Source organism: Corynebacterium sp. HMSC063A05 (genome assembly GCF_001809695.1).
In the GTDB taxonomy this organism is placed as follows: Bacteria; Actinomycetota; Actinomycetes; order Mycobacteriales; family Mycobacteriaceae; genus Corynebacterium; species Corynebacterium amycolatum.
On sequence record NZ_KV798502.1, the window covers coordinates 39,803 to 97,473 of the forward strand.

General features: G+C 58.8%; 45 protein-coding genes (1 of these 45 cut by a window edge). 29 read left to right on the forward strand and 16 right to left on the reverse strand.

Annotation, left to right across the window (positions count from 1 at the left end):
- Nucleotides 1-33: 33 nt before the first annotated feature.
- The 3 genes from glpK to HMPREF2651_RS05975 form a co-directional block, all read right to left on the reverse strand.
- Entirely contained in the window at nt 34-1,590 is a 1,557-nt protein-coding gene (glpK, locus tag HMPREF2651_RS05965) for a glycerol kinase GlpK (RefSeq protein ID WP_038626970.1), read from the reverse strand.
- An 84-nt stretch (nt 1,591-1,674) separates the two neighbouring features.
- Nucleotides 1,675-2,424, reverse strand: a complete 750-nt coding sequence (locus HMPREF2651_RS05970; RefSeq protein ID WP_187401111.1) for an MIP/aquaporin family protein — start codon at nt 2,422-2,424, stop codon at nt 1,675-1,677.
- 248 nt (nt 2,425-2,672) lie between these two features.
- A complete protein-coding gene (locus tag HMPREF2651_RS05975) occupies nt 2,673-4,409 on the reverse strand; it encodes a glycerol-3-phosphate dehydrogenase/oxidase (RefSeq protein ID WP_070586002.1) in 1,737 nt (578 codons plus the stop codon).
- A 443-nt stretch (nt 4,410-4,852) separates the two neighbouring features.
- Between HMPREF2651_RS05975 and HMPREF2651_RS05980 the strand changes: the two genes are divergently transcribed.
- Complete coding sequence (locus HMPREF2651_RS05980) at nt 4,853-6,502, forward strand: 1-acyl-sn-glycerol-3-phosphate acyltransferase (protein WP_049181846.1); 1,650 nt, start codon at nt 4,853-4,855, stop codon at nt 6,500-6,502.
- Nucleotides 6,503-6,508: 6 nt separating this feature from the next.
- Nucleotides 6,509-7,342, forward strand: a complete 834-nt coding sequence (locus HMPREF2651_RS05985; protein ID WP_038626965.1) for a Cof-type HAD-IIB family hydrolase — start codon at nt 6,509-6,511, stop codon at nt 7,340-7,342.
- Between the two features lie 62 nt (nt 7,343-7,404).
- On the opposite strand, the gene HMPREF2651_RS05990 is transcribed toward HMPREF2651_RS05985, so the two are convergent.
- Nucleotides 7,405-9,840 carry an N-acetylmuramoyl-L-alanine amidase gene (locus HMPREF2651_RS05990; RefSeq protein WP_049181844.1) on the reverse strand — a complete coding sequence of 812 codons (2,436 nt, stop codon included), beginning with the start codon at nt 9,838-9,840 and terminating at the stop codon, nt 7,405-7,407.
- Between the two features lie 85 nt (nt 9,841-9,925).
- Nucleotides 9,926-11,431 (reverse strand): N-acetylmuramoyl-L-alanine amidase, encoded by a 1,506-nt coding sequence (locus tag HMPREF2651_RS05995; RefSeq protein WP_049181843.1) that lies wholly within the window; start codon nt 11,429-11,431, stop codon nt 9,926-9,928.
- Nucleotides 11,432-11,761: 330 nt separating this feature from the next.
- On the opposite strand from HMPREF2651_RS05995, the gene glf reads away from it, so the two are divergent.
- The 11 genes from glf to HMPREF2651_RS06050 all read left to right on the forward strand — a co-directional run bounded on the left by glf (nt 11,762) and on the right by HMPREF2651_RS06050 (nt 25,297).
- Nucleotides 11,762-12,958, forward strand: coding sequence for a UDP-galactopyranose mutase (gene glf, locus HMPREF2651_RS06000; RefSeq protein ID WP_038629234.1), 1,197 nt, complete (start codon nt 11,762-11,764; stop codon nt 12,956-12,958).
- A gap of 36 nt (nt 12,959-12,994) precedes the next feature.
- Nucleotides 12,995-13,915 (forward strand): EamA family transporter, encoded by a 921-nt coding sequence (locus tag HMPREF2651_RS06005; RefSeq protein WP_236658457.1) that lies wholly within the window; start codon nt 12,995-12,997, stop codon nt 13,913-13,915.
- Nucleotides 13,916-14,098: 183 nt separating this feature from the next.
- Nucleotides 14,099-15,112: an alpha/beta hydrolase gene (locus tag HMPREF2651_RS06010; RefSeq protein WP_049181841.1), complete on the forward strand. Its 1,014-nt coding sequence runs from the start codon at nt 14,099-14,101 to the stop codon at nt 15,110-15,112.
- Nucleotides 15,113-15,311: 199 nt separating this feature from the next.
- Entirely contained in the window at nt 15,312-17,372 is a 2,061-nt protein-coding gene (locus HMPREF2651_RS06015) for a glycosyltransferase (RefSeq protein WP_049181840.1), read from the forward strand.
- Complete coding sequence (locus HMPREF2651_RS06020) at nt 17,356-17,946, forward strand: phosphatase PAP2 family protein (protein WP_049181839.1); 591 nt, start codon at nt 17,356-17,358, stop codon at nt 17,944-17,946. Before HMPREF2651_RS06015 ends, HMPREF2651_RS06020 begins: the two co-directional genes overlap by 17 nt.
- 29 nt (nt 17,947-17,975) lie before the next feature.
- Entirely contained in the window at nt 17,976-18,995 is a 1,020-nt protein-coding gene (locus HMPREF2651_RS06025; RefSeq protein WP_070586006.1) for a decaprenyl-phosphate phosphoribosyltransferase, read from the forward strand.
- 461 nt (nt 18,996-19,456) lie between these two features.
- Nucleotides 19,457-20,500: an alpha/beta hydrolase gene (locus tag HMPREF2651_RS06030; RefSeq protein ID WP_049181834.1), complete on the forward strand. Its 1,044-nt coding sequence runs from the start codon at nt 19,457-19,459 to the stop codon at nt 20,498-20,500.
- 450 nt (nt 20,501-20,950) lie between these two features.
- Nucleotides 20,951-23,062 (forward strand): alpha/beta hydrolase-fold protein, encoded by a 2,112-nt coding sequence (locus tag HMPREF2651_RS06035; protein WP_049181833.1) that lies wholly within the window; start codon nt 20,951-20,953, stop codon nt 23,060-23,062.
- A 43-nt stretch (nt 23,063-23,105) separates the two neighbouring features.
- Complete coding sequence (locus HMPREF2651_RS06040) at nt 23,106-23,588, forward strand: DUF732 domain-containing protein (RefSeq protein WP_224786618.1); 483 nt, start codon at nt 23,106-23,108, stop codon at nt 23,586-23,588.
- Between the two features lie 5 nt (nt 23,589-23,593).
- Nucleotides 23,594-24,520: a cutinase family protein gene (locus tag HMPREF2651_RS06045; protein WP_070429907.1), complete on the forward strand. Its 927-nt coding sequence runs from the start codon at nt 23,594-23,596 to the stop codon at nt 24,518-24,520.
- A 219-nt stretch (nt 24,521-24,739) separates the two neighbouring features.
- The gene (locus HMPREF2651_RS06050; protein ID WP_038626941.1) at nt 24,740-25,297 is read left to right on the forward strand and encodes a TM2 domain-containing protein; all 558 of its coding nucleotides are present in this window, start codon (nt 24,740-24,742) and stop codon (nt 25,295-25,297) included.
- Between the two features lie 18 nt (nt 25,298-25,315).
- Here HMPREF2651_RS06050 and HMPREF2651_RS06055 read toward each other — a convergent pair whose 3' ends face one another.
- The 7 genes from HMPREF2651_RS06055 to trmB form a co-directional block, all read right to left on the reverse strand.
- Entirely contained in the window at nt 25,316-26,680 is a 1,365-nt protein-coding gene (locus HMPREF2651_RS06055; RefSeq protein ID WP_049181826.1) for a PFL family protein, read from the reverse strand.
- Between the two features lie 14 nt (nt 26,681-26,694).
- Nucleotides 26,695-26,964 carry an ACT domain-containing protein gene (locus tag HMPREF2651_RS06060; protein ID WP_016421638.1) on the reverse strand — a complete coding sequence of 90 codons (270 nt, stop codon included), beginning with the start codon at nt 26,962-26,964 and terminating at the stop codon, nt 26,695-26,697.
- A 231-nt stretch (nt 26,965-27,195) separates the two neighbouring features.
- The gene (locus tag HMPREF2651_RS06065; RefSeq protein ID WP_049181825.1) at nt 27,196-28,722 is read right to left on the reverse strand and encodes a peptide MFS transporter; all 1,527 of its coding nucleotides are present in this window, start codon (nt 28,720-28,722) and stop codon (nt 27,196-27,198) included.
- Nucleotides 28,723-28,809: 87 nt separating this feature from the next.
- Nucleotides 28,810-29,181, reverse strand: a complete 372-nt coding sequence (locus HMPREF2651_RS06070) for a DUF3054 domain-containing protein (RefSeq protein ID WP_049181823.1) — start codon at nt 29,179-29,181, stop codon at nt 28,810-28,812.
- A 62-nt stretch (nt 29,182-29,243) separates the two neighbouring features.
- Entirely contained in the window at nt 29,244-30,287 is a 1,044-nt protein-coding gene (locus tag HMPREF2651_RS06075) for a lysylphosphatidylglycerol synthase transmembrane domain-containing protein (RefSeq protein WP_065422990.1), read from the reverse strand.
- A 47-nt stretch (nt 30,288-30,334) separates the two neighbouring features.
- The gene (locus HMPREF2651_RS06080) at nt 30,335-31,018 is read right to left on the reverse strand and encodes an NYN domain-containing protein (protein WP_049181819.1); all 684 of its coding nucleotides are present in this window, start codon (nt 31,016-31,018) and stop codon (nt 30,335-30,337) included.
- Between the two features lie 4 nt (nt 31,019-31,022).
- Nucleotides 31,023-31,871: a tRNA (guanosine(46)-N7)-methyltransferase TrmB gene (gene trmB, locus HMPREF2651_RS06085; protein ID WP_246817338.1), complete on the reverse strand. Its 849-nt coding sequence runs from the start codon at nt 31,869-31,871 to the stop codon at nt 31,023-31,025.
- A 326-nt stretch (nt 31,872-32,197) separates the two neighbouring features.
- On the opposite strand from trmB, the gene HMPREF2651_RS06090 reads away from it, so the two are divergent.
- The 6 genes from HMPREF2651_RS06090 (at nt 32,198) to HMPREF2651_RS06115 (ending at nt 38,318) form a co-directional block, all read left to right on the forward strand.
- Nucleotides 32,198-32,740, forward strand: a complete 543-nt coding sequence (locus tag HMPREF2651_RS06090; protein WP_038626924.1) for a hypothetical protein — start codon at nt 32,198-32,200, stop codon at nt 32,738-32,740.
- A complete protein-coding gene (locus HMPREF2651_RS06095) occupies nt 32,722-33,750 on the forward strand; it encodes a hypothetical protein (RefSeq protein ID WP_049181818.1) in 1,029 nt (342 codons plus the stop codon). Before HMPREF2651_RS06090 ends, HMPREF2651_RS06095 begins: the two co-directional genes overlap by 19 nt.
- Nucleotides 33,751-33,784: 34 nt before the next feature.
- On the forward strand, nt 33,785-34,210 hold the full coding sequence (locus HMPREF2651_RS06100) for a DUF6802 family protein (RefSeq protein WP_038626919.1): 426 nt from the start codon (nt 33,785-33,787) through the stop codon (nt 34,208-34,210).
- 298 nt (nt 34,211-34,508) lie between these two features.
- Nucleotides 34,509-36,344: a phosphoenolpyruvate carboxykinase (GTP) gene (locus HMPREF2651_RS06105; protein ID WP_038626917.1), complete on the forward strand. Its 1,836-nt coding sequence runs from the start codon at nt 34,509-34,511 to the stop codon at nt 36,342-36,344.
- A gap of 112 nt (nt 36,345-36,456) precedes the next feature.
- Nucleotides 36,457-36,930 (forward strand): RrF2 family transcriptional regulator, encoded by a 474-nt coding sequence (locus HMPREF2651_RS06110; protein WP_070586003.1) that lies wholly within the window; start codon nt 36,457-36,459, stop codon nt 36,928-36,930.
- Nucleotides 36,931-37,121: 191 nt separating this feature from the next.
- Nucleotides 37,122-38,318, forward strand: coding sequence for a globin domain-containing protein (locus tag HMPREF2651_RS06115; RefSeq protein WP_049181815.1), 1,197 nt, complete (start codon nt 37,122-37,124; stop codon nt 38,316-38,318).
- A 260-nt stretch (nt 38,319-38,578) separates the two neighbouring features.
- Here the strand turns inward: HMPREF2651_RS06115 and HMPREF2651_RS10910 are convergent, their stop codons facing one another.
- The 3 genes from HMPREF2651_RS10910 to betA form a co-directional block, all read right to left on the reverse strand.
- Nucleotides 38,579-38,773: a hypothetical protein gene (locus HMPREF2651_RS10910; RefSeq protein ID WP_141746485.1), complete on the reverse strand. Its 195-nt coding sequence runs from the start codon at nt 38,771-38,773 to the stop codon at nt 38,579-38,581.
- A 530-nt stretch (nt 38,774-39,303) separates the two neighbouring features.
- Complete coding sequence (locus HMPREF2651_RS06120) at nt 39,304-40,407, reverse strand: NAD(P)H-dependent flavin oxidoreductase (RefSeq protein WP_049181813.1); 1,104 nt, start codon at nt 40,405-40,407, stop codon at nt 39,304-39,306.
- A 109-nt stretch (nt 40,408-40,516) separates the two neighbouring features.
- Entirely contained in the window at nt 40,517-42,256 is a 1,740-nt protein-coding gene (gene betA / locus HMPREF2651_RS06125) for a choline dehydrogenase (RefSeq protein ID WP_049181812.1), read from the reverse strand.
- 398 nt (nt 42,257-42,654) lie between these two features.
- Between betA and betT the strand changes: the two genes are divergently transcribed.
- The 3 genes from betT to HMPREF2651_RS06140 all read left to right on the forward strand — a co-directional run bounded on the left by betT (nt 42,655) and on the right by HMPREF2651_RS06140 (nt 47,315).
- The gene (gene betT / locus HMPREF2651_RS06130) at nt 42,655-44,775 is read left to right on the forward strand and encodes a choline BCCT transporter BetT (protein ID WP_371325852.1); all 2,121 of its coding nucleotides are present in this window, start codon (nt 42,655-42,657) and stop codon (nt 44,773-44,775) included.
- On the forward strand, nt 44,776-46,344 hold the full coding sequence (locus tag HMPREF2651_RS06135; RefSeq protein WP_049181809.1) for an aldehyde dehydrogenase family protein: 1,569 nt from the start codon (nt 44,776-44,778) through the stop codon (nt 46,342-46,344). It begins immediately after the preceding gene.
- A gap of 143 nt (nt 46,345-46,487) precedes the next feature.
- Nucleotides 46,488-47,315 carry a CDP-alcohol phosphatidyltransferase family protein gene (locus tag HMPREF2651_RS06140; protein ID WP_080972905.1) on the forward strand — a complete coding sequence of 276 codons (828 nt, stop codon included), beginning with the start codon at nt 46,488-46,490 and terminating at the stop codon, nt 47,313-47,315.
- Here the strand turns inward: HMPREF2651_RS06140 and HMPREF2651_RS06145 are convergent.
- The gene (locus HMPREF2651_RS06145) at nt 47,312-48,322 is read right to left on the reverse strand and encodes a hypothetical protein (RefSeq protein ID WP_049181808.1); all 1,011 of its coding nucleotides are present in this window, start codon (nt 48,320-48,322) and stop codon (nt 47,312-47,314) included. The two genes, HMPREF2651_RS06140 and HMPREF2651_RS06145, sit on opposite strands and share 4 nt — an antisense overlap.
- A gap of 204 nt (nt 48,323-48,526) precedes the next feature.
- Between HMPREF2651_RS06145 and HMPREF2651_RS06150 the strand changes: the two genes are divergently transcribed.
- From HMPREF2651_RS06150 to HMPREF2651_RS06180, 7 genes are all read left to right on the forward strand, one after another.
- Nucleotides 48,527-50,011 carry a YeeE/YedE thiosulfate transporter family protein gene (locus tag HMPREF2651_RS06150; protein ID WP_049181805.1) on the forward strand — a complete coding sequence of 495 codons (1,485 nt, stop codon included), beginning with the start codon at nt 48,527-48,529 and terminating at the stop codon, nt 50,009-50,011.
- 76 nt (nt 50,012-50,087) lie between these two features.
- Nucleotides 50,088-50,759 (forward strand): YdhK family protein, encoded by a 672-nt coding sequence (locus HMPREF2651_RS06155; RefSeq protein ID WP_080972903.1) that lies wholly within the window; start codon nt 50,088-50,090, stop codon nt 50,757-50,759.
- Nucleotides 50,760-51,391: 632 nt separating this feature from the next.
- Entirely contained in the window at nt 51,392-51,484 is a 93-nt protein-coding gene (locus HMPREF2651_RS06160) for a potassium-transporting ATPase subunit F (protein ID WP_016421618.1), read from the forward strand.
- Nucleotides 51,481-53,133: a potassium-transporting ATPase subunit KdpA gene (gene kdpA / locus HMPREF2651_RS06165; RefSeq protein WP_049181802.1), complete on the forward strand. Its 1,653-nt coding sequence runs from the start codon at nt 51,481-51,483 to the stop codon at nt 53,131-53,133. Before HMPREF2651_RS06160 ends, kdpA begins: the two co-directional genes overlap by 4 nt.
- Nucleotides 53,130-55,238 (forward strand): potassium-transporting ATPase subunit KdpB, encoded by a 2,109-nt coding sequence (gene kdpB, locus HMPREF2651_RS06170; protein WP_049181801.1) that lies wholly within the window; start codon nt 53,130-53,132, stop codon nt 55,236-55,238. The genes kdpA and kdpB overlap by 4 nt, the downstream gene beginning before the upstream one ends.
- A gap of 81 nt (nt 55,239-55,319) precedes the next feature.
- Nucleotides 55,320-55,910 carry a K(+)-transporting ATPase subunit C gene (gene kdpC, locus HMPREF2651_RS06175; RefSeq protein ID WP_048734312.1) on the forward strand — a complete coding sequence of 197 codons (591 nt, stop codon included), beginning with the start codon at nt 55,320-55,322 and terminating at the stop codon, nt 55,908-55,910.
- A 46-nt stretch (nt 55,911-55,956) separates the two neighbouring features.
- A protein-coding gene (locus HMPREF2651_RS06180; protein WP_038626891.1) for a sensor histidine kinase crosses the window boundary here: on the forward strand, nt 55,957-57,671 show its 5' portion. The gene runs 889 nt beyond the window's last position; only the first 1,715 of its 2,604 coding nucleotides appear in the window; its start codon is at nt 55,957-55,959; the stop codon falls past the right edge of the window.

The window sequence follows — 57,671 nt, forward strand, 5'->3', positions numbered from 1 at the left end:
TTTCCGGAGCCATTCTTAGGCTCTTACGAGGGCTTATTCAGGCTTCGGTGCCTCCTCAGCATCGGTATCCTCGACCCAGCCGTAGGTGCGTTCAACGGCACGGTTCCACTGGTGGAACAGGCGATCGCGCTCTTCGGCCTCCATCTTCGGACGCCACTTCTTGTCAATCGTGATGTGAGCCTTGACCTCATCCAAGCTCGACCAGAAGCCAACGCCCAGACCTGCACCATATGCAGCGCCGAGAGCAGTGGTTTCAATGTTGTTCGGGCGCGTGACAGTGACATCTAGGATGTCGGACTGGAACTGCATGAGGAACTCGTTCATGGTCATGCCGCCATCAACGCTCAGCGTCGTGATGTCCGTGCCGGATTCTGCCACCATGGCATCGAGAACCTCACGAGTCTGGTACGCAGCAGCCTCCAGCACAGCGCGGGAGATGTGGTTGCGGTTAACGAAGCGAGTCAGGCCGACGATGACGCCACGGGCGTCCGGCTGCCAACGAGGAGCGAAGAGACCGGAGAATGCCGGCACGATGTACACGCCACCGTTGTCCTTGACACTCTTTGCTTTGTTCTCGATGGAAGCGGCATTTGGAATCATTTGCAGCTCGTCACGCAGCCACTGAACAAGTGCGCCGCCCATGGAGACAGAACCCTCGAGAGCGTAGACCGGCTTCTCACCCTCGACCTGGTAGCAGACGGTGGAGATGAGGCCGTGCTCGGACCACTTCGGGTTCTCGCCGGTATTCATCAGCATGAACAGGCCAGTGCCGTAGGTGTTCTTGGTGTCGCCCTCGCCGAAGCAACCCTGGCCGAACATGGCGGCCTGCTGGTCGCCGAGAATACCTGTAATGGGAAGGCCGGACAGAGCATCGCGGGCGCGAACGCGACCGAAGTTGCCTACTGACGGGCGGATGTCCGGCAGCATCGACATTGGAATGCCAATTTCACGGCAAATGTCCTCGTCCCACTCGAGGGTCTTGAGGTCCATCAGGAGAGTACGGGATGCGTTGGTGACGTCCGTTGCGTGGACTGCAGATTCGCCGTTGTCACCCTCTGCGCCGCCGGTGAGGTTCCACAGCAGCCAGGTGTCGATGGTGCCGAAGAGCAGGTCGCCAGCCTCGGCCTTTTCGCGAGCGCCCTCGACGTTGTCGAGGATCCAGCGCACCTTCGGGCCTGCCGGGTAGGAGTTGATACGCAGGCCCGTGGTCTCACGCCAACGGTCCGCGCCTTCATCCCCCATGAGCTCCTTACAGATGGTGTTCGTGCGGGTGTCCTGCCAGACGATGGCGTTGTAGACCGGTTCACCAGTGTTCTTGTCCCAGACGACAGTGGTTTCGCGCTGGTTGGTGATACCGATTGCCTCAATGTCCTGGGAGGAGATGTCGCCATCAGCGAGAGCTTCACTGACTACGCGACGAGTGTTGGTCCAAATCTCCTGGGCATCGTGCTCGACCCAGCCCTCTTCCGGGAAGATCTGCTTGTGCTCCATCTGGGCGACAGTGACGATCTCTGCGTCATGGTTGAAGATGATGCAGCGGGTGGAAGTAGTTCCCTGGTCAATGGCGAGGACATATTTGCTGTGCATCATGGGGGATACTCCTAGCGAAATTGTGTGTAAATGTGAGTTTTCGGACTTGCGCTATTTTATTGTGCGTTCACTCTCATATTCCCGTTATCCGATGGCAAAGGCAAGAGCGCCTGCAGCCACAGCTGCCAGCATCGGTGCGACAATCGGGACCCATGCATATGCCCAGTTCGCATCGCCCTTGCCCTTAATCGGGAGCACGAAAGCGTAGGCCAAACGGGGGCCGAGGTCACGAACAGGGTTGATAGCGTATCCAGTCGGGGAACCAAGGGAAAGACCAATCGACACAATGATGAACGAGACACCGAAGTAGGTCAGCGGGCCAAGCTCGCCGCCGGCTGGGCCGAACAGGATGAATGCGAGCAGAACGAAGGTCGCGATGAACTCGGTGACGGCATTCCAGAAGTTATTTGGATGAATCGGTACGGTGAAGAAGTTGCCACCGGTCTCGGCATTTGCATTGGTCGGATTGCCGTTGTCGTCAACGCCATTGGCATCGAACAGCTGCTTAAACGCGGCCCATGCCAGGATTGCACCTACGAATGCGCCCAACAGCTGACCTGCGGCATAGTAGGGGACAAGGCTCCAAGCCAGGCTGCCTTTGACTGCCAGGGCAACGGTTACCGCTGGGTTCAAGTGCCCGCCGGATACGTCGGCAATAGATGCGCCAGCGAAAACGGCCATACCCCAACCGAAGGCAATGCCCATCCAACCAGCATTTGCTGCGCGGGTAGTCCGGAGGTTGATAGAGGCGCAGACTCCGTTACCGAGCAGAATCAGAATGGCGGTTCCGAAAAACTCCCAGAGGAATGCCTGGGATCCTGTGATTGTCTCCATGAGATGTAGAAACTCTCTGTGAGTCGTGACCGGGCAAGGTCACGATGAATCTTGCAACGTAGAATTCTTTAGGTATAAGAAATGCCGGCGAGAAACTATTTTTCGCCGGCACTTTTATTTCGACCCCATCAGCCCTTTGAAGTGCGAAGCCGTTTTCCCGAGAAGGAAGCTATTTCGTTGTGGCTACAGCGCTGGTGGCCATTCAAGAGCTAACTCGTATGGCTACCTAGGGGAGGGTGGGAAATGAACTAGCGGTCGAGGCTGACGTCGACGTCCGCGCGAGTTTCCACTGCATGAGCAGCAATCTCGTTAGCGGCCTTGTCAGTCAGCTCACGTTCAGCTGCCAGGGTTGCTTCGACACGCTCGATGAAGACCTTGATCTCCTTCTCCATCGTATCCTTGTCCCAACCCAGAGCTGGGGCAACCAGTTCAGCGGTGGCCCGAGCGCTGTCGACACCGCGGTGTGCGTACTCCATGGAGACGCGCAGGCGGCGCTCCAGGATGTCGTCGAGGTGCTTTGCGCCTTCGTGGGTCACTGCATAGAGAACCTCAGCGCGCATGTACTGCTCAGCGGCCTCCAGCGGCTCGAGCAGGGACTTGTCCTCGGCTGCCGGAGCCAGAACCTCGTAGATGAGGGAGCCGTAGCGGTTGAGCAGGTGCTCGATCTGCTTTTCGGTGATACCGAACTGCTTGGCCAGCTCTGCCTTCTGGTTGTTCAGTGCGTGGTAACCATCAGCACCGAGTAGCGGGACATCAGCGGTGACGGACTCCGGTACCTTACGTGGGACATCCTGGACTGCAGCGTCAATGGTATCGGCACCGATGACGCGGTAGGTGGTGTACTTACCGCCTGCGACGGAGACCATGCCCGGAGCAACGTGGGCAACAGCGTGGTTGCGGGAGAGGTTGGTGGTGGAGTCAGAGTCGCCTTCCACCAGTGGGCGCAGACCCGAGTAGACACCGACGATGTCGTCGTAAGTAATCGGGCGGCGAACCTTGGCGTTGACGTGATCGAGGATGTAGTCGATGTCAGCGCGGGTAGCTGCCGGGTTTGCCAGGTTCATGGTCCAGTCGGTGTCGGTGGTACCGATAATCCAGTACTCACCCCACGGAATCACGAACAGGACGGACTTCTCAGTCACGAAGGTCATTGCCACCGAGCCCTCAAGAGCGGACTTCGGAATAACAATGTGGACACCCTTGGAGGTGTGGACGCGGAACTTGCCGGTGACGCCAGCCAGCTTCTCAATCTCATCGGACCAAATGCCGGTGGCGTTGACGAAAACGCTGCCGCGGATAGTGGTGGTCGCGCCAGTGTCGGTGTCAAGGAGCTTCGCGCCGACGATGCGCTCGCCTTCCTTCACGAAGTCGACAACCTGGGTGGAGGTGCGGACGTCAGCGCCGAAGTGAGCAGCGGTGCGCAGGACAGTCATGGTGTGACGGGCATCGTCAACCAGAGTGTCGTAGTAGCGAACGCCGCCGACCACGGCATCTTCCTTCAGACCCGGAGCCTGCTTCAAGGTTCCCTTGCGGGAGTAGTGCTTCTGCATCGGAACCTGCTTGGCACCACCCATGACGTCGTAAAGGAAGAAGCCCGATGCCATGAACGGACGCTCCCATACGCGGTGAGTCAGAGGGAAGACGAAGCGCAGTGGCTTAACCAGGTGCGGTGCCAGATGCGACATGGACAGTTCGCGCTCGCGCAGGGATTCAGCTACCAGGCGGAAGTCCAACATCTGCAGGTAGCGCAGACCGCCGTGGAACATCTTTGAGGAGCGGCTAGAGGTACCGCCTGCGAAGTCACGAGTTTCAATGACCGCAGTCTTCAAACCACGGGTTGCGGCATCGAGCGCAGCGCCAGCGCCTACAGAACCGCCGCCGATAATGACGACGTCGTATTGCTCGGTACCGAATTTCTCCCAAGTCTTTTCATGCTGTTCCTTGTTCAGAACTGCAGATGGGGCGAGAGATGAAGAGGACGACATTTTCCAATCCTTCCCGGTGGGGGGCGTTGATTTTTTCGTCGAAGAGAATTTCTCGGCTCACGGCTCAGGTTACCAAAACTCGGCTTACTTGTAAGCGCCAACCTACGGTTACGTAGATATAAATAATGGGGCAAAAAGTCACGAAAATCGCGCCAGTAATGTTGTTCGATTTTCCGCAGGTAGATGGCTATGTTAATAGAGATTTACTACTTTTAGACTGAAAGTCAGTTGGCAATAGAATCCCCCATAATGGGGGTGCCAAAGAGGGCTGATGGGTGGGCAATGGGTGCACGGCGGGCGTGTGGCGTATTTGAGGGGCGATGACTGGAGCTGCGCTCGGATTTACACATGAATATGAGCCTGTAACGACATTTATCCGCGAGTCTCAGATACCAGTGCATATTGCCCCGCTAAGGGGTGCGAAAGATTGTAGAGTAAAAGCCATGTTCAAGGATCCTGTGTACTTAACGATTATCGGATTGGCGCGCACCGTCTTCTTTGCCCAAGGTTTGAAGTTCACCGTTAAGGGCTGGGAAAACGTGCCAAAAGACTCTGGCGCCGTTCTCGTTACTAACCACACCGGATACATGGACTTCACCTATGTCGGTATTCCATTCCGCAAGCACCGCCGTTTTGTCCGTTTTATGGCGAAGAAAGAAGTTTTCGACCACTCGGTCGCAGGACCAATCATGCGTGCTTGTAGGCACATTCCGGTCGACCGCACTGACGGCTCCAAGTCCTTCGAAGAGGCCTGCCAGAAGCTGGAAAACGACGAGTTGGTAGGCATCTTTCCGGAGTCGACGATCTCGCGCAGTTTTGAAGTCAAGAATCTGAAGTCCGGTGCGGTGCGTATGGCGCAGCGCACCGGCAAGCCCATCATCCCAGTGCTGATTGTGGGATCCCAGCGCGTGTGGACGAAGGGGCACCCTAAGCATCTCGGTCGCAGCAATACTCCGATTCATATTACGGTTTTGCCACCGTGGACCCCAGAGGGCGATCCGGCGGAAGCCACTGAAAAGCTACACGAAATCATGGATCAGGGCGTCCGTCAGCTCTGGGACGAGTACGCCGCTGAAGAGGGGCCCCTGCCGAAGGGCGCCTACTGGGTACCGGCTCGCCTTGGCGGTGGTGCACCGACTTTCGAAGAGGCCCAGGCAGAGGACCTGAAAGTCGAAGAAGAGCGTCAGCGTATCCGTCATTTGCGCGGTGACCTGGCCGCATTCAAGGAAAAGCTAGCCGAGTCGGCACGTGAATTCGGCGATAGCGCTCGTGAGTTCGGCGATCAGACCAGGCAACAGTTCCTCGATGCGTCGCAAACGATGAGCGCGGAGTCTGCTCGCCGAAGGGAACAGACGACCGCCTTGTTGGCGCAGTTCCGTCAGTCTGTGGAACAGATGGCTGATGATGTCGTCGCCGGTGCCAAGGAGAGCAAGGAGTCCGTGCGTACTGCCACGGATTCGATGCGCGTGACGTTCCGCGAAGCGTACGTGCAGCTAGAGAAGGCCTCCGCCTCCGGTGTCGAGCAGACGCAGCAGACCGTTTACCGTCTTATCGGCCAGTCGATGATGATCCGCGACAAGCTTCCGCAGCGCTTGAACAGGCTCATCACCGCTCAGCCGGAAACGTTTATCTTCGATTACCCCGCATCGCTTGCCGACGATGCGGGCAACATCAGCGAAGAAACTATGAAGGCCTTGCAGCAGCTCGGTAATGACGGAGCCACAATCGTTGTCCTGCACGAATCGGGAGAAAAGCCGAATCTATCGGCCTTGGAGTCGGTTGACCTGCAGGTTGTGGAGCTTCCGGAGGGCGCGAGCAAGCTGGAAGTCACAAATACGGTGGTAAGCACACTGCGCAAGCAGGCTCGCAAGGAAGAAACCGCGATTCTTTTTGCCGGTCGCTCGAACTTTGAGGAAGCCACACAGCGTGTCGGCATGCCGGTAGTTATGGCCGATGCGGACTGGCCCTTGCTGAAGAACGCGGACTGGGTAATCGACACTGTCGAGCATGGGGGAGTAGCCGCAACGTTGCAGTTGTTGCACGACCGGTTCTGCGATGACGGTGAAGATGACAGCAGTGAGGACGGCAAGTAGTTCGAAGTGACCGAGAGACTACATCCACTACTCGTAGCTTCGGATATTGACGGGACGTTCATTGACTCGCGGGAGCGGGTAACTCCCCGCCTGCGGCAGGCCGTCACGCGAATGCTACGCCGCGGAACACCGTTGGTGCTGGCCACGGGAAGGCCGGCTCGGTGGTTGCAACCAGTGCTCGAGCAGCTGCCGGTTCAGCCGTTGTGCGTGTGTGCCAATGGCGCGGTGATTTACGACTCCGGCCGTGATGAAGTAGTTGCCGCCAACACACTGAAGCCGGAGACGCTGCGATACGTCGTTAAGCATGCGCGCGAAGCGACGCGATCCATCGGTGGAATCGGCATTGCGGCAGAGCGCGCTGGGACATCGGCGAATGACGCCATCGATGAGCTTTTTGTGGTGGCGCCGTCCTATGACCATGCGTGGGAATCGGATGAGCATGGTGAGCTTGCTGAAGAGGCCGTGTTGTCAGAACCCGCGACGAAACTCTTGCTGCGAAACTCAGATGTGAACAGTGCCCAGCTATATGAGCTGGTAGCCCCTGCAATTGACGCGAGCTTGGCGCACGTGACCTACTCCATGCCAGACGGGCTATTGGAGGTGTCCGCGCCGGGCGTGACTAAGCGCGCCGGGCTGGAATACGTGTCTGAACTGGTTGGAGCGACCGCGAAAGATGTGGTCTGCTTCGGTGACATGCCGAACGATATCGAGATGCTGTCGTGGGCGGGCACGGGTGTGGCCATGGGCAATGCGGCTGACACTGTCAAGGAGATTGCAGACGAAATCACCGCCACCAATGATGATGACGGTGTTGCTCGTGTGCTGGAGCGCTGGTTCTAGCTAACCTCGCGGTTTTCCCGCGCCAGGTAGCCCACCAGCGCTCGACAGCGGCTGCTTCGGGTTTACTTCAGCTCGGTCTTGACTTCGCCGGTGGCGCGGTCGAAGGTGATTGAACCGTTCTGGAACTCAGCGCGCTCGGTGTTTCCATCGACCACCTGGGTCTTCGTCGGGGCACCCAGCTTGCCGACTTCGAAGCCCTGGCGGGCCCACTCATCAGCAATCTTGCCCCAGATAGCGTGAGCGCCGGTGGTGTCGGAGTCGGTGATTACGCCGTTGGAAAACTTCACGTAGCGCAGGGCATCGGCCTGGCCAGCATTGTTCGCCACGGTAGAACCGCTCTGGATACCGGACATCGCGTAGCCGAGAACCGAGCCCATTTCCTCGGAAACTTGGCGCCATTCGGCAGCCAGGTCGTTCTGCTCATTGATAGTGATGATCTGGTCAATCAGAACCGGCAGGTCAGCAATCGACGGTCCGTTTTCAATCGAGCGTCCAACCGCACCCAGAATGGCATCGGCGGTCTGCCCCAGACCCGGTGCGCCGAGCATGCCCAGCGCCGAGGCCAGCATCGAACGTGCACCCGAGACTGTCTCCAGAGCCTGTGCCTTCTGCTGCTCGTCGGATGCGCTCGGCGAGGAGGAGTTGCTCTGCTCGCTTGCCGACGGTGCGGAGGAGTCAGCCGTAGCAGTGTCACTGGTGTTCGTGGCGTCGGTTGGCTCCGAGGTATTCGAAGTGCCCGAGGTGGTCGAGTCGGAGCTCGACGTTGTCGACGAAGTGGTGCTCGATGCGCTCGAGGACTTCTCGGAGGACGAGGTCGTGGACGTGCCCGTGGATGCCGAGGTGGTCGAAGTGGTCGAGCTCGACTCGGTTGACTCGGTCGATTCGGTCGACTGCGAATCTGCGTCTTCGGCGGTCTTATCGCCCTTTTCATCCTGCGGAACGAGGAGGTCAATCAAGCCATCTGGGCCCTCATTGTCAATCTTTCCGCTGGTGAGGGTGTTGTACTTCTTCTCGGCAATCGAGCGGATCTTGCCCATCTGGGCGTAGCCAGCATCACCTGGGCAGGTGGTGTTACCAACATCGCGGTGCGCGAAGATGGTCGGCAGAGTGACCTGCTTGCCGTATCCATACTTGGAGTAGCTGGTGCCACCCGAAGTCATCTGGATCTGGCCGGTCGGCTTGACGCCGGCGACCTTCAGACGCCAACCAATCATGTTGCCCACCGAGTTCAGTGCAGCCTCACTGGGAGCAACCGAAGTGTAGTTACCCATCATGGAGATGCCGAAAGTACCGGTGTTGAAGCCACCTGCGTGAGCGCCCTGGACATTCTTATCCAGGCCACCGTAGCGGCCCTCGAAGATGTTGCCGTACTTGTCGACAAGGGCGTTGTATCCAATGTCGCACCAGCCCAGAGTCTGTGCGTGGTACTGGTAAATGCCGCGGACGATACCAGCGGACTGGCTCTCGGTGTAGTTGTTTGAACCAGCGGTGTGGTGCACGGTGGCACCGACCAGCTTGTTGTCGTAGTCCGCGCCCTTACAGCGGTTATTTTCGTTGGCGCCCCAGCCGGCACGGGTAATGACCTTCGGCATGCCCGTGACATTCTTGGCATCCACAATTGGGTCGATACCGGATGCAGCAGCCTGGCCGTCGATAAGCACTGCGTCGACCTGGTCGATTGGCAGTTCATCGGCGACCGGCTCGATGTCCGTCCACTTCACTGGGAGATTCGGCGAGTCCAGATTTGCAGCGTCGTTAGCGCTCGGAGCAGTCGGGTCATCGAGTGCGTCCCCAGGAGCTGCATCCGGAGTCTGCTGGTAGTCGGAAGCGGCATCGTCAACGGCCTTGGCGACATCCTTGGCTGCATCCGTAGCGGATTCCTTTGCATCCTCCACGGCCTTCTTGGCGCCCTCAGCATTAATCTCGTCGAGGTTGAGCTTGGACAAATCCAACTTCTCAGCGCCCTTGATGTCCTTCAGGTCCACGCCGGACCCCGGACCGAAGATGTTAAGTCCGTGGGTGGAAACCTGAACACGCTTGGTTGGCTCGATGTAGATGAGCTCCGTTCCGTTCAGGCCGTTGCCATTGCCTTCAGCGGGGTAGTCCGGGTCAACGCTGTACCAGTCGGACCAGGAGCCGTCGGCGCGCTCGGCGCGGACGAAGCTGGCGATATCAGGGTCACCGGCCCACGTCAGCGCAAACTGGGAAAACTCAGTATCGGAGGTAATTTCCTTGACGACACCACGGTTGGGATGAGCCTCGTCGGCAAGCGACTGCGTTGCGATTGCTGCGTCTTCGACGAGAACGGAGACGCTGTCTGCAAGCGACTTGCTCTGGACAATCGGGTCGATGGGGCTGGCACCGTTTTCCTCGATGAGGTCATAAGCGGCACCTGCGCCGACAACGGCAACGGGTGTCAGGGCAAGGGTCGCCACGGCAGCGAGTACCAAGGATTGCTTGGCACCTGCGCGGCGATTGATGCGGCGGCGACTAAACACGGTAATAACTCCTGGGTGATTACGAAGATCTGGTGCTACACCACAAATGTGATGTGGTTATGCCTGGATTGGATAAGCGGGGGACTTAGTTCTGAGGTGCGAACCAGGCCTGCGTAGCTTCGGCAGGGTTGGTTGGCAGGGATTCAGTTAGAAACTCACCAACAACCTCGCCTGGCGTGGGCGTTTCCACGTTTCCGAGGGAACCGCCGTTGTCGCCCGACTCGCCGGCGCCCGGAATCGGCGGAATGCTGGCGGCCTCTCCGTCCTGGTTGTTCGGACCCGTCGAGCGGCCGGCGATACCCGCTCCACCGGCACCATCAAACTTGGCTTTGGCTGCAGCGCGGATGGCATCCATCTGCTGATAGCCGAAGGTGCCCGGGCATGAGGTGTAGCCGGTGTCGCGGTGGCCGAAGATGGCTGGGAGGTTCACGGTCTGGCCGGAGCTGTAGCGTGCCTTCGAGTAGCCGGCGCTGGTCAGTGCGGCGGTGGACATCGGATCGACGCCACCGACCTTCATGCGCCAGCCGACCATCTCGCCGAGTGCAGTGACGGCCGCATCCGGAATCTCCAGCTGGTCGTGATTGCCCATCACCGAAATACCGAAGGTGCCGTTGTTGAAGCCACCTGCGTGCGCGCCCTCGATGTTCTTGTCCAGGCCACCGTAGCGGCCCTCGTAGATGTTGCCGTACTTATCGACCAACGCGTTGTAGCCAACATCGCCCCAGCCCAGCGTCTTTGCGTGGTAGGCGTAAATGCCGCGGACAATGGCTGGTCCCTGCGACTCTGAGTAGTTATTGGAACCCGCGGTGTGGTGGATGCACGTGCCCTTGAAGGTGCTGTAGGAGCTCGAACCGCTGCGGATGGACTCATCTGCACCCCACGCTGCACGGCTGATTACATTTGGCGCGCCAGCAATCGACGACTCGTACGCAACTGGCTGAATAACCTCGCCGACCTGCTCTACGCCGTCGATGAAAACTGCCTGGACAGCGTTGAGGGACAGCGCGGCCGTAGCACTGACGAGTTCCTGCAGGCCACCGCCGATAGTGGCTGGGTCAAGGTTGTCGATACCAATGATGTTGCGTGGATCTAGGCCCTCGAGGAGGTTCAGTCCGACGGTCGACACCTGCACGCGCCTAGTGGGCTCAACGAACAGCAGCTCGGTGCCGGACTGTCCGGAGTTATTCATCGGGCCGTGAGAATCAGCGTGGAACCACGGGCCAAAGCTGCCATCTTCGCGTTCGGCGCGAACGTAGAGCTGCAGGTTGTCATCGCCCGGCCAGGTCAGGGCGAACTGGGAGAACGGTTCGTCGCGGGTGATGTCCTTCACGAATCCACGAAGCGGGTGCAGGGCATCGGTAATGGCATGCGTGCCGACGGCTGCGTCGTCAATCATCATCGTGACAGCATCAACCAGCGGCGATGTCGAAATCTTGGCTGCGATAGGGCCGGCGCCTGGGCTTTCAACCAGGGTAGGGGCCTGGCGAATACCCCATGTTGCTAGTGGAGCTGCGGCAGTAGTAGCTGCCAGTCCATAGAGGAAGGTGCGACGGCCCATCGACGGGGCATTGATGCGACGGCGAGTTGGCACGGTAAAAGCTCCAAAAAAATGGGGTACAGGGTTGTCGACCCGAGGCCTACCCCGGGGTCGAAGGGAAGGAAAGTTGCAAAGCAACAGAAAATTCTGAGATGGATGTTACCAGTGTGACTAAAAAAATCTAGTGAGGGGCCTGTGTCTCAACGTTAATTTTGGGAAAATTATCAAATATTGTGACCAAGTGAACGTTGGGTTGGGCTCACGTGGACGTCGTAAAGCCCGCGTGTACACCCGCAAATCGGGCGGAAATGCAATAGGTTTTAAGGCGTGAGTAGCGAAAAGAACACCACCGCCAATGAATTTGCTCCGAAGTCCCTACAGGACATCAAGGACAACACCTACGACCTCATCGTGGTCGGCTCGGGTTTCTTCGGTTTGACCGTTGCCGAGCGGACCGCCAATGAGCTGGGCAAGCGCGTGCTCGTCGTCGAGCGCCGCAACCACATTGGCGGCAACGCCTACTCGGAAGCAGAGCCGGAGACCGGCATCGAGGTGCATAAGTACGGTGCGCACCTGTTCCATACCTCTAATAAGAGGGTGTGGGACTACGTCAACCAGTTCACCGACTTCACCGACTACCAGCACCGCGTGTTCGCTATGTACAAGGGCACCGCGTACCAGTTCCCGATGGGGCTGGGGCTGATCAACCAGTTCTTCGGCAAGTACTACAGCCCGGACGAGGCTCGCCAGCTGATTAAGGACCAGACCGATGGCCTGGATCCGCGCGACGCGAAGAACCTTGAGGAAAAGGCCATCTCCCTCATCGGCCGCCCGCTCTACGAAGCCTTTGTCAAGCACTACACCGCCAAGCAGTGGCAGACGGATCCGAAGAACCTGCCGGCCGGAAACATCACCCGCCTGCCTGTTCGCTACACCTTTAATAACCGCTACTTCAACGACACCTACGAAGGCCTGCCTGTCGACGGCTACACCGCCTGGCTGGAAAACATGGTGACCTCCGACAAGATTGACGTCGTTGTCGATGCCGACTGGTTCGAGGTGCGCGACGAACTGCGCGCTGCCTCCCCGGACGCCCCGGTTGTCTACACCGGCCCGCTGGACCGCTACTTCGATTACGCAGAAGGCAAGCTGGGTTGGCGCACGCTGGACTTCGAGATGGAGGTTGTCAACACCGGCGACTTCCAGGGCACCCCAGTGATGAACTACAACGACGCGGACGTGCCGTATACCCGTATCCACGAGTTCCGCCACTTCCACCCGGAGCGCGATTACGTCAAGGACAAGACGGTAATTGTTAAGGAATACTCCCGCTTCGCCGACGATGGCGACGAGGTGTATTACCCAATCAACACTCCGGAAGACCGCGAGATGCTCGAGGCCTACCGCAAGCTCGCTGCAGCAGAAGCGCAGGAGAACAAGGTCCTCTTCGGCGGCCGCCTGGGCACCTACCAGTACCTGGACATGCACATGGCCATCGGCTCTGCACTGTCGATGTTCGACAACAAGATTGCACCGTTCTTCAACGACGGCGAAGCAATCGAGCAGGAGCGCGGGCACTAGTTTGCCGCTTGCGGCTCCTGCGCTAGTATTGCGCGAGTGTCGCGTGAGAAAAGCCAAACCGAAGTTCCCCAGCAGGGGCCATTGCTGCAGCGTGTGAACAAGTTTCTCACCCTGCCAGTGGCTCCCGTAATTCTGGTTCTCATCGGCTCTCTTGGCACCCAGGCCGCAGCCGTGCTGGTCACTGGTATGCTTTCCACGGTCGGCGCGCCGGGCATATCGGGCTTGCGCATGACTGCCGCCGCCATCATCATGGTGGTTCTGTTCCGGCCAAAGTTATCCGGGATGACCCGCGCTCGCGCCATCAACATCGTGGTCTACGGCATCGCTATGGGCATGATGAGCATGATGATTTACGCCGCTATCGCCCGCCTCCCGCAGGGCGTTGCCGTCACCATCGACTTCCTCGGTCCCTGCGTCGTGTCTTTCCTGGGACTGAAAATGTGGCGATCCCGCCTGTGGGCCATCGTCGCTTTCATCGGCGTCGCCCTAATCGCCCAGCCCTCCAATGACCTGGACCTTATCGGCATTGGTTACGCCGCAATCGGCGCGATCTTCTTCGGCGCATACACGCTCTTCTCCGCCCGAATGGGCAGCACCGAGGGCGGCGGCATGCCTGACCTGGCGCTGTCAGTGGTCGTCGCAGCAATCGTGCTCGCGCCGTTTTCCGTATCCGCCGCACCGCTTGTCGACGGTTCGATGTGGGCCACCATCGTTATTTCTGGGTTCATTGGCGCTGTTATTCCCTACGTGATGGACACCATCGCTGCGGGGATTGTCTCAGCGGCGGTCGTCGGCACGCTCTTTGCACTGGATCCGGTTATCGGTGCAATCCTGGGTTGGGCGTTTTCCGGTGACCGAGTGACCTGGTCTATGGCGCTGGGCATCGTGCTGATTGCGGCGGCTGGCGCGATTATTACCTGGCGCGGGGCGCGGGAGTCGCGTGAGCTCGCGCAGTAGAAACGCGAGTACCGGAACCCGCCCAAAAGGAGTAGTTTCGACGTGTTCTGCTGGAAAACAACAGTGAATGCGGGTAGGTTTGTCGAAGATTTATTGTTTTTTAAGGTAATTCCCTGAAGAGGAAACACGCCTGATAGCTCCCACTGGTCGTGGGGAGTCGCACATTGTGAGGAGAATGCACACGTGAAAATCACCTCTACTTTCCGTGGTTGGCGCCGAAAGGTTGCAGCAGTTGCGTCCGCAGTAGCTGTGGCTGCGTCTGCATTGACCATGGCGCCGGCCGCGAGCGCGGCGGGCGACCGAGGTTCGCTGCGCCCGGGTTGTGAATGGGATTCGTACCAGTACTTCACCCAGAAGTGCCAGGTTTATTCGCCGGCCATGGATCGTGATATTCCGGTCCAGATTGTGGCCTCTGCCAATGGCGGTAACAAGGCTCTCTACCTGCTAGATGGCCTGCGTAGCCCGGCTGATGCCTCAGACTGGGTGGAGCACGGTAACGCTCCACGTACTTTTGAGGGATCCAACGTCAACCTTGTTATCCCCGGTGGCGGTGGCGGTAGCTTCTACACTGACTGGAAGCGTCCGTCAGTTAGCCTGCACGGTCCGTTCGTAAACATGTGGGAGACCTTCCTAACCCAGGAATTGCCTGTATACCTTGAGCGCGAGTTCGGCATTTCCCGTACTGGCAACTCCATTGCAGGTCTGTCCATGGGCGCATCTGCGGCGCTGTCGCTGGCATACAACCACCGAGACCAGTTCGGTCAGGCTCTTGCCTTCTCCGGTTACCTGCACACCACTGCGCCGGGTATGACCACTGCAATTGAGGCTGCTCAGTTGTCGGCTGGCTACAGCTCCTTCGACATGTGGGGTGCGCCTATGTCAGCGGAGCGTGTCCGCAACGATCCGTACCTGAACGTCGAGAAGATGAAGGGGCTGGATCTGGTTATTACCTCGGCAAATGGTGTTCCGGATGAGGTTCGTGACCCGAAGAACCTCTACCGTGTTGTTCCGAAGGCCGGTGGCGTTGCGCTGGAGTCGCTGTCCCGCTTGTCAACCCGCGAGTTTGAGTTGCGTGCTCGTACCTCCGGTTTGGATGCCACCTTTGAATACGAGCCGACCGGTATCCACGATTGGCCGACCTGGGATCGCAACCTCCAGAACTCCAAGGCCCGCATCGAAGGTTTCCTCGGAGCTTAAAACTAGAACCTGAACGAAAAGTCCCTATGCGCAGCAGATAGTCCGCAGCGCGTAGGGGCTTTCACATTCTGGCCTGTCGCTAGCGTGGCAACAAGAGGCAATCCGCCACGGGCACTAGGATGCTATGAGATAGAAACGTCGGTAACTTATCGGCGGCTACACCCCCGGTAGACCTTTCGGAAAGTGGTTGATACGTCTCATGGCATCACAGCCTGAACAAAAGCGGACACATACCCCGACAACGTCGTCAAGCCTTGCCGTTGAACGCCTGCAGCGGATTCTGCTGCCAAAATTGGGTGAGCCGCGTGATGTCCGCTCGCTCTACTTGGTTGAGCCGGAGACTAATGCCGGTCGTGTGCAAGCGCATTCGCGCACGTCAGCCACCATTCCGGCGGGTGATGAAGTTAGTTTTGAAACCTATTTCAATGCGTTTCCGGCCAGCTACTGGCGCCGGTGGACGAATCTGGACAATGTTGTCCTGCGCCTGGAGCTGTCCGGTACCGCGCGCGTGGACATCTACCGTTCGAAGATTGACGGTGCGCGTATCGCCGTGACCGGCGAAGTTGTCGGTGACCTGGGCGCTGCTGCTGAAGGCGCAGAAGCCAAGGTGGACGGCAAGGATGTGCATGTTTGCGAAATCCCAGTACCGCTGACGCAATTTGAAGACGGCGGCTGGATTTGGTTCGACCTCACCTGTGAGACGGACGTGGTAATCCACTCCGCAGGTTGGTACTCCGATATCGAGGCGCCGAGCCAGACGTACCCGGACGGCACGGAGCACCCGGCGCCGGAGGGACGCGTCACTATCGGTATCCCGACGTTCAATCGCCCGACCGATGCAGTTGCTGCTCTCGAGGCGCTGTCCTCGGATCCGGAAGTCGATGCCATCATCGATGCTGTTTTGATGCCTGACCAGGGCACTAAGCACCCGGCGGACGAGCCGGGCTTCGATACTGTAGCCGAGCACTTCGGTGACCGCCTGCGTATCTTCCCGCAGGGAAATCTCGGTGGTTCTGGCGGGTACTCCCGCATTATGTACGAGGCCCTGGGTGGTCCGGAGTCCGATCCTGAGCGTGCTACCGACAGCCCGTTCATTCTGTACATGGATGACGACATCGCCATCGAGCCGGATTCCATCCTGCGCGCGGTCGCTGTCGGCCGGTTCGCGAAATCCCCAATGCTCGTTGGTGGTCAGATGCTGAATCTGCAGGAGCGCAGCCACTTGCACTCGATGGGTGAAGTCATCGGTCGGCATGACTTCATGTGGACCTCGGCTCCGCACGTCCACTATGACCACGACTTTTATGCTCACCCACTGCGTGATCGCGGGGAGCACGGCACTAACGCCACCGGTGAAGTCGTCGATTCGAAGGATCTTCACCGCCGCATCGATGTTGAGTTCAACGGCTGGTGGATGTGCCTGATTCCGCGCGTCGCTGCTGAGACGATTGGTCAGCCGCTGCCACTGTTTATTAAGTGGGACGATGCCGAATACGGTTTGCGCGCAGGCAAGGCAGGCTTTCCGACGGCCACGTGGCCGGGCGTTGCAATTTGGCATATGGCCTGGTCGGACAAGGACGATGCGATTGATTGGCAGGCGTACTTCCACCTGCGCAACCGCTTGATTGTCGCGGCTCTTCAGCACGAGGGCGATGCTGCCGGCATCGTGCGTTCCATGCGCAAGGCCACGTTCAAGCACCTCCTGTGCCTGGAGTACTCCACTGTTGCCATCCAAAACGAAGCCATGAAGGACTTCCTGGCAGGCCCGGAGCATCTGTTCGACATTCTCGAATCTTCGCTGCCGCGCATCAATGCCCTGCGCAAGAGCTTCCCCGACGCGGTTGTGCTGCCGAGTGCAGGTGATCTGCCAAAGCCCTCCGGTATCCCGGGGGTTCCGACAAAGGATGTCGGTGGTCGTCTGGGCAAGCTGAAGAAGGTCGGTTGGCTGGCCAAGGGGCTGCTGCACAGCGTGCGCCCGGAAAACTCCGAGCACCACGATGTGCCGCAGGCGAACCTGGCGCCGCTGGAGGCTCGTTGGTTCTCCCTGTCTCGCTTGGACGGTGCCACCGTTACTACCGCTGACGGCCGTGGCGTGGTGTATCGCCAGCGTGACCGCGACAAGGCCAAGGCTCTGCTGGAAGAATCCTGGGAGCTGCAAAAGCAGGTTGAGGAGCGTTTTGAGCAAATGAAGGCACGCTACCGCGCAGCCTATGACCATCTGACCAGTAGGAAGGCCTGGGCGAATGTCTTCGAAAATTAAAGGCGATCCGTTCGGCGAGTCCGACGTTCTCGTTAATATTCAGCACACGCTTAACGACGTCCCGGGGGTGCTGCCCACCGCACGTGCCATGAGCTATTTCGGTGAGCACGCCCTTGGATGGATGGGGCTCGCTGCTCTCGGGGCGGCGGTGGATAAGGAGCGACGCATTGGCTGGGCAAAGGTCGGTGTGGCCGCCTTTACCTCGCATGCGGCATCGGTGTTGCTTAAGCGCATTGTCCGTCGCCCGCGTCCCCATGACCGTCGTATAGCAATCGGCGTTGGTACACCGAGCAAGCTGAGTTTCCCGTCCTCGCACGCGACGTCGACGACGGCGGCGCTGGTGGGGATTGCCAAGTTGGGTTACCCGGCAGCACCGGCCGTGGGGGTGCCGGCGATTATGCTCTCTCGCCTGGTGTTGGGAGTGCATTACCCGACGGATGTTGCTTTCGGAGCGGCGCTGGGTACAGCCACTGCTCTTGCGGTGGACAAGATAGGTGATAAGGTCATCGAGCCGAAAAACGCGCAGCATAACCAGGGTGGACAGCCCTCCATTGCGGAAAGGAATGCACAGTGACACAGGCGGAGAAAGATAACTTGGCCAATGTGTCGGCCAATCAGCGATCAGCTTCTCAATCAAGGATTGGATCCGAGCCGCACACTTCCGGTATTGATGAGCCTGCGCACCCGCAGGGCCATCCGCCGAAGAACCTGCTGGACGGCATGATCAAGGCACTTCGTCCGAAGCAGTGGGTGAAGAACGTCCTGGTTATCGCGGCTCCGCTGGCGGCCGGCAATGAGATTATGGACTCGGGACGTTCGATCGGCACCCTGACCGTCGACATCCTGGTGGCGTTTGTGGCCTTCTGTTTGGCAGCATCGTCGATTTACTTGATTAATGATGCCCGCGATGTCGAAGCCGACCGCGCGCACCCGACCAAGCGTTTCCGTCCTATTGCCGCTGGTGTGCTGCCAGTGAGCATGGCGTACATCATGGCGGTTGCTCTGATTATCGGTTCGATTGCCGTGTCCTGGATTGCCTCTGAGGGGCCGGGGCTGGCAATTGTCGTGGCTGTATATATTGCGCTGCAGCTCGGCTACTGCTTTGGTTTGAAGCACCAGCCGGTGATTGATATCGCGCTGGTGTCCTCGGGATTCATGCTGCGTGCAATGGCCGGTGGTGTGGCCGCCAACATCAACCTGTCCCAGTGGTTCCTACTGGTTGCCGCCTTCGGTTCGCTGTTCATGGCAGCAGGCAAGCGTTACGCGGAGCTGCTGCTGGCAGAGCGCACGGGCAAGAAGATTCGCAAGTCTCTGCAGGGCTACACCGCGACTTACCTGCGCTTTGTGTGGACCCTTGCCGCGACTGCGGTGGTGCTCAGCTATGCGCTGTGGGGCTTCGAGATGGGCCGCGCGCCGGGCACTTCCTCCACTTCGGCCATTTGGTACGAGATCTCGATGGTTCCATTCACTGTGGCCATCCTGCGCTTCGCAGCTGATGTTGACCGCGGTGATGCGGGAAGCCCGGATGAGATTGCGCTTAAGGATCGCCCGCTGCAGGCGCTGGCTGTGCTGTGGCTGCTGTCCATTGCCATCGCTGTCTACGCTGTTCCGGCTCTGGGGTAGTTCCTTGTTCTTTTCCCATTAAGCGAACTGCGGTTTCTCGTCGGTTTCTCGTCGGGTTCGGTTGGTAGCTGAAAGCCCATGCATCGAGGGGTGCATGGGCTTTTCTGTACCTCGTTAGTACTTAGGTTGTGTTTTGGGTTCTTGTAGGCGTGTTTTAGATGTCTCAGTCAGTCCTACGGGTCGGTCGGGGGCAAAATTACAATTCTGTAATTCCTCGCTGGTAAACAGTGTTTCTCCTTGTGGTAGATAGTTTTGTCGGGAAATGTGAGAAATATTACGGAATGGTTACGATTTTAACTTGGTTGTAGGGAAACGATTGAGTATCGTTACATACTCGAGATTCTTTTGTGGAGTCTCCAGTTGTCGCGTCACAACTGGAAGCAGAAAAGCGAAAGCTCGCGCAAGCGACTGCCTCCGAGAAGTCTGGCGCGGAGGTAAGTCCGAAAGTAAAGAGGAGAACGATGAGCTTTACTGCAGTGAGTCGTAACTTCACGGTGAAGGTCGTAGCTGCCCTCGTAGCGGTTGCAATGGTCTTTGGCGGCATCATGCTCGCATCCGCGAAGGATGCGAGTGCTGATCCAAACCGTGATCGACTGCGCCCAGGCTGTAATTGGGACCCATACAACTGGTGGGTTCAGTACTGCCAGGTTTTCTCGCCGGCTATGAACCGCAATATTCCGGTTCAGATCAAGGCGGCTACTGGTGGCGGCGATGCCTCCCTGTACATGCTCGACGGTCTGTGGGGCTTTAATAAGGGTGCGTCCGGTTGGATTTGGTCGGGCCATATTGCTCAGACTTTTGCCAATGACAACATCACTCTGGTTGCGCCGGCTGCTGGCGATGGCTCCTTCTATACTGACTGGAACGCTCCGGCAGTGACCGCTGAAGGGGTCAAGATCCAGAAGTGGGAAACCTTCTTGACTCAGGAACTGCCGGTTTATTTGCAGCGTGAGTTTGGTGTTAATCCAAACCGCAACGCGATTGCTGGTTTGTCCATGGGTGCAGCCGCGGCAGTGGCACTGGCGGCCCGTCACCGTGATCAGTTCAAGCAGGTCACTTCGCTGTCCGGTTACTACCAGATGTCCAACCCGGTAGTTGCTACGGGTACCACTGCAATGGTGGCCGGCACTGGTGTTGTGAATCCCACTGGTATGTGGGGTCTTCCGGTTCCGGCTTCGGCGGAACGCCAGGCCCATGACCCTTCGATGCTGCTCGATCAGCTCCAGGGGCTGCCGATGTATGTTTCATCCGCCCAGGGTGTTCAGAGCCTGTGGAGTGACCCGGAGGTTTTGAACCGTCCGGTGCCGCAGCTTCCTGACACTGTCTGGCGTGCCGTAATGGAGTCCGTCTCCCGCGCTTCGACGCAGCGCTTTGAGCAGGACGCTCGCGCTGCCGGCCTCAATGCGCAGTTTGTCTACAGCCCGAACGGTATCCACTCGTGGGAGCTGTGGGGACGTGACGCGGCACTGGCTCGCCCATATATTCTCGGAGCACTTGGGGTTTAAGCTGTCTTGTGAGATTTCCTCACAGTGAGCCCCTCGGTAGGCGCCAGTTATGAGAAAAGACCAATCCCGTACTCGGGGTTGGTCTTTTTTGTACGGCAGAAATTTCATGCTGCTATAACGTGAATTCAGTTCCTTTTGCGTGTGTCTCCACGGTTTTTACCCGTAAGAGGGTAAACATGAGAGTCGAACCTTAAAGTAAAGGGTGAAGCTATTCAGGTAGCTATACCGTTTGTTTCGCAGAACGTGTGTGAGATTCTTCTTGCAGCGGAACGCCGGAGGAGGGGAACCTTCGGATACGTTGCTGGTCACCACGTAATTCTGAGAAGCGGAACGGTAAACGCATAGCTCTAGCGCCGCGTGATGCTATCTGCAGGTGCCTAATCGGCGCCGGTGCAACACTCAATGTCTCAAATAATTTCAACCAGCGACTTTGTAAAGGGAAGCCCTCTTATGCGCGTAACCGCTAGATTCCTCCGTGGTGGCCTCGGCAACAGCCGGAAGTCATCGCGGGCGTTGACCGCACTTTTGGCACTACCGTTGACTCTCGCTCTCGGTGCCCCTGCTGCAGTGGCGGCTCCCGAGCCAGCTCAGCCAGGTCTGCCTAGCTACGAGGAACTTCAGGCCGTTCAGGGGCAGTTGGCTCAATCTGGAGACCTGGGAGACCTTGCTAAGGCCGCTGAAGCAGCGCAAGCTGCTGGTGCGCAGCTACCTGGCCTGGGTATGCCGAAGCCGATGCCAGGGCCGGAGCGTACGCCATTTAAAGTCGATACTCCCGCAGTGGCGAACCTGCCCAGCGGAGTCAGCGTAGACAAAGTCGAGTGGTACACAGATCACCACGTCATTGCGCACATTCGCTCGGCTGCCATGCCGGAGAAGCCAATTCAGGTTGAGATTTTGCTGCCGCGCGATTGGTACCGCGACAAGGAGCGCACATTCCCGAGCGTCTACCACCTTGACGGTATGGCATCGTTTGATGACTACTCCGGTTGGATCCGCGCTACTAATATCGAGCGCTTCTACGAGGACAAGAATGTCCTGGTGGTTATGCCCGCCGGCGGTACATCGTCCTTCTACTCTGACTGGGATCAGCCGGATAACGGTCAGAACTACAAGTGGGAGAGCTTCATTACTAAGGAGCTCGTGCCGGTTATCACCAACGGCTTCCGCGGCAACGATGAACGCGGCATTATCGGTATCTCCATGGGAGCTACCGGTGCTTACAACGTCGCAGCACACTCGCCGGAGCTGTGGAAGTTTGCCGGTAGCCTCTCAGGTTACCTAGACATGACTTCGCCGGGCATGCCGCAGGCAATCGCTCTGGCGATGAAGAACACCGGTGGCTATGACGCGACGAAGATGTGGGGCCCGCTCGGTTCGCAGCGTTGGAAGGACAATGATCCGAAGCTGAACATCGACAAGCTCAAGGGCATGTCGCTGTACATCTCGGCGGGTAACGGCAACACCGGTGAGTGGGACGTGCCGTCGCAGATTGATCCGACGAAGCCGGACAATCCGACCGGTTACGCATTGGAAGTGCTTTCCCGTATGACCAGTGAGACCTTCATCCGGAATGCTCGTGAAAAGGGCGTCGAGCCGGTTGTGAACTTCCGGAGCTCGGGTACTCATACCTGGCCGTACTGGCAATTCGAGGTCAGTCAGGCCTGGCCAACGCTGGCCGATGCACTCCAGTTGCCGGAGTCCGATCGTGGCGCGGTCTGCCGTGTAGGCGGCGAGATTGAAAAGGCCGTCGCATCGCTGCCGGGAATCGGCACCTGCCTGTCGGATGAGTATGGTGTCGCCAAGAATGGCGTGGCTCAGGACTTCACCGGCGGTACTGCCTACTGGCACCCGGATTCCGGGGCACATGTGGTCTGGGGGCGCATCGGTTCGCGTTACAACGAGCTCGGCGGTCCCTCCTCGCCGCTCGGCTACCCAGTGACCAACGAATTGGCTACGCCGGATGGCTCGGGACGGTTCGTCCACTTCGAAAAGGGCTCGATTTACTGGACTCCGGAAGGCGGAGCCCACGAAGTCACCGGCGACATTATGAACGCCTGGGGCAAGGCCGGCTTCGAGACCGGTCCGCTGGGCTACCCAGTCGCCAACCACCGCGATATTCCGGGCGGTGTCGCCCAGGACTTCCAGGGTGGCACCATCGTCAAGATCGGCGGCGAAGAACCTCGCATCGTGCGTGGTGAAATCGGCCGTGTCTACAAGGAGCTCGGTGGCGCCGAGTCCGATTTGGGTCTGCCTATCGACGGCGACGAGGTCAAGCTCGCTCGCGGCGCTTTCCAGCGCTTTGAGCACGGTGCCATTTACTGGACTCCGGAAACTGGTGCGCAGCCGGTGCGCTCCAACGACATCACTGACCACTGGGGCAGCACTGGCTACGAAAATGGCCCGTTCGGTTACCCGGTCGGCCCACTGCAGCCAGTCAAGGCCGGCGGTCTTGAACAGCAGTTCGAGGGTGGCTGGATTCGCCAGCTCAACGGCAAGATTGTTGAAGAGCGCAATAAGCCAGAAGTGCCAGCCCCAGCCGCCGACAACGGTGATGACAAGTAAGCTAACCAAAGCAGGGCACTGAATAAGGGATAGACAAATGTCCATGAACAAGTCCTTCCGGACACTGGCTACAACCACAGTTGTTGCGCTGCTGACCTTCGGAGTGGCCGCCTGTGGCAGTTCCACAGTGGAGTCTTCGGAGGTCACCTCGTCGACGACTACGAAGACCTCCACGACGTCGTCAAGCACGAAGACTTCTGCGCCGAAGTCGAGCGAAAAGTCTGCGCCGGAGATCACAGATCCCCAAGCTAAGCGCGTGGACGAAGCGCCCGATGGACAGATGAAGCTCAGCGAGGCGGACGATTCATACCTCGAAGCGCTGGAAAAAGCGGGAATTGATGTTGCTGGGGTGGAGGATCAGCTCATCGGCACAGGTCGCGCGGCATGCGCAGACGCACCGGAGGAGGAGCGTCAGGTCATCGCGCTGGCGATTGCCGGACAGCTGGTCGCACAGGGGCGCTCACAGGAAAGCGCTGAAGAAGTGGCGAAGACTATTGCAAGCTCCGCTAAAAAGGCGTATTGCTAGCACTCATGCGTAAAGTGCTGACAATTCTGGCGGTCATTGTGCTGGTGGCCGCTATTGGCTTCGGCGTAGTGCAATGGCTTAACGACGACCAAGGCGGTCAAACCCCACCGACCCCCGGCGACGATGGTGGGATTCTGGCCGAACAGCCCGAGTGGTGCCCGGCGGTAGAAGTTATCGCGGTGCCCGGAACTGCGGAATCGCGTGCTGACGATGACCCAATGGCCCCGACCGCGAACCCACATTCGCTGCTGCTTGGCCTGACGAACTCGATTTCGCAGTCCTACTCGGAGGGTGATGTCAAGGTCTGGACTACGCCGTACCCGGCACAGATTAAGACGCATCAGCTGCCCGACCAACTCACTTACGATGATTCGCAGGCAGTCGGGCGCGATGTCACCGCTAAGGAAATGGCTGACTTACACGGGCAGTGCCCGCTGACAGACTTCGTCCTGATGGGCTTCTCCCAGGGTGCGGCTATTGCAGGTGATTTGGCCTCTGACATCGGCAATGGTCGCGGTGTCGTTCCGGCCGAGCGCATCGCGGGCGTGGCCCTGTTGGGCGACCCGCGGCGTGACCCCAATCAGGGCGTGAACCAAGGCGTTCCGCTGGCTGGTGTGGGTGTCGAGCTGTCATTGCAGCCGCTTGGCGGCATTGTGCAGGCTGTGGTTCCGGGCGCAACGATGCGCGGTCCACGAGACGGCTTTGGGCCTCTTAATGACAAGGTTCAGAATGTCTGCGTGCCATCGGATTCCTTCTGTGATGTTCCTCCGGCAGTGGCTGATGCGATTGCGCGAGCGCAGGAGATGATTGCCGGCGCGGGTGCGCATGCGACCTACGCCACGAATGATGTGGCAATTCCGGGGACGACTCCGCTGGCCTGGACTGAGGGCTGGACTCGCGAACTGATTGAACAATCGCTGGCGCGACGGTAGAGGTAGCTCAAAAATGTGCGAGACGCGCCCGACCTCGACGGGTACTTGCTGTTAGAATTTTGCTCAAGAACTGGTGTTTAACGTTTCAAAACAACAGGTTCGCTAAAGTGTCGAAAGAAATTGACAAAAATTACAGGAAGCAGTCTGACAGAACCGGTTATTATCGCCCAAGGAACTGCTGTTCATGACCGGATAATCTAGTCGAAAAGGTAGGGTGCAATGACGAATCCGACAAACCCATATGGAGATTTCGACGAAGACGGTATGCCGAGGTCCCGGGGAAAGTTCGCTGACAGCTCGGGTGCTTACAGCTCCGGTATGCCGTACTCGGATCCGTACCCACAGCAGCAGCCGAACATGGGGCAGGGCTATGAGGACCCGAGCCAGCACAATTTCCACAACGGGTACTCGAACCCGTATCAGAGTGGTTACCCAAACCAGCAGGCGCCGGCGTATTCCGCTGGCTTCGGTGGCCCAAACCCGCACCAGGGCTACGGGGGCGCAGGTGCTCCTGTCTCGGATAAGTCCAAGATTGCAGCGGCTCTGCTTGCCTTCTTCCTGGGTACCCTCGGTGTTCACAACTTCTACCTGGGGCACAACTCGCGTGGTGCTATTCAACTAGCACTGACGGTATTCGGCTGGATTACGGCTATCCTTCTGGTCGGATTCTTCCTAATCATTGGCGTCAGCATTTGGGCATTTATCGAGTTCATTTTGATTCTCGTCGGTAGTGGCTCCTACGCCTATGACGCTAATGGGCGCCGCCTGCAATCGTAGGAGCCTCGTCCGAAGCCGCTAGTTCCTGAACCCGTGCACCGGGGCGGGGATGTAGCCGCCACGGGCAATGAACTCGGCATTGCCCTTGGCATTGACATCAATGACCGGCGCATATCCGAGCAGACCACCGAAGTTCACCTCATCGCCCGGCTTGGTACCCGGCACCGGAATGAGGCGGGCGGCGGTGGTTTTGTGGTTCATCACACCGATGGCGGCCTCGTCGGCAATCATGCCGGAAATCGTGGTCGCAGGCGTGTCACCAGGAATCGCAATCATGTCGAAGCCCACCGAACAAATAGAGGTCATCGCCTCCAGCTTGTCCATGCTGATCGACCCCGCGCGAACAGCATCAATCATGCCCTTGTCCTCAGAGACCGGGATGAACGACCCGGACAGTCCACCGACGCGTGAACAAGCCATCAGGCCGCCTTTCTTGACGGCGTCGTTAAGCAGCGCCAGCGCGGCAGTGGTGCCGTGCGTGCCGACCTGCTCCAACCCCATGTGCTCGAGGATGTGAGCGACGGAGTCGCCCATCTCGGCGGTCGGCGCGAGCGAGAGATCCACGATGCCAAAAGGCACGCCTAGCCGCTCCGACGCCATCGTGCCGACCAGCTGACCCGTACGGGTAATCTTGAACGCCGCCTTCTTGATCTCCTCGGCGACTTCGTTGAAGCTGGCGCCCTGCAGATCGCCGAGCGCGCGATCGACCACACCCGGACCCGAAACGCCGACGGACACGACACAATCGGGCTCCCCGACGCCGTGGAACGCGCCGGCCATGAACGGATTGTCGCCCACCGCATTGGCGAAAACCACCAGCTTGGCGCAGGCAATCGAGCTGCGGTCAGCGGTTTGCGCCGCGGCTTCCTTCACCACCTCGCCCATGCGACGCACTGCATCCATGTTGATGCCCGCGCGTGACGACGCTACGTTGACCGAGCTGCACACCAATTCGGTCTCGCTCAGAGCGTGGGGAATGGAGTCGATGAGCCGCTTCTCGCTGGTCGTCGCACCCTTTTCGACGAGCGCCGAGTAGCCGCCGAGGAAGTTCACGCCCGAATCGCGGGCGGCGCGGTCGAGCGCCTTGGCCACCACGGTGGGGTCGCCTTCGCAACCGGCCGTGATGAGGGAAACTGGTGTGACCGAGATGCGCTTATTGACAATCGGAATGCCCAGCTCCGCCTCGATACCCTCGCAGACCTCCACGAGGCGAGCGGCCTGCCTGGTTACGCGGTCATACACCGCCTGTGCGGTGGCTTCCATTTCAGAGCGAGAGCACTTGAGCAGGGAAATCCCCATGGTGACCGTTCGGATATCCAGACGGTACTTCTCGATCATGTCAATGGTGTCGAGAAACTTAGATTGCGCGAAGTTGAAATCCATCCTGGTCGCGCCCTTTAAATCTCGTTGACGGCGTTGAACAGCGCCTCAGACTGGATTCGAATCACAAGCCCCTCCCGCTTGCCGACGGAATCCATGTAACCCTGCAGCGTGCTGATGGGAGTGGCCTTCTCGTTGAACTCCACCCGCAGGATCATGGTGAACCATTTATCCATGAGGGTCTGGGAAACATCGACGATGTTGACGTCCTGCTCCGCCAGAGCAGTGGTGACGGCGGCGATGATGCCGGTGTGATCCTCGCCGGTGACGGTAATGATGGCAAACATGGCCTCAATTTTAGCCGGTGGGGAGGTGGCGAAAATCTGTGGATGGCGGTCGTGCTGGTGGCAAGTTTGTGGCGAAGCATGTTCGGGGACCGCTGAAGACACTTCACGACACCCGTGGCACCTTGTGCCAGCTGTGGAGGTGGCATGAGGTGACATAGGTGTCGTGAAGTGGGGGGGGGAGGGGAGAGCGTGGGCGTGGGCTGTGCCAGAGCGAGGGCCAGCCTTACAGCCCTATCGGACGTCGACGAACTCCTTGACAATCCACTTGCGCAGTGCGAGCAGAATCAGGCCCAGGACAACAGAGGCGATGCCCAGGGTGATGAAGAAGGTGTTCTCAGCAGCGGCATCTTCGTAGTTGTAGAAGCCAGCCAGGGTGCCTGCCAGCGAAGTACCCATAGCGACTGCCATCAGCCAGACGGCCATCATGCGCGACGGGAATGCTGCCGGAGCGACCTTGGTAGCAAGGGCGTTGCCGACCGGGCTCAGCATGAGCTCACCCATGGTGAACAGGAAGAGAATCCAGATAATCGCATACAGCGGAGTGGAGTTCTCACCGCCACCGGAGAATGGAATGAAGAAGAACAGCGAGATACCGATGATGATGTTGGCGACGCCGAACTTGACTGGGGTGGACCACTGACGGTCACCAAGCTTGGACCAGGCGGCTGCAAAGACCATCGAGAAGGCGATGATGAAGATTGGGTTGATCGAGTTAATCCAGGCTGGAGACATTTCCCAACCGAAGATCTCGCGGTCGAGGCGGATATCTGAGTAGATGGCCAGCACCGTGAACTGCTGCTGGAAGATACCGAAGAACAGCACGCCTGAGACGAACATCGGGATGAAGCCGACCAGACGAGTCTTCTCCGATTTCGTCGTAAGTGGCGAGGAGTACATCTGCCACCACAGCACCACAGCGGCGATCAGTGCAATCACTGTGACCACAGTGGAAAGAGTAGTGACCGGAACAATTCCGGTGGAAACCAGCGTAACCGAGACAACAGTGATAATCACTGCAATGCCAATCCATACCGGGTACTGCTTCTTCGGCAGCGGGTTCGGAATCTCATGGCCAGCCTCGGCGATGGTGGACTTGCGCATCAGGATGTACTGAACCAGGCCGGCAGCCATACCGATAGCGGCAAGGCCGAAGCCCCAGTGGAAGCCCTTCATGCCCCAAATCCAGCCGGTGAGCAGTGGGCCGAACAGGGCGCCGATATTGACGCCCATGTAAAAGATGGAGAAGCCGGCATCACGACGCGGGTCGTCCTTGGCGTAGAGCTGACCCAGCACGACCTGTGCGTTGGTCTTCACGCCGCCGGAGCCGATTGCGATGGAGACAAGGCCAATAGCCAGGCCAATCACGCCGGGGATGAATGCCAAGGAGATGTGGCCAATCATGACCAGGATGGCGGAGTAGAACAGTGTCCGCTCCGAGCCAAGGATACGGTCGGCAACCAGAGAGGCAACGAGTGCGGCCATGTAGACAAGACCGCCGTAAGCACCGACGATGGAGGTAGCAGCACCCTTGTCCAGGCCGAGACCGCCCTGAGTGGTCTCGTAGTACATGTAGAAAGCCAGGATGGCCTGCATGCCGTAGAAGCTGAAGCGCTCCCACATTTCGATGCCGAAGAGGTTGGCGAGACCCCACGGTTGGCCCATGAACGTGCGTTCTTCGCTGGACCCTGCGGGCTTATGATTTCGTTGGGTCTCAGCAGTTGGTTGATTGCCGAGAGCCTCGTCAGAAGATTTGTCCATTCTTCAATTATCGAGGCGCAGCGCAAAAATTAAAAACCAGATTTAGTCAGTGAACTAAACCGAAGGGTTAGGAACGGGTCCGAAGGCTTAGTCCAGAGACTTACGAGCAACCGCATTCGACGCTGCTCGCCAACCCAGCAGCAGCAAGGCGCTCATGACTGAGGCGACCAGAATGAAGGACCAGTGCGGGACTGCCGAATTGCGGGTGGCCCACACAGCGAGGCCGACGACGACAGTACCGAGCCACACAATTGCGCCTGAACTCACTGCACGCGGGTTCGGCTCATTCTTAGTCAGCGCGGTTCCCAGGAGGACACCGATTGCGAACGGCCACCAGGTATCGAGGATATTGATGAAGGTAAAAGGATCCTCGGGAGTGTTGTGAGCCAGGCGCGCTAACACGGCGAAAATAAAGATGGCGAGGATGTCAATCAAGAACGTCGATACGCGTGTGTTCATGCTTCTTAGTCTAGCGACCCCTCAGATCGGTGGGTGACCAGCGACCAGCGGCGAGGAAGCCATTAGCGGTCAGCGACAGGCTGATGCTCGGACTGATCCTTGTGGTCGAAGCCGAGGGCGTAGATAATCCAGCCCACAATTGCCACCAGGACGAAGGAAACGATGCGGTAGACCAGCACCGCTGCAAAAGCCTCGGCGCCGGTGGTGCCGCCTGCGATGAGAGCCGCAGTCAAAGCGGCCTCGACAGTGCCGATGCCGCCCGGTGTGGCCTGGATGAAACCCGCGAGCTTGCCGGTTACGAAGGCCAGCAGCACCTTCGTAGCGGAGATGTCATCGACACCAACGGCCCGGATGGCGGCGTAGAGACAGACAATTTCCGCGACCCAGTTGATAAAGGACCAGGTGAAGGAAAGAGCTAAAGTTTGCACGGGCAACTTCACGCTGGTCAGCTGTTTGATGGACTCTTCAAGTCGGTCGACATCGGTGTCTGCGGGCTTCTTTCGAATCTTGTTAAAGACACGTAGACACCATGCACCCGCCTTGTTGAGGAAAGCTGGGTTCTGCGAAATCCGCCACAGCAAAATGGTGGCTAGTAACACCACAATTGCCATAGCGATGAGCACTGCGGTCGTGCCGCCCTGCCCTACGAAGAAGAGGCTGCCAAGCCCCAGAAATGCCAGACCTAAAAACGACAACGCACCCGAAAAAAGCACGAACCAGCTGACAAGGACCGCGGATGCGCCCCACTGCATCATGCGCTTAATCTGCAGCGCCGTGGAAAATGCAGCACCACCGGGAACGGTGACCGCCCACGCGTTGGATGCGAGGGTTAACGCATTGGTGCTGCGGCGAGTGGCTGCTTTTACGCCTCCAGCTCGCAACAGCAGACGCATCACTTCCGCCATCGCGTAGAGCGAAAAAGCCACGGAAAAAATGGAGATGAACAGCCACTTAGCGTCAACATCTGCAAGGATGTGCAGCCCTTGGACGACACTGTCCCAGTTTCTTACCGTCAGGACGATACCGACAATCACGAGGGGTACGAGGATTATCGATCGTAGCCAGCTCGAATTGCCGGTTTTGAGGACATTTTTAAGTCGTGACATAAAAAAGAAGCCTGTTCGTCTTCCTGTTCGTCGCGGCGGTGGTCTCCCTAGACGTCGTTCTTACCGTCGCGCTCTTTGAGCAACGACGTGAGCGGACGGAACGGCTGCAGCCACGCACCGCCATCCGGTAGGCGGTCGAGGTCGATACGGGGTAGCGGCTCACGGAAGACGCCCTTGATTTCCTCCAGGTCAACGAAGCGAATCGCATCGGAGGCCAGCGCCCAGGAAGCATGCTCGTGAAAACCGATGACGGTTACCGGAATCCCCTCGGATGCGAGCTTTTCCAGCAGCTCTTGGAAGTTCTGGCCATCGGCGGACGCAACGACGACACTGCGCAACACGCCTTCGTCGTAACGCCTTTGGATGTGCGCAATCATGTCCGGGTCAACGTCGGTGTCCTCTTCAATCTTCGGCTTTGCGAAGACCGCGAAACCGACATTGCGCAGCGCCTCGACCCAGGGGCGGACAATCTCCGCAGAGCCCGGGTTAACGTTGGTGAATACCGTGGCCTCGGGGAGGACATCGGAACCGATTTTGTTGGATACGCGCTCGGCTTCGTCGATAAGCCATTTGCCCACGGCGTCGAAGCGCGGGCGGTGTGCGGCGGTCGGGCGGGATCCAAGGATAGCGCCGAGCCCCATGTCCAAGTTCGGGGCGTCCCATACGAGCAGTGCGGTGGGGTGCGTTTCGGTGGTGTTGTAGCTGGCAGAGGTGTTCTGGGTAGTGCTCATGTTCCTATGCCTCTTTCTTGCGCCAGATGAACTCGTGGATGTCGTGGTCGAGGTCCAGGCCGCGGGCTTCGAACTTGGTCGTCGGTCGGTCGAGAAGCATGGGGGATTCCGGCCACGGCCAGGCGATGGGCTCGAGCGTCGGCTCGACATCGCGAAGTTCTTCGATCCACTCGGCGTAGTCCGCGTGGTCGGTGGCGGCGTGGAAAATGCCGCCGGGCTTCAGACGCGAAGAGATCAGGCGCAACGTGCCGGACTGCACAATGCGGCGCTTGTGATGGCGTGCCTTCGGCCACGGGTCCGGGAAGAACAGGCGCACGCCGGCCAGCGACTCCGGCTCGATCATGCGCTGCAAAACCTCGACGCCGTCGCCGCGGACCATGCGGATGTTCGACACCTCATTGCGCACGGTGGCAGAGAGCAGTTTCGCGAGGCCAGGGCGGTAAAGCTCAACTGCGATGATGTTGTGGTCCGGTTCTTGCGGAGCCATAGCCACGGTGGACGTGCCGGTGCCGCACCCAATCTCGACGATGGTCGGGCCCTTGCGGCCGAACCATTCCTCCACGTCGATGACTTCGTCGGAGAGGACCTTGCCGTAAGTGTCCCAGTTGTCTTCCCAGATTTTTTCCTGGTTGGGGGTCAAAGTGCCGCGGCGGAAGGACAGATTGCCGATGCGCGGGTAGTCAAGACCGTCGTCGAATTGGGTCTTTTCCGGACGACCTGCAGGCAATTCGCCCTTCTTCGGCTGGCGCTCATGCGGCTGTTCCGCCTGCTCGTCTCCGTGAGTTGGCAATGGTTCAGATTCCTGCGAAACCGCAGGCTGTTCGATATTTTCAGAATAATCAGAAGTAGTCACGTTCCCTATTGTCCACGACATCGGCCAACTATCCAATCATTGCCCCTAGGATTTTTGTTGTTGTCCTGGCGGTTTCACTTCGGTTGACGATGACGCGTCGTCCCGAACTGGCGGCACGGCGAGGCAAGTTGTTTTGCCGACTTGCCGAATCCGCGGTCCGCTGTAGGCTGAACGCGAAGCCGCGCTTATTCGTTGGTTGAAGCGGTGCTTGGGGTCTGCCTAACGCAGTGTTTCAGGGCGCGGATTCTGGCCCACGGGCCGTATGGGGGGTTACGCAGGTTTTTAACTAAACCACGCAGGGGATTTATGGGAGGGGACTAGGCCGAATGGACCTTATTTCCGCAAGTGACGTCACGGAAACAACACAGCCGTCAACAGGATCTACATCGTCGTCGTTGCGCGCCGCTGTGGTGGACTGGCTGTCAGCACGGCAGGTCGCGCACTCGGACACCACACACACGAGCGGTGCGGAGGTGTGCGTCGCCAAGGCGCTTGAGCGCGAGAAACGGCCATCGATAATCTGCGCGCGATTGCGCAGGGGCGTGCGCGAAACCGCTGTGCGCGAGGCGTTTTCGCAATGTCACGAGGAGCTGGCCGACAAGCTGTCCGCCCCTGTCGCGCTGGTCATCGAGCAACAACCGATTCGCCATTCGCTTGCCGACGAGTATTGCGACATCGCCACAAACGAGACAGCTGAACACACCTTTTTGTTCAGCTCCGCGTTACGGAAGATTGCTGAACGCCGCGGTGTGAAAGGCGGATCACGCAATGATGACGGGCTACTCGCAGTGCAGTTGACTGAGATTGCGGCGGCCTTTCCCGCTGCTAGAGACAGCCTGGAGGAGCTGTTATGGCAGCACCGGACGTAGTTGAGCCACGCCCGGTCTCGGCCGAGGGGCCGGAGCAGCCACCGCTACTTGTCACCAAAGCCGGGGACACAGCGGACCGCGCGGACTTCTCGCAGATTGTTGATACTGCGACTCCGCCACGTCGCCTGGAGTTTGTGGATAAACGCAGCGCCGTGGTGCTCTATGTTGCAGACAGCGAGGTGCAGCCCACGCGGGAGTGCGTCAGCACGGTTGCAGCCATTAGCCAAGCCACCGGCCGTGTTGCAGTTGGCCTGATTGGCAATGGTGAGTATGCCGAGGCCTGGCGTCAGGAAATCGACAGCACAATCCCGATGGGAGCGCTGGACGGGAGGATGGCCAGAACCCTGGTTCTGCTGGCAGAAGGCCCGCCCAGAAACCCGGGGGAAACACTGAGTGCGCGCCGGGCTCGAAATGTGCGAGCTCAGCTGGCACAGGAGCGATCGCGCGGAGCCGGGGCGGCGGCGCGATTGCAGCGGAAGATGCAGTTGGCAGCTGAGAGTGCAGTGCGGGATGCACTCCAGGAGGTGGCTGACGGCCCCGCAGGTGATCAGGCGGAACTTCAGGGTCGTGCCGAGGTCGCAGCGACGCGGCTGCAACAGCGGTGTGGCGACGAATTGGGCCTTCGTGTGGAAGTCTCAGTGCCCGCTCCAGCAAGCCCGGCGCGCCCCAGTTATGCCATGGACGCTCTGGTGGCGGTGGCATCGCTTGGCGTGGCGGTCGGTGCAGTGCGGATCGTCCACGGATTGCTGATGTGGATTGGGGTGCCGACGCTTGCGGCGCAGCTGGTCGCACTTGCAATAGGCCTCGGTGTTGCGGTGGTGGCGGTGGGCGCAACGATTCGTCGTAACGCACGCCAACGCACCGCGCAGTGGCGGGCAAATTACCTTGCCCATCTGCGACGAAGATGGACACAGTCCGTGGAGATGACGGTGCGTGAGGCCCTTGGTGCGCGGGGTCCGGGATGGCGAATAGAGCAGCTGGCGGAGTACACCGGAACGCCTGCACGATAGCTGTGACAGCGAAGAGAAATAGGGGGATATCACGATGGATGAGTTTTCTTTACTGCAGTACTTTTCCGATCAACCCGCGTCCGATGGCGGGGTGGAGGCGCGTTCGCTCGCTACTCCGTGTGGTTTGGAGGCGGCGACACCGATTGATGGGCAGTCGGCGGACGTTGGTGGCGCCGGGCTGGTTGTGGAGGTCGATGGGCAGCTCTACGACCTCGGCGACGACGAGGGGTCAATCACGCTTGCCGACGATTCCGGGTTGTCAATCTATTCAGATCTGGACGGTGACGGCACGGTGGATCACGTTACGACGGTCCGTTTTGACGGCACTTGGGAGTCTTGGAGCAGTGATGATGTGAGGGCTGCTGACGCGATGGGCGGAGCAGCGGTGGAACCGGCATCAGTCGCGGGGAAGTGGGATGCGTACTCATGGGAACAATCCGCTCGGGGCAGCTGGGACTAACGACTTTGGAACCACTGCGCGCGGGGGTACCCGTGTCTCGGTTGCTTACAAATGGGGGTAACTGCCCCCAAGGGGTTAATGGTTGTCAATTTATGTGGTGAGGCTGGCCTTATTCACTGGTTATGGCCGTAAATGAACAGGTCGCAAGAATGGGGCGAGGAAAATTAATTGTTGTAAAGCTGTGATGTAACGGCTTGCAAATGCGGGAACGAGCAGATTGTCGATGTGGGGCCCGGCAACTTTCGGTATCCCCCGGTAGCCTTAAATTAAGACGCGAATCAATGAGTCAGGAGAACTGATGTCCGCACCTTCTATTCCTGGTCTCGAGGGCCAGGCCCCGACCGAGAACGCCGAACTGCTGCGCTGGATTGCTGAGGTCGTAGAACTGACCCAGCCAGACAAGGTTGTCTTTGCTGATGGCTCGGAAGAAGAGTGGAACCGCCTTACCCAGGACCTGGTTGATAAGGGAACTCTTATCAAGCTGAATGAGGAAAAGCGCCCGAACTCTTTCCTTGCCCGCTCTAACCCGAAGGACGTTGCTCGTGTGGAGTCCCGCACGTTCATCGCTTCTGAAAAGGAAGAGGACGCTGGCCCGACCAACAACTGGGCGGATCCGGTCGAGCTGAAGAAGGAAATGACCGAGCACTACCGCGGTTCCATGAAGGGCCGCACCATGTTCGTCGTTCCGTTCTGCATGGGTCCGATCACCGACCCGGAGCCGAAGCTGGGTGTTCAGCTGACCGACTCGGAGTACGTGGTTCTCTCTATGCGAATCATGACCCGCATGGGTCAGGATGCCCTGGACAAGATTGGCCCGGACGGAGACTTCGTCCACGCTCTGCACTCCGTTGGCGCTCCGCTGGAGGAGGGCCAGGAGGACGTTGCATGGCCGTGCAACGATGAGAAGTACATCACCCAGTTCCCGGAGACCAAGGAGATTTGGTCCTACGGTTCCGGCTACGGCGGAAACGCCATCCTGGCCAAGAAGTGCTACGCACTGCGTATCGCTTCGGTCATGGCCAAGGAAGAGGGCTGGATGGCTGAGCACATGCTCATCCTGAAGCTCACCAATCCGGAGGGCAAGGCCTACCACATCGCCGCTGCATTCCCGTCTGCATGTGGTAAGACCAACCTGGCTATGCTGACTCCGACCATCGAGGGCTGGAAGGCCGAGGTCGTCGGCGACGACATTGCATGGCTGAAGTTTGGTGAGGACGGTCGCCTGTACGCTGTTAACCCGGAGAACGGCTTCTTCGGTGTTGCGCCGGGCACCAACTACTCCTCCAACCCGAACGCCATGAAGACCATGGAGGCCGGTAACACCCTGTTCACCAACGTCGCACTGACCGACGATGGTGACGTCTGGTGGGAAGGCATGGAAGGCAAGCCGGATCACCTCATTGACTGGAAGGGCAATGACTGGACTCCGGATTCCGACGAGCTGTCCTCGCACCCGAACTCCCGTTACTGCACCCCGATCTCGCAGTGCCCGGTCGCCGCACCGGAGTACGACGACCCGCAGGGTGTCCCGATCGACGCCATCCTGTTCGGTGGCCGCCGCCCGGACACTGTGCCGCTGGTGACCCAGGCACTGTCCTGGAACCACGCAACCTTCATCGGTGCAACCCTGGCTTCCGGCCAGACCGCTGCTTCCGCTGAGGCCAAGGTCGGCTCCCTGCGCCACGACCCGATGGCAATGCTGCCGTTCATTGGCTACAACGTCGGTGACTACCTGCAGCACTGGATTGACATGGGCGCCAAGGGCGGCGACAAGATGCCAGAGGTCTTCCTGGTTAACTGGTTCCGCCGTGGCGAAGACGGCCGCTTCCTGTGGCCGGGCTTCGGTGACAACTCTCGCGTTCTCAAGTGGATCATCGACCGCATTGAGGGCCGTGTTGGCGCCAAGGAGACCGTTGTTGGTCACACCGCTAAGGCAGAGGACCTGGACCTGACTGGCCTGGACATCGACTTCGCCGATGTCAAGGAAGCCCTGAAGGCACCGGCTGCTAAGTGGCAGGGTGACCTGCCGGACAACGAGGAGTGGCTGAAGTTCCTCGGCGACCGCGTTCCGCAGGAAGTCTGGGACGAGTTCGAGGCTCTGAAGGCTCGTATCGAGAAGAGCCTGCAGGACTAAGATCTTGCTAGCTAGCCTTGCGAAAAGCTAGAACATAGAACCACCCCCTTGTTGCCCGAAGCGGCTGGCAAGGGGGTGGTTTGTGCAGTACAACGATGAAGGGTGACACGCAATGCAATTAACGCTTTTCTCTGATTTGAGCCTGCGTGTCATCACTTTGATGGCGATGGGGGAGCCGGGGCGCAAATACACCGCTGCCGAGGTGGCGGAGTCTCTCAATGCGTCTCGCGCGCATGTTTCCAAGGTTGTCTCGCGACTTGTGGAGCTCGGCTTCTTGGAGGCGGTCAAGGGGCGCAATGGTGGCATCTATCTGCGCGAGTCGGCTACGGAAAAATCCGTCGGCAAGCTGCTGCGCACTCTGGAAAACAATGAGGTCGTCGATTGTGTCGGCACTGACTGCCCATTACTGCCGACGTGCCTGTTGCGTGGCAAGTTAGCGGCTGCGCAGGAGGCGTTCTTCGCCGCACTGGATCCAGTGTTGATTGCTGATCTCATTCCGCACAAATCGGCTAATGGTGTGGATGCCAATCGCCCCGAGGGAGGCGGTTCGCAGGGGAGTACCCAGCTCAATATTTGTCCGGTTTAGGTGCAGAGCTGAAGGTCTAACCGCGGGTTGAAAAAGCTAAAAACGGTGCTGTCGAAGTTTTCTGGTGAAATTTTCGGCATCGCCATTTGTGCAGTTCAAGGCGGGTAAAACTCAACCGCAAAGAGTAGTTAGGGACATCATTGGGCAATAATACGCAAACGGAATACGCAATATAGTGTTATTGTGAAGTCATGCCAAACCTGAATGTCAACAAGAACGGCCTGACTCCAGAGCAGGCTGAAATCGTCACTCAAACCCTGCCCGTTGTCGGTGCCAACATCGAGAAAATCACGCCGAACTTCTATAACCGGATGTTCGCTGCTCACCCGGAGCTCATTGCCGATACCTTCAACCGCGGCAACCAGAAGCAGGGTGCTCAGCAGAAGGCGCTGGCGGCATCCGTCGCTACCTTCGCAGCTACCCTGGTCGACCCAGATGCTCCCGCCCCGGAAGAACTGCTTTCCCGCATCGGCCACAAGCACATCTCCGTTGGCATCAAGCCGGAGCAGTACCCAATCGTACACAAGCACCTCTTCGATGCCATCGAGGAAATCCTCACCCCAGAGGTCTTTCAGGGAGCTGTCCGCGACGCGTGGGATGCCGTCTACCTGGAGATGGAGCGTGTTCTCATCAACTTCGAGAAGGGGCTCTATGACGACCTCGGTGTCGAAGCAGGCGATGTCTTCCGCGCCGCTCATGTCGTCTCTCGTGAAGAGCGCGGTGATGACGTCGCAGTGTTCTCCGTCAAGCTTGACGACGAAACCCCCGTTTCCTACCTCCCGGGACAGTACATCTCCGTACGTCAGACCATGCCGGACGGCGCCGGCCAGCTACGGCAATACTCTCTGGTCGGCGGCGAGGAAGGTGTTCTGACCTTCGCGGTTCGTCGTGTCGATGCCTCTGAGGACCTACCGGCTGGCGAAGTTTCCACACAGCTGTGGGAAAAGGTGCAGCCGGGCGATGCGATCGAAATTTCTCTGCCTGCAGGTGACCTGGTGTTGGATACAAAGTCCGATGACCCGGTAGTGCTCATTTCCGCAGGTATTGGCGCCACCCCCATGATTGGCATGCTGGATGCCCTGGTGGCAGCCGACTCCAAGCGTGATGTCGTCGTCCTCCACGCGGACCGCGCAGAAGCCGCAGATGCCCTGCGCGCAGAACGCAATAACGCAGTCTCTGCACTGGCCAATGCCCACCAGCAGGTGTGGTACGAGCCGGATTTGATGAATCTGGCTGATACGGAGCTGCCGGAGGGCGCTCAGTTCTACCTCTGTGGTGGCAATGGTTTCCTGCAGGCCATTCGCCAGCAGCTCGCCGATCGCGGCGTTGCTCGCGAAAACGTTCACTTCGAGCTGTTCAGCCCGAACGATTGGCTGCTAGACGCTTAGCGTCACAACTGCGCCGTCGTCACAAATAAAGCCGAATGACCAGCCGCGATATATGCTCGGGCTGGTCATTTTTTCGGGTGTACATGGCAAGTCGGAGGGGACTAGCCATTTTTGAGTGTGCGTTATTTCTCGTTTTCGCTGTTTTTGTAAATCTTATAAAGCAGCACAATTGCAGTGATTAACAATGCAGGAATAATCAAAAGTACTGCAATAATGACGATCGAGAGTAAAATTTCACCGATTCCCATTGTAAAAATCACCTACTTTTTAATTTGAACGCAAGCGTAATTTCCCCAAACTCCGCCAACTAAAACTCGGCCGCAAAAACTGCTTTGATTATCAATATCTTCATTCAGCTCGAAACGGTGGCTTGTTCGGATCGGTGCACAATTTGGCCCCGCTTCTTTAGTTTTGCGGATTCCATTTTGATAGTATGCAATTTCAAATTTATCCACGCAGGCATTGCTGGGTGACGTACTGACGGTGTTGTAAGCAACACCTGCACTATCTACATGGTTACTCTTTCCGTTAACCGTGAGTGTGTTAGTGGCGCCAGCGCCACCGGGAGCCCAGGTTGTTCCGTCCGCACTTCTGAAGGTGCCAGTGATGTTTTTTTGAGGCGTTGGCGCGGTAGCTGTGGATTCGAGATGCCATTTAGCGGGTGCAGCATACGCGAAAGATGGTGTGAGTGACGTGAGCAGGATTGTAGCTACTCCAAAAAAACTTTAGATGGTTTGCGCAAAGTTTGCCTTTCGGAAGAGTATTGGTGTGGTTCATAAATCACTAATAATACAAATGAGCCCTATTAGTGATATTAATTTTTTGAATTTCCACTGTCGCGAACGATAGTCGATATAGCTGGAAAGTCAATAGTTTTGCTGGAAGGTAGCTAAATGGCTACCTTAATATTTGGGTAAGTGCGTGGATGGGCTACCTGTTGATATGGAACATTTCTACATTTATGGATAGGGGAGTCTGATAGCGGTTACATTGACTCTGACAACTCCGCAACGACATCGCCCGCATATTGATCCTCGCACTGAGAAAAAGCAATACCCGCCCATAAGTTGAGATATTCAGGATCGCTGGTCTTATTCGCTGCGCCGCGAATCGGCGTGGTCAAGTAGTGCAATTGCGGGTAAAGCTCCGGCGCGACCCTAGAAAACTCCCGGGTAAACGTGTTCTCAATTGCCCGCGCGGGCTTGCCGGAAAAGGCGTGGGTCAAAACGGTGTCGCGCTCCGTGAGCTCACGCAATGCCCGTAGGTGCGTCTCCTTCGTACCCGCCTCTGCGGTGGTGAGGAACCGTGTGCCAACTTGTACAGCCGTCGCACCAGCTTCCACAAGCTTGACGACGTCCTCTCGGTGGCCCACCCCACCAGCGGCGATGATGGGTGCATCGGTAACTGCACTCGCCTCGGTGACCGCTTGGGCGAGCTCTTCTACAGAGGCCCCAATGTTGTCGGACGAGTCTTTACCCCTCACGAATGCACGATGGCCACCCGCGGCTAGTCCTTGCAGAACAATGCGATCAGCGCCAGCTACAGCCGCCGCCCGCACCCCCTCGATCGAGGTCGCATTCAGCACCACTTTGCGGCCAGATTCCTTTACCCGAGCAACGACTTCTTTATCTGGATAGCCAAAGGTGAAGGAGACGAACTCCAGCGCATCGGGGTTGGGCAGAAAATCATCAGCGAGAATTGCCTCGATTTTCGCCGAGAAGTAGTCATCTGACCAGGTCGGAGTGTCAGGCAAGTCGATGTCGAAGTGGTCTGCCGCAGGCCTTAAGCGGTCGCGAAACGTGGTCCACTGCGCAAGCTCCTCCTCGGAGGTTCCGCCACCGGCGTCAGCCGTGTTGAGGCAGAAGAGGTTGATGCCGAAACCTTTGCCCTCGTCAAGCAGCGCGCACGTCTGCCGTGCCTGTTCAGTGAGCTTTTCAACAGTGAGATATCCAGCGGCAAGCGTGCCGACCCCACCAGCATTGGAAACTGCAGCGACGAGTTCGGGCGTGGATGGACCACCGGCCATCGGTGCCAAGATGATTGATGAGCGTCGAAGGTCTTCGGTTGACTGCGAGGTTGTACTGCTCATAGAACGAGAGTAACACTAAGGCCGGATTCCCCCATGTGGGAGAACCCGACCAATGCCGACGAACGGCGTTGCGCAATAGACTCCGCGCTACCCGCTACCGCCTCAAGAACTACTTATTGCTCTCCGGCGGATCCAGCGGCATACCCTGGCCGGCGCGGTAGAACGGGATGTCCTGCGGTGCCAGCGGGGTCTTACCGGCGATGAGGTCAGCGGCCTTTTCGGCAATCATCATGGTTGGTGCGTAGATATTGCCGTTGGTGATGCCCGGCATGACCGAAGCGTCAACTACGTAGAGGCCCTCGGTGCCGTGGACCTGCATGGTCTCCGGATCGACCACGGCCATCTCGTCGGAGGCCGGACCCATCTTGCAGGTGCAGGATGGGTGCAGTGCGGTCTCGGCATCCTTGCGGACCCACTCAAGAATTTCCTCGTCGGTCTGCACATCCGCGCCCGGGGAAATCTCACCGTCGGTGTACTCCTTCATTGCTGGAGTGTCCAGCAGCTTACGGGAGACCTTGACAGCCTCGACCCATTCACGGCGGTCCTGGTCAGTGGACAGGTAGTTGAACAGAATCGACGGCTTGACCTTGATGTCCGAGGATGTGATGTGGACATGGCCACGGGCGTCCGAGTACATCGGACCAACGTGGAACTGGAAACCGTGGGGGCTATCGATCTTCGTGCCGTCGTAACGCATGGCCAGCGGCAGGAAGTGGAACATCAGGTTCGGGTAGGGCTCGTTGTCGTTGGAGCGTGCGAAACCGCCGCCTTCGAAGTGCGACGTTGCCACTGGACCCTTGTGGGTGAGCAGCCACCACAGGCCGATGAACGGCCAACGCCACTTCTCCAGGTACGGCTGTGAAGACACAGGCTGGGTGGCGTTGTACTGAATGTAGACCTCCAGGTGGTCCTGCAGGTTCTCGCCGACACCAGGCAGGTGCTTGACGACGTTCACTCCGGCGGCATTCAGAATCTTCTCATCGCCAACGCCGGAGACCTCGAGCAGCTGCGGAGAGTTGAAAGCGCCACCACAGAGGATGACCTTGTCTGCTCGCACCTGGTGAGTGCGACCCTTCCAGGTGTACTCAATGCCGACGGCCTTGGTGCCCTCGAAGAGGACGCGGGTGGCTTCTGCGCGGGTGCGGAGTTCCAGATTCGGACGCTGCAGGGCCGGGTGCAGGTATGCACGAGCTGCGGAGAGACGGCGGCCCTTGTCGATGTTTGCGTCGAAGGGACCGAAGCCCTCCTGGCGGTAGCCGTTGACGTCCGGAGTGTAGTTGTAACCAGCCTGCTGGACCGACTTAAAGAAGGCCTTGAACAGCGGAGAATCGGCCGGACCGCGCTTCATACGCAGCGGGCCGTCGTGGCCGCGGCGTGGGTCGTCCTTGTCAGAGCCCAGCGCATTTTCCATGCGCTTGAAGTACGGCAGAACATGGTTCCAACCCCAGTTCTCCAGCCCCTTGGTGTCGCCCCACTTGTCGTAGTCCATCGGGTTACCGCGCTGGTAGATCTGGCCGTTGATGGAGGAGGAGCCGCCGACGACCTTGCCGCGGGCATGGTAGATGCGGCGACCGTTCATCTCCGGTTCCGGCTCGGATTCGTACTTCCAGTCGTAGTACTTGTTGCCGATTGGGAAGGAGAATGCCGAAGGCATGTGAATGTAGAGGTCCCAGAGGGAGTCCATACGGCCGGCCTCGAGTACGAGCACGTGCTGAGTGTGGTCTGCGGACAGCCGGTTGGCCAGCACAGAGCCGGCAGAGCCCGCGCCAACGATGACGACGTCGCGGTGTTCGACTGTGGTGTTGCCATTCTTTTTACCGAAGTTGAAGACAGCCGGGAAAGCTCCCATGTTCTGGTGTACCTCCGTAGGTTGTTTGCCGATGTATATCGGAATGGGTTTCAAGGAGTGCGATAAGCCTCAAGTAATATTTAAAGGCGGGCCCTATATATTGATATTGGAATAAGTGGCCGGAGACGTATCTCAAATCCCCTTCACCTATATAGAATGGCACACAATTGGTATTCAATTCCAGTTCGGATGATTTTAGACGCCTTGAAAACTGGGTAAATATGCAGGTGAAGGTGTTGATGTTGGAATTGGAGAATTCTTCTGAATCGATTCTCAGACTTGAGGGATTATTCAAACTAGGTATGCTGGGTTAGTTCCCGAATCTGAAGGATTTTCCTATGTCTGATACTCCGCCAACTGAGAAGGTAACGGAGGAAAAATCTGAATCGTCGCAAGAAATGCAGCGATCGCAGTCGGTCCCTCCACAACAAGCGCAAGCGAGTGCGACCTCTGAGCCTGAGGTCAACTGGCCTGTATTTATTATTTCAGGCGTTGGTATTCTCGCCATTGCCCTGTGGGCTATTTTTGCTCCGGACAATGCAGCGGGCACCCTAGCGGGCATTGTCGCCTGGGTATCGAAGAACTTCGGCTGGTTCTATATTGTGACCGCGACGGTGGCAGTGCTCTTCATGCTCTACGTCGCTATCTCGCGAACAGGGCAGATTAAGCTCGGCCCCGATCACGCCAAGCCTCAGTTTGGTCTGTTTTCCTGGGCTTCCATGCTCTTTGCCGCGGGTATCGGCATTGACCTGCTCTTCTTCTCGGTAGCAGAGCCGGTGGCACAGTACTATGGCCCGCCGACTGGAGACGCGGAGACCATCGAAGCTGCACGTCAGGCAGTGGTGTTCACGCTTTTCCACTATGGCGTGACCGGTTGGGCACTCTACGCCCTGATGGGTATGGCATTCGGCTACTTCGCCTATCGCCTCAATATGCCGCTGACCATTCGTTCGGCGCTCTATCCGATTATCGGCAAGCGCATCCATGGCCCCGCTGGTGAAGCAGTCGAAATCGCGGCGATGCTGGGTACCGTTTTCGGTGTCGCAACCTCGCTCGGTATCGGCGTCGTCCAGCTGAATTACGGCCTGCGCGTGCTGTTCGGGGTGGATGAGAGTACGTCCTGGCAGATCGCTCTGATCGTCGTGGCTGTATCGGTGGCTATCGCCTCCGCAGTTTCCGGTGTTGATAAGGGAATTCGTCGTCTCTCGGAGCTCAACGTTGGCCTGGCCATCTGCTTGATGCTCTACATCCTGATTACCGGCCGCACTGCGTTCCTGTTTGACGCACTGGTGATGAACGTCGGTGAGTACGTCTCGAAGTTCCCGTCCATGACTATGGATACTTACGCGTTCTCCGGTGCACAGGAATGGTTGAACTCCTGGACCCTGTTCTTCTGGGCTTGGTGGGTGGCCTGGGCACCGTTCGTCGGTTTGTTCCTGGCCCGTATTTCCCGTGGCCGTAGCCTGCGCCAGTTTGTCGTCGGCACGCTGACCATTCCATTCCTCTTCGTCCTGATGTGGGTGTCGGTATTCGGTAACTCGGCGCTGGACCTGGTCATCAATGGCGATTCGGAGTTTGGCCAGACTGCACTGGATTACCCGGAGCGTGCCTTCTACCTGCTGCTGGAGCAGTACCCGGCGCCGATGATGGTGGCTGCAGTCGCATCTCTGATTGGCCTGTTGCTCTACATCACCTCGGCGGACTCGGCGGCACTGGTGATGAGTAACTTCACTTCGAAGATCACCGACACACAGCAGGACGGTAAGAAGTGGACCCGTATTTTCTGGGCTGTCGTGGTCGGTGTGCTGACCATCTCCATGCTCTATGTCGGTGGTATTCCGACGCTGCAGTCGGCAACGATTGTGATGGGTCTGCCGTTTGCCTTTGTCATCTATCTGGTGATGTATGGCCTGTTTAAGTCGCTGCGACTGGAGCTGTTGCAACAGGATTCGACACGTCGAGCCCTCCACGGGGCGATGTCGGGCCGCGCCGTAGATGGCCGACAGGGCGACTGGCGCAATCGACTTGCCCGCTCCATGTCCTTCCCGGGCAAGAAGCCAGTCATGCGCTACCTCGACCGAGTGGTGCAGCCCGCACTTGAACAGGTGGCAGATGCTATCAGGGAACGTGGCGGTGAAGTGACGCTGCACCGTGAACCAGCAGAAGAAGTCGGCATCGACCAGATTGACCTGCAGGTCGGATTCGGCGAGGAGATGAGCTTCCGATACCAGGTCTATCCGGTTGAACACTTGACGCCGTCCTTTGCCGGCCTGGTACACCTGGACAGTGACGCCGACATTTACTACTACCGCCTCGAGGTATTCACACTGACCGGCTCTCTTGGCTACGACGTTTACGGCTACACCCAAGAGCAGCTGATTTCCGATGTCCTCGATCTCTACGAACGGCACCTGGAGTTCCTGCATATGCAGGCTGATCTCCCGGGCACCTCAGATCTGTCCGATAATGCCGAACCTGTCCGCGAATGGTCTGATGACTACGCCAAGGAGGATTCCTAAATGACCTTTGAGCCTTCCACTACTGATAAGGCCCTCGCACCCGAGACCGCCAAAGCCCACGAAGGCGCGGCCACGCTGTTCATCAACGGTGCCTGGTCCGCTGCAGCCGCTGGCAACACTCGCACTATTGAGTGCCCGGCCGATGGCTCTTTCATCGCCGAAGTTGCGGAAGCAGACGCGACCGACACCGAGCGCGCCATCGCCGCCGCCGACGCTGCTTTCCGACGTACCGGAGAAGGTTCCTGGGCATCCTGGAGCACAGCTGAGCGCAGCAGGTTGGTACTCGACATCGGTGCTGCCATCAGGCAGCGTAAGGATGAATTTGCCTGGGCAGAGGCTATGGATACCGGCAAGCGCCTGCCTGAGGCGGCAGCCGATATGGATGACATCATCGCCTGCTTCGAGTACTTCGGTAAGCTCGCGGGCAATGATGCCGGTCGTCTCGTGGATGCGGATGACCCGTCCGTCGTCGCGCGTATTGTGCGTGAACCTGTCGGTGTCTGTGGCCTGATCACGCCGTGGAACTACCCACTGCTGCAGACCGCATGGAAGGTCGCACCGTGCCTGGCCACGGGCAATACCTTTGTGCTCAAGCCGGCGGAGCTGACTCCGCACACAGCAATTCTGCTCATGCACGTCATCGATGATCTGGGTGTTCCGGCAGGTGTTGCCAACCTCATTACCGGCGCTGGCGCCGAAGCGGGCGCACCGTTGTCCTCGCATCCGAAGGTGGACATGGTCTCCTTCACTGGCGGTCTTGTCACTGGCAAGATTATTGCTGGTGAAGCAGCCAAGTCCGTGAAGAAGGTTGCACTTGAGCTCGGCGGCAAGAACCCGAACATCATCTTCGCCGACGCTGACTACGAAGCTGCTTTGGACAATGCCCTCAATGCTGCGTTCCTGCACTCCGGTCAGGTCTGCTCGGCGGGCGCTCGCTTGATTGTGGAGGAGTCCATCGCCGAGAAGTTTGTCGACGATTTGGTCGAGCGCGCCGGACACATCCAGCTCGGTGGTCCGCTCGACGAGAAGGCCGAGACCGGTGCGCTGATTTCGAAGCAGCATCTGGATAAGGTCGCGGCATACGTTGATCGGGCGCGTGAGCAGGGCGCTCGCGTGCGCGTGGGCGGCGAGATTGCCACCGGCGCCACCGCTGACGGTTCCGCCTCGCTTGCCGACGGCTACTTCTACCTCCCAACCGTGATTGACCAGGTCACTCGCGAGATGGACTGCGTTCACGACGAAGCCTTTGGCCCGGTGGTGACGGTGGAGACCTTCACCACGGTTGATGAGGCCATCGAGATTGGCAACGACACCGAATACGGCCTGGCCGGTGCGGTGTGGACATCCAACCGTGAGGTGTCTGAGCGCGTCTCCCGCGGGCTGCGCCACGGCACCGTCTGGATTAACGACTTTGGTCCCTACCTGCCACAGGCCGAATGGGGTGGCTTCGGCCAGTCCGGTATTGGCCGCGAGCTGGGCCCGACCGGCCTGGAAGAGTACACCGAAGCCAAGCTGGTCTACGAGAACACAGCGCCGGCTGTTACCGGTTGGTTCGAGGATCGTCGTTAAATAACTCGGCACAAGCCCGAGCAAAAATACGGGAAAACGACCCATCGGCCGTTATACTCACCGATTGAAAAAAATCGACTCTGCGCACAACTGCGATAAAGGTTTGCAGTTGTGCGCATTTTGTTCTCTAAAGGACATCTGCCGTGAACGCTACTATCCGCTCCGACAATGCCAGTTCCGCTGTTGCCGATAATTCCGCTGCTGTCTCGACTGCCAACACCGATGCTGCCAGCACCGCTGCGACTTTCACCCGCTTCACCCGGCGTCAGCATGTCATCGCTTGGGCGGTGCATGCCTTCACACTGACAGGTTTGGTGTGGGCGACGCTGGCTGTGGTCGCACTGCTGGAGAGTCGCCCACATTGGATGTGGCTCTGGTTGGGCATTGCCCTTGTCGTCGATGGTGTCGACGGCAATATGGCGCGTAAACATCACATCAAGGAAGTCGTCCCGTGGTTTAACGGCGCAGTGGTGGACAACATCGTCGACTATCTCACCTGGACCGCCATTCCCGCAGCTTTCATGGTCATGTACCTGCCGCTGGGGCCACGTCCATTGGCAATTTCCCTGATAATCCTGGTGCTGGTGTCATCGATGTTCTGCTATGCCAACGAAGCCGCCAAGTCCGGCGACTACTACTTCGTTGGTTTCCCCGCCGCGTGGAACATCGTGGCGGTTTTGCTGTGGGTATGGAACGCGCCCATGGCGGTGTGCATCGCTGCAATCTTTATCTTCAGCGCAATGACGCTGGTGCCGCTGCACTACACGCATCCATTCCGCGTGGAACGCGGCAGGATTGCCAACATTGCCGCAACGTTCATCTGGATTATTTCGACCGGTACTCTCATCGCAGGTGAGACGACGGCAGCGTCGTTAAGCAGTACAGCAGTTCACGGGCTTGTGGCTGTGAACGTTGCCGCCGGTGCCTGGCTGATTATTGGGGGAGTGCGGCGCTCGCTCAGCGGTCGCTAGCCGCCGCTGGTGGGTGGTTTTCGCAGGATTTCATAGATGACTCGGTCGCGCAGCCAGCGAACGTATTCAACGGCGCACGCCGCGACAATCAGCGCGATGACAAAGATGGTGACCCACACCGGATAATCGCGCCCGTTGGCCCAGAAGTAGACGTAGGGCGAGACGAAAGTCACTAGAGTGATCAGGAGCCCCAGCATTCTTCGGCCGAATGAGCGGCCGGTGATCATCTCGACAATTCCCCAGGTATAGGGGATAGCGGTAATGATGTCGATGCTCCACAGCACCCAGACATTGCCGTGGAATCCGGGGACAAAAACCACAGGTAGCGCGCGGAGCGAAGAGTAAACCATCACCACCAGATACGCGAGCACTTTCGGGTTATAGAGCAGGCGCCACACGGGGTTGCGCTCTATGAGTTTGGTTCCGACTTTGCGTAGTGCATGCAGGTTCTTGTGCTGCATGACCAGCGTATTCGTACCCTCCATCAGGTACGTCAGCAGTTTTTGCTGCTCGCGCGTACCGTGGGCCCAGGTCTGCACCAGCTCGGTCGGCGAAATGGCGATGGGCACCAGTGGTTCTCCGCGTTGCTTCATGGCATCGGGAAGCTCCAGGACATCGTCATCGAGCTTATCGACGGCCAGTGCCTCGCCCACCACATGAACGATGTCGCCGCCGAGGATGTTTCGTACCCTCTCCACGTCGCTGTGGGGCAGTGAGCTTAACCAGAGTAGCTGTCGGGAGGAAATCGCCATTCGCAAGGCGGTACCTAGAGCTTCTGCCGCGTCATCGATGGCATAAAAGTCCTGCACGTTGGTGTGGGCGAGTGAACGCAAGCTGTCGACTATTGCGACATTTTTGGCGTTGAGCTCGCTGAGACGGGCGACGCCGGAGATGTCAATGACCAGTTGTGGGTCAAGGGTGAAAGCGTGCGCAAAGGGCAGGTCGAGTATCGAGCGCATCGCAAGGAGCCGCTGGTGCCCAGCCAGGGCTGAATTCTGTGCGCTCATAGTGTTTAGCTTGCCACAACTTGCGTTTATCACCAGCAACTATACGGTTCGGTCTGTCTATTGGTAAGTGCTCTGCTCTGCGAAAACGCCGTTAAGTTGGACTTTCTTCGGTGATTGAAGTAGTTTCTAACCCACGAATAGACAGGTCTGTTCATAAGGGTTTAAATGGCGGGCTTGTCCACAAAACTTAGGAGAACTATTTTCATGCTCATCTCAGGACTAGCGCTGGGCGCCGTGCTCGGCTTTGTTATGCAGCGAGGACGCTTCTGCGTCACCGGCTTCCTGCGCGATATCTTTACTCAGCGCAGCTGGCGCGGCTTCGTCGCGCTACTGATTGTTATTTCCTTCCACGCCATCGGCCTGGCCGCACTGACCAGCGCCGGCGTGATTACTCCCGAATACAACGAACTGGCACCGGTGGCCGTTATCGTCGGTGGTGTTATCTTCGGGCTGGGTATCGTCCTGGCCGGTGGCTGTGCCTCGGGTACCTGGTACCGCTCGGGTGAGGGCCTGATTGGCTCTTGGATCGCACTGGTCTTTTACGCCCTATCCGCTGCTGCTATGAAGACTGGCTTCCTCAATGGCCTGCAGAATTCCCTGAAGGACCGCACCGTCGGCCTGACCAGCATTCATGCCTCTCTCGGCATTAGCATTTGGCCACTGGTCATCGCGCTGAGCGCCGTCACGGCATACTTCGCCGTCCGCTTCCTGCGCGAAGAATTCTCCGGCCCGCGCCCGGTAACTCTGGCACCGCGTAAGTCCGGTCTCGCGCACATCCTGGCTGAGAAGCCCTGGCACGTGTACGCCACCGCCGCCATCGTCGGTGTACTGGGCGTGATTGCATGGCCGCTGTCCGCCGCCACCGGCCGCAACGATGGCCTCGGCATCACCACTCCGTCCTCCAACCTCGCTAACTACGTTGTCACTGGTGACACCGAGCGTTTCGACTGGGGCGTCCTCCTCGTCCTCGGCATCCTCGTCGGTTCCTTCATCGCCGCCAAGGCATCCGGCGAATTCCGTCTCCGCGTCCCGGACGCTACGCAGGGCGCTCGCTCCGTCGTCGGCGGCATCTTCATGGGTGTTGGCGCTGCGTGGGCCGGCGGCTGCACCGTCGGCAACGGCATGGTCCAGACCTCGCTGTTCAGCTACCAGGGTTGGCTTGCGCTGGCGTCCATCGCCGCAGGTGTCGCTATCGCCGCCAAGCTTTGGCTGAAGCCGTCCGCACCTTCGCTTAACGACGTCCCGAGCACCTCTTCCACCACCAACGACACGGCGGTATCGGCAGCGGCTCCGGTCGCTTCGGCTGCTACTTCTCCTGTGTCCCTGCCGAGCAGCGACGGTGTCGGTGCCGCTGGCGCCGAGACCTCCCCGCTGGCGGGTGCCTTTGCTGTCGCTCCGGTGGCGTTGCTCGACCGGAGCGTCGTCAAGCAGGAAGACGGCAAGCTAAAGCCGCTGGGCGATGGGCGATACGAGCTCGACACCGTCGGCGCGGTGTGCCCATTCCCGTTGATCGAGGCCAAGGATGCAATCAACAAGATTGAGGTCGGCGAGGAGCTGGTGATTCCATTCGACTGCACCCAGGCCACGGATGCGATTCCGCGCTGGGCTGCGAAGGATGGCCACGAGGTCACCAACTTCGAGCAGACCGGCGAGGCTGGTTGGACGATTTCCGTCCGCCGAGGGCGATAAGTCCTGGTGGCGTTAGAGGAGCGTCGGTAGGGTGAGGGCATAGATTGATTGACATCAACAACAAAGGAGCTTGACCATGGCAAAGAATATCCGACCACTTAATGCGCTTGTAGCCGCAGGTGCCGCCAGCGTGCTTGCGCTGGCCGGTTGCTCCTCCGATGATTCGACTAATACCGAAGCAAGCAGCACTGTTAGCGAGACCAGCTCGTCGGCAACGGCAACCAGCTCTGAGGACACGGGCGACATGGATGACATGGACGATGCCGATGGCCACGGTGAGCACGGCGACCATGATGACGATGCAATGGCTGGCCATGATCACCCGGCCGATGGCGGTCCGGCTCCCGAGGGAATGGCTCCGGCTGACAACGCGAAGTTTCCGGTCGGCAGTGAAGTGAAGGTTCTAGCTGATCACATGCCGGGCATGAAGGGTGCAGAAGGCAAGGTTGTTGGTGTTTTCAACACCACCACGTACTCCGTGTCCTACACTCCGACCGATGGCAGTGAACCGGTGAAGGATCACCGTTGGGTTGTTCATGAGGAGCTGGAGAACCCAGGTGAGGCTCCGCTTGCCGACGGCTCCGAGATCACCATCAATGCCGAGCACATGGCGGGCATGAAGGGCGCCAAGGGCACTGTTGATTACTCCACCCAGGAGCCGGTCTATATGGTTGATATCGACGAAGACGGCATGACCATGAAGAACCACAAGTGGGTTACCGAAAGCGAGCTCGCACCGGAGGACTAACTAGTCAGGCTTAGTCAGCCACTTCTAGGTTGGTTGCTTCGGGCCGGTTGCTTCGGCCTAACTCAATCCATTAAAACCGGGTATCACGCAGGAAGTGTGGTGCCCGGTTTTTTTATGCTTCGCGCCTATGCTCCGTGTCCAAAAACCTTCGGGTAGCGCGTGGTCCGGCTGGGGCGGAGACGGCGGGGACGGGGCCGGCGAGGGCAGGGGCGGCGAGGGCAGGGGCGGTCGGCCACTTGTCGATGAGCTATTCACCTGTCGATGCGCTATAGCGTGGCCATCAGTGAATAACGCATCGACAAGTGCTCAGGTAGACCCCACAACGTGCGCATAAGTGGCGGAAAACCATCGATAAGTCGGCAACACCAGTGCGCCTGCTCAGCCCACTCAGCCCCGAAGCTGGTATTAATTCGCCGCGTACCTGCATTGGCACTTTCTTAATCAGAAGTGCATTCGCGCATCTCTAAGCGCATAACCCCAGTTCAGTCGGGTGTTAAAAAAGCGTTAATAGGTGCCCGCCGCAGTAGGTATGGGTGTTTTATAACTGTCATGTTCGTAGACATTTTGCTTCTTCTACTCACCATTGCGGCCTTCCTGCTACTGCAGGGCTGCGCAAAGGCGGTGAAGAAACTATGACGTGGGAATTGATCGTCGGCGCCATTTTAGGTTTGGCGGCATTGGGCTATGTTCTGGTCGCCCTGATTGATCCGGAGCGATTCTCGTGAGCAACGTCATTATGGGATTTGTCCCGGTAATCATCGTGATGGCCGCACTGGCCATCCTTTACATCCCGCTCGGCAATTACATGGGGCGGGTATTCACCACTGATAAACACTTGGGTGTTGAGCGCGGTTTCTACCGCGCCATCGGTGTGCGCCCAGAGGCCAACCAGCACTGGACAAAGTACACCGCCAGTGTGTTGAGCTTCTCCGCTGTCAGCGTCATCTTCGTCTACCTGCTGCAGCGAGTGCAGCAGTGGCTACCGCTCAACCACGGCAAGGGCCCAGTTTCTCCGGACCAGGCGTGGAACACCGCGGTGTCGTTTACCACCAACACCAACTGGCAGTCCTACTCCGGTGAAGAAGCCATGACAGTGCTAACCCAGATGGCTGGCCTGGCAGTTCAGAACTTCGTCTCCGCCGCAGTCGGTATTGCAGTGGCGGTGGCGCTGGTCCGAGGCCTGGCCAACCGTCACGGTGACGGCAACATCGGCAACTTCTGGGTAGATCTGACTCGTACCGTCCTGCGAGTGCTGCTGCCCATCGCCGCTATTGGTGCAATTCTGCTGATTTCGCAGGGTGCCATCCAGAATTTCTCGGCCCCACAGACTATCCAGACTGTCACCGGCGGCAGCCAGACTATCCCGAGCGGTGCCGTGGCATCGCAGGAGGTCATCAAGGAATTGGGCACCAACGGCGGTGGCTACTTCAACGCCAACTCCGCGCATCCATTTGAAAACCCGAATGCGTGGACCAACATGCTGGAAATCTTCCTTATCCTGTTGATTCCGGTCTCGTTGACCAGGGCATTCGGTGTCATCATCGGTGACAAGCGTCAGGGCTGGGCAATTCTGTCCACCATGGCGGTGCTCTACTTCATCTCTCTGGCTGTCGTTATGTCCAGCGAGACTGCGCTGCAGACCTTCCAAGGTGGCGGCATGGAGGGCAAGGAAATGCGCTTTGGCGTGCTGCCGAGTTCCTTCTTTGCGGTGACCACCACCATGACGTCGACAGGCGCGGTGGACAGCTTCCACTCCAGCTACTCACCACTGGCAGGCGGCATGCTCATGCTGAACATGCTGCTGGGCGAGATCAGCCCTGGTGGTGTGGGCTCCGGTCTCTACGGCATGCTCATCATCGCCATCCTGACCGTATTCATCGCCGGCCTGATGGTCGGCCGTACCCCGGAATACCTGGGCAAGCGCATTGGTGTTTCGGAAATCACCAAGGTTTGCCTCTACATCCTGGTCATGCCAGTGCTGGTGCTGGCAGGTGTCGGTATCTCCACCATGCTGCCGTCGACGCTGGACTCCGTGTCCGCTGACGGACCGCACGGTTTCTCCGACCTGATTTACGCCTTCACCAGTGCGTCCAACAACAATGGTTCGGCATTCGCGGGCTTCGGTGCCGATACCCCGTGGTTCAACATGAGCCTCGGTTTCGCCATGCTGTTTGGTCGCTTTCTTCCAATTGTCATGGTGCTGGGTCTGGCTGGTGACTTCGCCAAGCAGCGACCAGCCGCCGAGACCGCTGGCACCCTGCCAACTCACCGACCGCAGTTTGTCGGCCTGACCGTTGCCATCGCAATCATCGTCAGCGCCCTGACCTTCCTACCAACCCTCGTCCTAGGTCCGCTGACGGAGGCCCTGTCATGAGCAAGAATTCCAACGCATCTTCCGCATTTTCTCCCAGCGCACTGAAAGCGGCTCTGCCGCTGGCGCTGAGCAAGATGAACCCGCGCCAGCTCATCGCCACCCCGGTGATGTTCCTGGTCGAAGTCGGTGCCGCATTTACGCTGGTCCTGGCCATTGCGCACCCGTCGCTGTTCAGTATTTCCATCACGGTGTGGCTGTGGTTGACGGTACTTTTTGCAACGCTGGCGGAAGCCGTCGCTGAGGGCCGCGGCAAGGCACAGGCGGAATCGCTGCGCGCTTCGCGCACCACCTCTGATGCCTTCAAGCTCAACAACGGCGCCAACGCCGCTGCAGCACTGGAGAACCCAGCCGCGCAGACCACCAAGGTCGCGGCCACGGACCTGGTTCCGGGTGACATCGTCATCGTCTCCGCCGGCGAGCCGATTCCCGCCGATGGCGACGTGATCGTCGGCGCTGCCAGTGTCGATGAGTCCGCCATTACCGGTGAGTCCGCGCCGGTCATCCGCGAGGCCGGCGGTGATCGGTGCGCGGTCACCGGTGGTACACGCGTGCTTTCCGACGCCATCGCCATCGAGGTCACCACCATGCCCGGTGAGAGCTTCATGGATCGCATGATTGGTCTGGTCGAAGGCGCACAGCGCAAGAAGACTCCGAACGAGCTGGCACTTGGTTCCCTGCTGCACGTGTTGACCCTGATCTTCCTCATGGTCGTCATCGCCTTGGCACCAATGGCTGTCTTCAACGGCGCTGAGCAGGACCCATTGGTACTGGTCGCACTGCTGATCTGCCTGATCCCGACCACTATCGGCGCGCTGCTGTCCGCTATTGGTATCGCCGGTATGGACCGCCTGGTTCAGCACAACGTGTTGGCCATGTCGGGCCGTGCGGTTGAGGCCGCTGGTGACGTCGCCACGCTGCTGCTAGACAAGACCGGCACCATCACCTTCGGTAACCGTCAGGCTGCGGAGTTCTCCGAGGTCGGCGACACCACGCACGCTGAATTGGTACACGCCTGCCAGCTTTCTTCGCTTGCCGACGAAACCCCCGAGGGCCGCTCCATTGTCGAGCTCGCGGAAACCGAATCGAATGAACGCATCGACGAATCCGTCTATGCCAATGCGACCTTCATTCCCTTTACCGCTCAGACTCGTATGAGTGGTATCGAGTTCCCCGCTACCGGCGGCGAGAAGAAACGCAAGGTAGTCAAGGGTGCCGCAATGGAGATTGTGAAGCTGATGAAGTGCATCGGTGCCACCGTGCCGCCCGAGGTCGATGGCATTGTCCAGCGCATTTCGGAAGCGGGCGGTACCGCGCTGGTGGTCGCCGAGGTATTTGGCGGCGACGAAGTAACCAGCGGTGAGTCCGGACGAGTGCTGGGTGTTATTTATCTCAAGGACGTCGTTAAGCCTGGCATGCGTGAGCGTTTCGATCAGCTGCGTGAAATGGGCATTCGTACCGTCATGATCACGGGCGACAATGCGGTGACGGCGCATGCGATTGCGAAGGAGGCCGGCGTCGACGATGTGCTCGCTGAGGCCACCCCGGAGCAGAAGCTAGAGTTGATCCGCAAGGAGCAGTCGAAGGGACGCCTGGTCGCCATGACCGGTGACGGCACCAACGATGCACCGGCATTGGCGCAGGCAGATGTGGGCGTGGCAATGAACACTGGTACGTCGGCGGCGAAGGAAGCGGCCAACATGGTGGACCTGGATTCGGATCCGACCAAGCTCATTGACGTGGTGGGAATCGGCAAGCAGTTGCTGATTACCCGCGGTGCGCTGACCACCTTCTCCATTGCCAATGACGTGGCGAAGTACTTCGCCATCATTCCAGCCATGTTCGTCACGGCGCTGCCTGGCCTGGACAAGCTCAACATCATGAACCTGCATTCGCCGGAAAGCGCCATCCTGTCTGCAGTGATCTTCAACGCGCTGGTGATTGTCGCCTTGATTCCGCTGGCTCTCAAGGGCGTGAAGTACCGCGCCGGGTCGGCTGCCTCACTGCTGAGCCGCAACCTGCTCATCTTCGGTGTCGGTGGCATCATCGCACCGTTTGTCGGCATCAAAATTATTGACCTCCTGCTCTCCGGAGTGTTCGGGATGTAAGTGCCTTGGCCTCGCGCCAAACGGCGCAGCCAGCGCACAACACTTGGCATCTCGCAACATGTGAAAAGAATCGAGAAGGACATGAACAAGAACTTTCGGTTGGTATCCACCACAATCAAGGCATATTTGCTGCTCACCGTGGTTATCGGCCTGCTGTACCCAGCCGCAATCTGGGTAGTGGGGCGAATCTGGTCCGATAACGCTGATGGCTCGATGATGTATGACTCCGCAGGCAAGGCCCAGGGCTCGGAGCTCATTGCCCAAGAAGTGACAAAGCCGGGATTTTTCTACCCGCGCCCGTCTGCTGCGGGGGATAATGGCTACGACGCGATGTCGTCTTCGGCATCGAACGTGTCGCCGTATAGCAAGGAGTTCCAGGCTGAAATCGAACAGCGCCGCACCGATGTCGCTGCCCGCGAGGGCATCGACCCGGCCCAGGTACCGGTGGAGGCAGTCACCGCCTCCGGTTCCGGTCTGGATCCGCATATCTCCGAGAAGTACGCACAGCTGCAAGCACCGCGCGTGGCCAAGGAGCGCAACCTGCCACAGGCAGAGGTTGAGCGGTTGATCTCGGAAAATAGTGAAAACGCAATTACGGAACAGGGCTCGCAGGATGGTGGGCGACTGGTCAACGTCGTAAAGCTGAACGCCGCTCTGACAGACGGACAGTAAGCATCCTGCGATTGGGCAAGGTATGGCAAGTAAAGGTCTGTAAGAAATGGCCAAGCGAGGAAAACTGAAGGTCTACCTGGGGTTCGCCCCGGGCGTGGGTAAGACGTGCGCCATGTTGAGCGAGGGGCACGATCTGTACTCCCGTGGGCACGAGGTAGTCATTGGTCTGGTGGAACACCACGGTCGCGAGCGGACGAAGAAGCTCATCGAAGGCCTGCCAGTGTTGGATTGTCGAAAGGTGTCCTACCGCGGCAACACCTATCGTGAGCTGGATGTTGATGCGATTATCGAGATGCGTCCCGAGGTCGCCCTCGTCGATGAGCTCGCGCACACCGTCGTTACCGATGAGCCGGACAACGAGTTCGTTCAGCAACGCAAGCGCTGGCACGATGTCTACCAGCTTCTCGACGCAGGCATCGACGTCATCTCGACGATGAACATCCAGCACTTGGAATCGCTTAACGACGTCGTTGCGGCCGTCACCGGCGTGCGCCAGATGGAGACGGTACCCGACCGTGTCCTCCGCGATGCGGACGAGATTGAGCTCATCGACTTGAGCCCGGACGCCCTGCGCATCCGCCTGTCTCGCGGCGAAATCTACCGCAAGGAGCAAGCGGAACTAGCGCTGCGCAAGTACTTCCGCCCGGGCAACCTCAGCGCCCTGCGTGAGCTGGCACTTTTGTGGCTGGCTGACAAGGTCGAGGAGGTGCTCGATGCCTACCGCGAAGACGAGGAGATCGACGACCACTGGACCACGCGTGAGCGCGTCGTGGTGGCCGTGCGCGATGATGAGAACGCGGAGTCCATGATTCGCCGCGGTGCTCGTATGACCGGTCGCGTGGCCGGCCGCGAGATGATTGTCGTGCACATTACCGGCGAGGACGACGGCCTTGACCGCGGGTATCTGCGTCGGCTGCGCAAGCTGCAGGATCTCACCGAGTCGCTGGGTGGGCAGTGGCGCACCATCGTGGGCGATGATGTGCCGGGAATTCTGCTGGAGTTCTCCCGCACGGTCAATGCATCGCAGCTGGTCATTGGCTCGGAGCGAGGACTGCGGCGCTATGTGGGCTTAAGTACCTCGCAGCGCATCATCGACCAGGCTGGGCCCATCGATGTGCACATCATCTCCTCAAGCTCAGAGAAGAAAGCCAAGCGGCGCAAGAAACTGCGCTCTCGCTTTTCCAAGGAGCGACGCATCACCGGTTGGCTCCTGGCACTGGTGGGGCCAGTGCTACTGACGTTGCTGCTCTACCAGCTGGACACCGGCCCGGAGTTCCTGGGCGTGCTGCTGCTGACCTATCTAATGCCGATAGTCTTCGCCGCTATGGCGGCAGGGTTGGTGCCAGCGCTGGCGGCAGTGGTGGTCTCCTCAATTCTGGCAAACTGGTACTTCACCGCTCCGGTGAATACCCTGACTATCACCGAGCCGGCCAGCTTGGCTCAAATCCTGCTCTTCGGTGTGATTGCGGCGGCTGTGGCGACGGTGGTGGAGCGTTCCGAGCGCCGCCGCGAGATGGCGGACAGGAGTTTGCATCAGGCAGTCGTAATGTCCGAGTTGGCACACGGTGTCGTCCACGATGGCGACAACATGTCCAACCTGGTCCACAGCTTGGCGGATACGTTCTCGATGGAGCGCGTGGACGTGCAGCGTTACTCCTCAGAGCGCAAGAAGTGGTTGACCATTGTCACCACCGCCGAACACGGCTTGTCCGAACCGTGGCCGACAGAGCTGCCGATGACTAAGGTCAGCTCCGGCGATGA

Excerpts from the sequence above, each read along its gene's own strand:
- HMPREF2651_RS06090 (WP_038626924.1), top strand. The coding sequence starts at position 32,198 with ATGGACCTTATTTCCGCAAGTGACGTCACGGAAACAACACAGCCGTCA.
- HMPREF2651_RS06050 (WP_038626941.1), top strand. The coding sequence starts at position 24,740 with ATGACGAATCCGACAAACCCATATGGAGATTTCGACGAAGACGGTATG.
- HMPREF2651_RS05970 (WP_187401111.1), bottom strand. The coding sequence starts at position 2,424 with ATGGAGACAATCACAGGATCCCAGGCATTCCTCTGGGAGTTTTTCGGA.
- kdpB (WP_049181801.1), top strand. The coding sequence starts at position 53,130 with ATGAGCAAGAATTCCAACGCATCTTCCGCATTTTCTCCCAGCGCACTG.
- HMPREF2651_RS06020 (WP_049181839.1), top strand. The coding sequence starts at position 17,356 with ATGTCTTCGAAAATTAAAGGCGATCCGTTCGGCGAGTCCGACGTTCTC.
- HMPREF2651_RS06135 (WP_049181809.1), top strand. The coding sequence starts at position 44,776 with ATGACCTTTGAGCCTTCCACTACTGATAAGGCCCTCGCACCCGAGACC.
- HMPREF2651_RS06080 (WP_049181819.1), bottom strand. The coding sequence starts at position 31,018 with ATGAGCACTACCCAGAACACCTCTGCCAGCTACAACACCACCGAAACG.
- HMPREF2651_RS05980 (WP_049181846.1), top strand. The coding sequence starts at position 4,853 with ATGTTCAAGGATCCTGTGTACTTAACGATTATCGGATTGGCGCGCACC.
- HMPREF2651_RS06095 (WP_049181818.1), top strand. The coding sequence starts at position 32,722 with ATGGCAGCACCGGACGTAGTTGAGCCACGCCCGGTCTCGGCCGAGGGG.
- HMPREF2651_RS06035 (WP_049181833.1), top strand. The coding sequence starts at position 20,951 with ATGCGCGTAACCGCTAGATTCCTCCGTGGTGGCCTCGGCAACAGCCGG.
- HMPREF2651_RS06045 (WP_070429907.1), top strand. The coding sequence starts at position 23,594 with ATGCGTAAAGTGCTGACAATTCTGGCGGTCATTGTGCTGGTGGCCGCT.
- betT (WP_371325852.1), top strand. The coding sequence starts at position 42,655 with ATGCAGCGATCGCAGTCGGTCCCTCCACAACAAGCGCAAGCGAGTGCG.
- HMPREF2651_RS06060 (WP_016421638.1), bottom strand. The coding sequence starts at position 26,964 with ATGTTTGCCATCATTACCGTCACCGGCGAGGATCACACCGGCATCATC.
- HMPREF2651_RS05975 (WP_070586002.1), bottom strand. The coding sequence starts at position 4,409 with ATGTCGTCCTCTTCATCTCTCGCCCCATCTGCAGTTCTGAACAAGGAA.
- HMPREF2651_RS06030 (WP_049181834.1), top strand. The coding sequence starts at position 19,457 with ATGAGCTTTACTGCAGTGAGTCGTAACTTCACGGTGAAGGTCGTAGCT.
- betA (WP_049181812.1), bottom strand. The coding sequence starts at position 42,256 with ATGGGAGCTTTCCCGGCTGTCTTCAACTTCGGTAAAAAGAATGGCAAC.
- HMPREF2651_RS06155 (WP_080972903.1), top strand. The coding sequence starts at position 50,088 with ATGGCAAAGAATATCCGACCACTTAATGCGCTTGTAGCCGCAGGTGCC.
- HMPREF2651_RS06145 (WP_049181808.1), bottom strand. The coding sequence starts at position 48,322 with ATGAGCGCACAGAATTCAGCCCTGGCTGGGCACCAGCGGCTCCTTGCG.
- HMPREF2651_RS06065 (WP_049181825.1), bottom strand. The coding sequence starts at position 28,722 with ATGGACAAATCTTCTGACGAGGCTCTCGGCAATCAACCAACTGCTGAG.
- HMPREF2651_RS06160 (WP_016421618.1), top strand. The coding sequence starts at position 51,392 with ATGACGTGGGAATTGATCGTCGGCGCCATTTTAGGTTTGGCGGCATTG.
- HMPREF2651_RS06150 (WP_049181805.1), top strand. The coding sequence starts at position 48,527 with ATGCTCATCTCAGGACTAGCGCTGGGCGCCGTGCTCGGCTTTGTTATG.
- HMPREF2651_RS06100 (WP_038626919.1), top strand. The coding sequence starts at position 33,785 with ATGGATGAGTTTTCTTTACTGCAGTACTTTTCCGATCAACCCGCGTCC.
- HMPREF2651_RS06055 (WP_049181826.1), bottom strand. The coding sequence starts at position 26,680 with ATGGATTTCAACTTCGCGCAATCTAAGTTTCTCGACACCATTGACATG.
- kdpC (WP_048734312.1), top strand. The coding sequence starts at position 55,320 with ATGAACAAGAACTTTCGGTTGGTATCCACCACAATCAAGGCATATTTG.
- HMPREF2651_RS06070 (WP_049181823.1), bottom strand. The coding sequence starts at position 29,181 with ATGAACACACGCGTATCGACGTTCTTGATTGACATCCTCGCCATCTTT.
- HMPREF2651_RS06105 (WP_038626917.1), top strand. The coding sequence starts at position 34,509 with ATGTCCGCACCTTCTATTCCTGGTCTCGAGGGCCAGGCCCCGACCGAG.
- HMPREF2651_RS06115 (WP_049181815.1), top strand. The coding sequence starts at position 37,122 with ATGCCAAACCTGAATGTCAACAAGAACGGCCTGACTCCAGAGCAGGCT.
- HMPREF2651_RS06120 (WP_049181813.1), bottom strand. The coding sequence starts at position 40,407 with ATGAGCAGTACAACCTCGCAGTCAACCGAAGACCTTCGACGCTCATCA.
- glpK (WP_038626970.1), bottom strand. The coding sequence starts at position 1,590 with ATGATGCACAGCAAATATGTCCTCGCCATTGACCAGGGAACTACTTCC.
- HMPREF2651_RS06110 (WP_070586003.1), top strand. The coding sequence starts at position 36,457 with ATGCAATTAACGCTTTTCTCTGATTTGAGCCTGCGTGTCATCACTTTG.
- HMPREF2651_RS06015 (WP_049181840.1), top strand. The coding sequence starts at position 15,312 with ATGGCATCACAGCCTGAACAAAAGCGGACACATACCCCGACAACGTCG.
- HMPREF2651_RS06040 (WP_224786618.1), top strand. The coding sequence starts at position 23,106 with ATGAACAAGTCCTTCCGGACACTGGCTACAACCACAGTTGTTGCGCTG.
- HMPREF2651_RS06075 (WP_065422990.1), bottom strand. The coding sequence starts at position 30,287 with ATGTCACGACTTAAAAATGTCCTCAAAACCGGCAATTCGAGCTGGCTA.